The 57,671-nt window shown below is 66.9% G+C and carries 48 protein-coding genes (2 of these 48 cut by a window edge); 19 read left to right on the top strand and 29 right to left on the bottom strand.

Features of this window, described 5'->3' with window-relative positions; translation table 11 throughout:
- Together MAY35_RS12165 and MAY35_RS12160 are read right to left on the bottom strand one after the other, a co-directional pair.
- Window positions 1-1,758 carry the 5' portion of a dynamin family protein gene (locus MAY35_RS12165; RefSeq protein ID WP_238421544.1) on the bottom strand. The gene continues 84 nt to the left of window position 1, outside the view, so 1,758 of the gene's 1,842 nt are visible here — the first part of the coding sequence; it begins with the start codon at window positions 1,756-1,758; the stop codon falls past the left edge of the window.
- The gene (locus MAY35_RS12160) at window positions 1,755-3,152 is read right to left on the bottom strand and encodes a dynamin family protein (protein WP_238421543.1); all 1,398 of its coding nucleotides are present in this window, start codon (window positions 3,150-3,152) and stop codon (window positions 1,755-1,757) included. Before MAY35_RS12160 ends, MAY35_RS12165 begins: the two co-directional genes overlap by 4 nt.
- A gap of 275 nt (window positions 3,153-3,427) precedes the next feature.
- Between MAY35_RS12160 and MAY35_RS12155 the strand changes: the two genes are divergently transcribed.
- The 7 genes from MAY35_RS12155 (at window position 3,428) to glsA (ending at window position 7,951) form a co-directional block, all read left to right on the top strand.
- Window positions 3,428-3,790, top strand: a complete 363-nt coding sequence (locus tag MAY35_RS12155; protein WP_238421542.1) for a hypothetical protein — start codon at window positions 3,428-3,430, stop codon at window positions 3,788-3,790.
- 96 nt (window positions 3,791-3,886) lie between these two features.
- Window positions 3,887-4,426 carry an RNA polymerase sigma factor gene (locus tag MAY35_RS12150; protein WP_238421541.1) on the top strand — a complete coding sequence of 180 codons (540 nt, stop codon included), beginning with the start codon at window positions 3,887-3,889 and terminating at the stop codon, window positions 4,424-4,426.
- A gap of 144 nt (window positions 4,427-4,570) precedes the next feature.
- Complete coding sequence (locus MAY35_RS12145; RefSeq protein WP_238421540.1) at window positions 4,571-4,897, top strand: hypothetical protein; 327 nt, start codon at window positions 4,571-4,573, stop codon at window positions 4,895-4,897.
- A 61-nt stretch (window positions 4,898-4,958) separates the two neighbouring features.
- Window positions 4,959-5,840, top strand: coding sequence for a helix-turn-helix domain-containing protein (locus MAY35_RS12140; RefSeq protein ID WP_238421539.1), 882 nt, complete (start codon window positions 4,959-4,961; stop codon window positions 5,838-5,840).
- A 126-nt stretch (window positions 5,841-5,966) separates the two neighbouring features.
- On the top strand, window positions 5,967-6,179 hold the full coding sequence (locus MAY35_RS12135; protein ID WP_238421538.1) for a hypothetical protein: 213 nt from the start codon (window positions 5,967-5,969) through the stop codon (window positions 6,177-6,179).
- 123 nt (window positions 6,180-6,302) lie between these two features.
- Window positions 6,303-6,674, top strand: coding sequence for a VOC family protein (locus MAY35_RS12130; protein ID WP_004023387.1), 372 nt, complete (start codon window positions 6,303-6,305; stop codon window positions 6,672-6,674).
- Window positions 6,675-6,751: 77 nt separating this feature from the next.
- The gene (gene glsA, locus MAY35_RS12125; RefSeq protein ID WP_238421537.1) at window positions 6,752-7,951 is read left to right on the top strand and encodes a glutaminase A; all 1,200 of its coding nucleotides are present in this window, start codon (window positions 6,752-6,754) and stop codon (window positions 7,949-7,951) included.
- Between the two features lies 1 nt (window position 7,952).
- Here the strand turns inward: glsA and MAY35_RS12120 are convergent, their stop codons facing one another.
- Window positions 7,953-8,969: an AraC family transcriptional regulator gene (locus MAY35_RS12120; protein WP_238421536.1), complete on the bottom strand. Its 1,017-nt coding sequence runs from the start codon at window positions 8,967-8,969 to the stop codon at window positions 7,953-7,955.
- Window positions 8,970-9,083: 114 nt separating this feature from the next.
- On the opposite strand from MAY35_RS12120, the gene MAY35_RS12115 reads away from it, so the two are divergent.
- From MAY35_RS12115 to MAY35_RS12095, 5 genes are all read left to right on the top strand, one after another.
- A complete protein-coding gene (locus MAY35_RS12115; protein ID WP_238421535.1) occupies window positions 9,084-10,538 on the top strand; it encodes an aldehyde dehydrogenase in 1,455 nt (484 codons plus the stop codon).
- Window positions 10,539-10,608: 70 nt separating this feature from the next.
- Entirely contained in the window at window positions 10,609-11,406 is a 798-nt protein-coding gene (locus tag MAY35_RS12110) for a maleylpyruvate isomerase N-terminal domain-containing protein (protein WP_238421534.1), read from the top strand.
- 53 nt (window positions 11,407-11,459) lie between these two features.
- Window positions 11,460-12,296 carry an SDR family oxidoreductase gene (locus tag MAY35_RS12105; RefSeq protein ID WP_238421533.1) on the top strand — a complete coding sequence of 279 codons (837 nt, stop codon included), beginning with the start codon at window positions 11,460-11,462 and terminating at the stop codon, window positions 12,294-12,296.
- A gap of 34 nt (window positions 12,297-12,330) precedes the next feature.
- The gene (locus tag MAY35_RS12100) at window positions 12,331-13,845 is read left to right on the top strand and encodes an acyl-CoA synthetase (protein ID WP_238421532.1); all 1,515 of its coding nucleotides are present in this window, start codon (window positions 12,331-12,333) and stop codon (window positions 13,843-13,845) included.
- Between the two features lie 132 nt (window positions 13,846-13,977).
- The gene (locus MAY35_RS12095) at window positions 13,978-14,970 is read left to right on the top strand and encodes an alpha/beta hydrolase (protein WP_238421531.1); all 993 of its coding nucleotides are present in this window, start codon (window positions 13,978-13,980) and stop codon (window positions 14,968-14,970) included.
- Window positions 14,971-15,141: 171 nt separating this feature from the next.
- Here MAY35_RS12095 and MAY35_RS12090 read toward each other — a convergent pair whose 3' ends face one another.
- From MAY35_RS12090 to rplJ, 16 genes are all read right to left on the bottom strand, one after another.
- Window positions 15,142-19,098 (bottom strand): DNA-directed RNA polymerase subunit beta', encoded by a 3,957-nt coding sequence (locus MAY35_RS12090; RefSeq protein ID WP_238421530.1) that lies wholly within the window; start codon window positions 19,096-19,098, stop codon window positions 15,142-15,144.
- A gap of 80 nt (window positions 19,099-19,178) precedes the next feature.
- Complete coding sequence (locus tag MAY35_RS12085; protein ID WP_238421529.1) at window positions 19,179-22,685, bottom strand: DNA-directed RNA polymerase subunit beta; 3,507 nt, start codon at window positions 22,683-22,685, stop codon at window positions 19,179-19,181.
- Window positions 22,686-23,029: 344 nt separating this feature from the next.
- Entirely contained in the window at window positions 23,030-24,037 is a 1,008-nt protein-coding gene (locus tag MAY35_RS12080) for a hypothetical protein (RefSeq protein ID WP_238421528.1), read from the bottom strand.
- Window positions 24,037-24,675, bottom strand: a complete 639-nt coding sequence (locus MAY35_RS12075; protein WP_238421527.1) for a hypothetical protein — start codon at window positions 24,673-24,675, stop codon at window positions 24,037-24,039. The genes MAY35_RS12080 and MAY35_RS12075 overlap by 1 nt, the downstream gene beginning before the upstream one ends.
- Before the next feature lie 103 nt (window positions 24,676-24,778).
- Entirely contained in the window at window positions 24,779-26,020 is a 1,242-nt protein-coding gene (locus MAY35_RS12070; RefSeq protein WP_238421526.1) for an MCE family protein, read from the bottom strand.
- A complete protein-coding gene (locus tag MAY35_RS12065; protein WP_238421525.1) occupies window positions 26,017-27,348 on the bottom strand; it encodes an MCE family protein in 1,332 nt (443 codons plus the stop codon). The genes MAY35_RS12070 and MAY35_RS12065 overlap by 4 nt, the downstream gene beginning before the upstream one ends.
- On the bottom strand, window positions 27,348-28,679 hold the full coding sequence (locus MAY35_RS12060) for an MCE family protein (protein ID WP_238421524.1): 1,332 nt from the start codon (window positions 28,677-28,679) through the stop codon (window positions 27,348-27,350). Before MAY35_RS12060 ends, MAY35_RS12065 begins: the two co-directional genes overlap by 1 nt.
- Window positions 28,679-29,782 carry an MCE family protein gene (locus tag MAY35_RS12055; protein WP_238421523.1) on the bottom strand — a complete coding sequence of 368 codons (1,104 nt, stop codon included), beginning with the start codon at window positions 29,780-29,782 and terminating at the stop codon, window positions 28,679-28,681. Before MAY35_RS12055 ends, MAY35_RS12060 begins: the two co-directional genes overlap by 1 nt.
- Window positions 29,783-29,787: 5 nt before the next feature.
- A complete protein-coding gene (locus MAY35_RS12050) occupies window positions 29,788-30,870 on the bottom strand; it encodes an MCE family protein (protein ID WP_238421522.1) in 1,083 nt (360 codons plus the stop codon).
- A complete protein-coding gene (locus tag MAY35_RS12045) occupies window positions 30,867-32,228 on the bottom strand; it encodes an MCE family protein (RefSeq protein WP_238421521.1) in 1,362 nt (453 codons plus the stop codon). Before MAY35_RS12045 ends, MAY35_RS12050 begins: the two co-directional genes overlap by 4 nt.
- Window position 32,229: 1 nt before the next feature.
- Complete coding sequence (locus tag MAY35_RS12040; protein WP_044507639.1) at window positions 32,230-33,057, bottom strand: ABC transporter permease; 828 nt, start codon at window positions 33,055-33,057, stop codon at window positions 32,230-32,232.
- Between the two features lie 56 nt (window positions 33,058-33,113).
- A complete protein-coding gene (locus MAY35_RS12035) occupies window positions 33,114-33,920 on the bottom strand; it encodes an ABC transporter permease (protein ID WP_238421520.1) in 807 nt (268 codons plus the stop codon).
- Complete coding sequence (locus tag MAY35_RS12030; protein ID WP_238421519.1) at window positions 33,917-35,146, bottom strand: ABC transporter ATP-binding protein; 1,230 nt, start codon at window positions 35,144-35,146, stop codon at window positions 33,917-33,919. Before MAY35_RS12030 ends, MAY35_RS12035 begins: the two co-directional genes overlap by 4 nt.
- A 371-nt stretch (window positions 35,147-35,517) precedes the next feature.
- Entirely contained in the window at window positions 35,518-36,492 is a 975-nt protein-coding gene (locus MAY35_RS12025) for a hypothetical protein (protein WP_374237946.1), read from the bottom strand.
- Window positions 36,493-36,768: 276 nt separating this feature from the next.
- Window positions 36,769-37,158 carry a 50S ribosomal protein L7/L12 gene (rplL, locus tag MAY35_RS12020; protein WP_010844580.1) on the bottom strand — a complete coding sequence of 130 codons (390 nt, stop codon included), beginning with the start codon at window positions 37,156-37,158 and terminating at the stop codon, window positions 36,769-36,771.
- 86 nt (window positions 37,159-37,244) lie between these two features.
- On the bottom strand, window positions 37,245-37,775 hold the full coding sequence (gene rplJ, locus MAY35_RS12015) for a 50S ribosomal protein L10 (RefSeq protein ID WP_004019499.1): 531 nt from the start codon (window positions 37,773-37,775) through the stop codon (window positions 37,245-37,247).
- 282 nt (window positions 37,776-38,057) lie between these two features.
- Between rplJ and MAY35_RS12010 the strand changes: the two genes are divergently transcribed.
- The 3 genes from MAY35_RS12010 to MAY35_RS12000 all read left to right on the top strand — a co-directional run bounded on the left by MAY35_RS12010 (window position 38,058) and on the right by MAY35_RS12000 (window position 42,674).
- Window positions 38,058-39,215, top strand: a complete 1,158-nt coding sequence (locus tag MAY35_RS12010) for a glycoside hydrolase family 76 protein (RefSeq protein WP_238421518.1) — start codon at window positions 38,058-38,060, stop codon at window positions 39,213-39,215.
- Window positions 39,216-39,441: 226 nt separating this feature from the next.
- Window positions 39,442-41,469 carry a CocE/NonD family hydrolase gene (locus tag MAY35_RS12005; protein WP_238421517.1) on the top strand — a complete coding sequence of 676 codons (2,028 nt, stop codon included), beginning with the start codon at window positions 39,442-39,444 and terminating at the stop codon, window positions 41,467-41,469.
- A gap of 86 nt (window positions 41,470-41,555) precedes the next feature.
- Complete coding sequence (locus MAY35_RS12000) at window positions 41,556-42,674, top strand: transporter substrate-binding protein (RefSeq protein WP_238421516.1); 1,119 nt, start codon at window positions 41,556-41,558, stop codon at window positions 42,672-42,674.
- On the opposite strand, the gene MAY35_RS11995 is transcribed toward MAY35_RS12000, so the two are convergent.
- Window positions 42,615-44,147, bottom strand: coding sequence for a CdaR family transcriptional regulator (locus MAY35_RS11995; protein ID WP_238421515.1), 1,533 nt, complete (start codon window positions 44,145-44,147; stop codon window positions 42,615-42,617). The genes MAY35_RS12000 and MAY35_RS11995 overlap by 60 nt on opposite strands.
- A 136-nt stretch (window positions 44,148-44,283) precedes the next feature.
- On the bottom strand, window positions 44,284-44,457 hold the full coding sequence (locus MAY35_RS11990; RefSeq protein WP_238421514.1) for a hypothetical protein: 174 nt from the start codon (window positions 44,455-44,457) through the stop codon (window positions 44,284-44,286).
- Between MAY35_RS11990 and MAY35_RS11985 the strand changes: the two genes are divergently transcribed.
- The 3 genes from MAY35_RS11985 (at window position 44,456) to MAY35_RS11975 (ending at window position 50,287) form a co-directional block, all read left to right on the top strand.
- Window positions 44,456-46,507 carry a hydantoinase/oxoprolinase family protein gene (locus MAY35_RS11985; protein WP_238421513.1) on the top strand — a complete coding sequence of 684 codons (2,052 nt, stop codon included), beginning with the start codon at window positions 44,456-44,458 and terminating at the stop codon, window positions 46,505-46,507. The two genes, MAY35_RS11990 and MAY35_RS11985, sit on opposite strands and share 2 nt — an antisense overlap.
- Before the next feature lie 37 nt (window positions 46,508-46,544).
- Window positions 46,545-48,557 carry a hydantoinase B/oxoprolinase family protein gene (locus tag MAY35_RS11980; protein WP_238421512.1) on the top strand — a complete coding sequence of 671 codons (2,013 nt, stop codon included), beginning with the start codon at window positions 46,545-46,547 and terminating at the stop codon, window positions 48,555-48,557.
- Window positions 48,558-48,673: 116 nt separating this feature from the next.
- Window positions 48,674-50,287 carry a cytosine permease gene (locus MAY35_RS11975; RefSeq protein ID WP_238421511.1) on the top strand — a complete coding sequence of 538 codons (1,614 nt, stop codon included), beginning with the start codon at window positions 48,674-48,676 and terminating at the stop codon, window positions 50,285-50,287.
- Window positions 50,288-50,917: 630 nt separating this feature from the next.
- Here MAY35_RS11975 and MAY35_RS11970 read toward each other — a convergent pair.
- The 3 genes from MAY35_RS11970 to MAY35_RS11960 form a co-directional block, all read right to left on the bottom strand.
- Entirely contained in the window at window positions 50,918-52,546 is a 1,629-nt protein-coding gene (locus MAY35_RS11970; protein WP_238421510.1) for a WXG100 family type VII secretion target, read from the bottom strand.
- A gap of 228 nt (window positions 52,547-52,774) precedes the next feature.
- Window positions 52,775-52,996, bottom strand: coding sequence for a hypothetical protein (locus MAY35_RS11965; protein WP_238421509.1), 222 nt, complete (start codon window positions 52,994-52,996; stop codon window positions 52,775-52,777).
- A gap of 107 nt (window positions 52,997-53,103) precedes the next feature.
- On the bottom strand, window positions 53,104-53,622 hold the full coding sequence (locus MAY35_RS11960; protein WP_238421508.1) for a TIGR04338 family metallohydrolase: 519 nt from the start codon (window positions 53,620-53,622) through the stop codon (window positions 53,104-53,106).
- 188 nt (window positions 53,623-53,810) lie between these two features.
- On the opposite strand from MAY35_RS11960, the gene MAY35_RS11955 reads away from it, so the two are divergent.
- Window positions 53,811-54,752 carry a YhjD/YihY/BrkB family envelope integrity protein gene (locus MAY35_RS11955; RefSeq protein ID WP_238421507.1) on the top strand — a complete coding sequence of 314 codons (942 nt, stop codon included), beginning with the start codon at window positions 53,811-53,813 and terminating at the stop codon, window positions 54,750-54,752.
- Here the strand turns inward: MAY35_RS11955 and MAY35_RS11950 are convergent.
- The 5 genes from MAY35_RS11950 to MAY35_RS11930 all read right to left on the bottom strand — a co-directional run.
- The gene (locus MAY35_RS11950) at window positions 54,749-55,579 is read right to left on the bottom strand and encodes a DUF2786 domain-containing protein (protein WP_238421506.1); all 831 of its coding nucleotides are present in this window, start codon (window positions 55,577-55,579) and stop codon (window positions 54,749-54,751) included. The two genes, MAY35_RS11955 and MAY35_RS11950, sit on opposite strands and share 4 nt — an antisense overlap.
- Window positions 55,580-55,589: 10 nt before the next feature.
- Window positions 55,590-56,288, bottom strand: a complete 699-nt coding sequence (locus MAY35_RS11945) for a YoaK family protein (RefSeq protein WP_238421505.1) — start codon at window positions 56,286-56,288, stop codon at window positions 55,590-55,592.
- 98 nt (window positions 56,289-56,386) lie between these two features.
- Complete coding sequence (locus tag MAY35_RS11940; protein ID WP_238421504.1) at window positions 56,387-56,659, bottom strand: excalibur calcium-binding domain-containing protein; 273 nt, start codon at window positions 56,657-56,659, stop codon at window positions 56,387-56,389.
- A 146-nt stretch (window positions 56,660-56,805) separates the two neighbouring features.
- The gene (locus MAY35_RS11935; protein WP_238421503.1) at window positions 56,806-57,198 is read right to left on the bottom strand and encodes a hypothetical protein; all 393 of its coding nucleotides are present in this window, start codon (window positions 57,196-57,198) and stop codon (window positions 56,806-56,808) included.
- 67 nt (window positions 57,199-57,265) lie between these two features.
- Window positions 57,266-57,671: the 3' portion of an L-lactate dehydrogenase gene (locus MAY35_RS11930; RefSeq protein ID WP_238421502.1), read on the bottom strand. Its footprint extends 548 nt past the window's final position; only the last 406 of its 954 coding nucleotides appear in the window; the start codon falls outside the window, past its right edge; it ends in the stop codon at window positions 57,266-57,268.

The raw sequence follows: 57,671 nt of genomic DNA, 5'->3' as shown, positions 1-57,671 counted from the left end.
CGTCTTCTCCCGCTCGGCGGCTGACTTCTTCGACTCGGCCACGGCGTCGTTCACGATCTTCGTCGATTCGGCCAGCAGACGCTCGAGCAACTCGTCGTAGGCGATCTGCAGGTCGCCACTGGCCTGGGCCTTGATCGACTGCAGCTGCGACCGTACGTCGGCCTTCATGTCGTTGACCGCCTTGGTGAGCCACTTCCGGTGGTTCTCCTTGCCCACCTTCGACGCGCGGAATCCGACGACGACACCGGCCCAGACGGGCACGGCCACCACGTTGACCACGGGGATGATGGCCAGCGGGCCACCCGCGGCGACGATGGACAGCAGGATGGGGTCGACCATGTTCTTCCACGGCGAGATCTTCTCCTGCTCACGCAGTTTCAGGTCACCGGCGCCGCCTGCGATACGGTCGACGAGTTCCGACGAGATCGCGGCGTCGGCGAACAGCGCGTCGGCGATCCGCTCGATGCCGGCCACGAACGACGCACTCACCTCCCTCGCGGCCGCCTCGAGGTCGACGGTCATCTGCGCGATGAGTTCCTGACCCGCGCGGTGCGGCTCGTAGAAGCGGAGTCTGTCGATCCGCGTCGACCACTGGCCGAGCAAGCTATCGAACCGATCTCGCATGAGGTCGTCGGTTCGCAACGACGCCGCCGTGATGTCCTGGGTGAGGCGCGCCCGCCATTCCCGGCGGCGATCCTTGAGGCGTTGCAACCGATCTCGTTCGGCTTCGATGTCGGCGCGTTCGGCAGGGGTGGCGGTCGAGGCCTTCATCTCCAGAACGAGTCGCGCGCGGACGTCGTCGAGTCCGGCGAAGGTCAACTGCAGCGCGTTGCGTACCGGCGAGGCCGCCCCCTCGCGCACGAGGGGGGTCAGGGCGTCGACGAGTTCGGGGATGCCCGACGCGGCGAGGGCACGCTGCCGGCGGTCGGGGTCGTCGATGGCGCCGGCCTGTTCGGCGATGCGGTTGGAGACGCCGATGATCGGGATGTGCGCGAAGCGAGGTGCGTTGGCGCCGATCAGTTGTCGGTTCTCGGCCACGACCGTCCGCCACTGCCGCATCACCAGATCGGTCTTGGTGACGACGAGGACCACGGAAGCGATCTCCTCGCCGACGCTGCGCAAGAAGTCGAGTTCCGGTGCGCTCAGGGGCGCCGTCGCGTCGCACACCATCACCAGGACCGACGCCCCGCGGGCCGCGCTCACCGCGGCTTCGACGTGTTCGGGGACCAGTGAGCCGACCCCCGGGGTGTCGACGACCGTGACACCCGGCAACAGCGGCGACGCCACTCCCACGCGCGCCGAGACCGGCGGCACCAGAACGGAATCGACCGGCGTGCCCGGTGCGAGCCGCTCCGCGGGAACCCCGGCCGCGAACCGGCCGCCGACGGTGACCCAGTCGGCGAGTTCGGTGGCGGGGATGCGGTGCGTGGCGCCGGGGAATTCGACGAGGGCGGTTCCGGCCGGCAGGTCATCGGTGGCGGGGGTGAACCGCACGTAGACCGACGTCGTGATCTCGGTGTCGACAGGTGCCAGCCCACTCACCCCGACGAGCGTGTTGACGAGTGAACTCTTGCCTCGACTGACCTCTCCGATGACCACGACCGTGCCCTGCGGCGCCGGGCTCTCGCGGACGCGGAGCGCACGGTCGGCGATGGCGTCCTCACCGTGTTTGCGCAACATCTCCACCGCGGTGCGCAACACCGCGTCGGGGGTGGGCGTCGCGGCCTTGGCCGGTTCCTTCGACAGTTTGTCCGTCATGAGGTCCACGCTCCGCGTCGCACCAGCTGGAAGGTCTGTTCGAGCACCAGCAGGGCCTCTCGTTCCGCCGAGGTCGCGGCGAAGGCCCGTCGGGAACGGCAGTCGGCGGCACGAGCGCGTGCGGCGTCGACGATCTGGGCGGGCGCGACGTTCGGCGGCAGCGACAACAGCACGCGCACATCTCGACTCGCCACCACCCGATTCAGTTCGCCGACCAGGTCGCTGTCCGGTTGCCAGCGGGCGAGGGCCTCGAGCGCGCCGACCTCACGGAGCCGGTGCAGCGGCGGAGACGTCTCGGCCTCCTCGATGGCCTCCAGGAAGTGCTCACGTCGCACACTCCGGTAGGCCGCGTCGCGCAGTTCGGCGAGTACGGTGCGCGCCTTGAGGACATCACCCACCGCGAGAAAGCGCCGACCGATGGCGAGCCGTAGCTCGTCGATGCCCGAAACCCGATGCAGCCAATCGCAATACGCCCGCGCCCCCTGCCGGGCGACCTCGGCGCCGGCATCCAGGGCATAGGTGCCGACGAGATCCTCGAGCCGACCGAGCTCGTCGACGTCGACGCCCGGCGGCGCGGGCGCCCCACCGTCGAGGATGGTCAGCAGCTCCCACGGTTCGAGCTGTCCGCGCCGCGAGATCTGTGCGGTCTCGCGTTCGGTGACCCCGCAGACACCCGCCTCGGCCATCAACCCCGACACCGCGACCACCGCCCCCGCGATCGCCGGGAACCGACGCCACACCCGGCGAGCGATCTCCTGCGCCTTGAGCATCGGATTGTCGGCGGCGATGAGGTCGGCCTGCGAGATCACCAGGATGGTGTTCTGCGCCGACGCCCCGGAGCCGGTCAGGAACTCCACCTCGTCGGCCTTGGGTCCGGCGGCGTCGTCGAGCAGGAACAAGATGACGTCGGGGCGGGGCAGTCGGCCGTCCCGCCCCGTGCCGGTCCGGCCGAACACTCGACGGGTGGCCGTCTCCGCGGTGTCGGTGAATCCCGACAGGCCCGGGGTGTCGATGACCTGGAAACGCTCACGAAGCAGGCGCGACGGGGTGTGGACGATCGCGTGGTCGATCTCCTCGGGTGGGCGTCCGAGGTCGCCGCGCATCGGTCCCGGCAGTTCGGTGACGGTCCCGTCGAGTCCGACGACCTCCACCCGTTGCGGGGTGCCCTCGGTGTACAGGGCGGCGACCCGGGTGCACTCGGCGCGATCGGTGGGAGCGACGCGGTCGCCGACGAGGGCGTTGAGCAGCGTCGACTTGCCGGAGCTGACACGCCCGACGAGCGCGACGGTCAGCGGTTGGGCCATCTGACCGCGGAGCGCGTCGATGATCGCGGGGTCGGACGACAGCGGCGCGACGTCGGCGAGCAACTGCTCCACGCGCCGCCGCACCGTCATGCGTTGCTCCACGCGATCGCCCTCCCGCAACTTTCTCGGACCCGGCGGGAACATTCCGGGTTCGCCGCGACTCCTAGGTACGTGACGGGAATTCTCCACCTTCGTCGACGCCACGGCAGTCGACCGGATGACAGTATCCGTGTCGACCACCCGCGCGTCCCTGTTCTGAATGACCCTGTTCTGAATGACCCTGTCCTTGATGAACCTGTCCTTGATGACCCGGTCCGGAATGGCCCGGGTGCGAACCACCCCGACGCCACGAGAGGCGGACGATCATGACCGACGACTTCGACGACTGGTTGCGCGACAACGACCCGCCGGGTGACCTGGCGGTCCCCGACGCCGCATGGGATTCCGCAGTCGAGACGGCCTTCGACCCGTCGTACGATCTCCCGACCGATCTCACCGCAGCAGCCGGGCCGGACCCGCTCGACGAGGAGTTCGGTGGGGATCTCGAGGGGGTCGCCGGGGTCGACGGTGTCGACGGTGTCGACGGTGTCGACGGTGTCGACGACTCCCCCATCGACGACGGCACCATCGAGGACGCTGGCATCTTCGGCGCCGACATCTTCGGGGCCGACGACGATGTCACCGACGAGGTGTCGTTCGAGGAGACGACGCCCGATGACGATTTCTGAGCCGTTTCGCCCCCACCACCAGGACTTTCGACACCCGAGGCGCATCGGATCCGACGACGGGCTGACCCTCCCGAACCCCCGCCCTACGATGAGCGGGTGCATTCGTTGATCGACGAATCCTCCTCCGGCGCAGACCTGCTCGAGCGTGCTCGCGCCGGCGACCAGGCCGCGTTCACCACCCTCGTCGAGCAACATCGGGATCGTCTGTGGGCCATCTGCTTACGCATCACCGGCAACCAGCCCGACGCCGAAGACGCCATGCAGGACGCATTGGTCGCGGCGTGGCGGGCCATCGGCGGTTTCCGTGGTGACGCGCAACTGTCGACATGGCTGTACCGCATCGGTTCGAATGCCGCTCTCGCACGCATCCGCAAGCGATCCGACACCGACGACATCGCCGATCACGACCCGATGAGCAACCTGGACGTCGCCGCGCAGGTCGTCGTGTCCGACCGGGTCGCCGAGGCCCTGGCGCAGGTACCCGACGCCTACCGGGCGACCTTCGTGCTGCGCGTGTACGGCGAACTCAGCTACTCCGAGATCGCCGAGGCGCAGGGCATCGGGCTGCAGACCGTGCGCAGCCGGATCTCGCGCGCGCGGTCCATCTTGTCCGAATTGCTTGCAGACCTTCGATAGTCGCGTCCCGACCGTGGTCGTCGCCCGGGTGAATGACCTCACCGCGACTTCGGAACGGACGGGAACAAACCCCGGCACGCTCGACTCCAAATAACCAGAACCGCACACGCCGCCCCCGGCACCCTCTCCCGAAAGGACCCCACCATGAGCACCGAGATCCCCGCCGACGCCGTTCTCGTCGACACCGATGGCGACGGCATCGTCGACGCCGCACTCACCGACGTCGACGGCGACGGCACCACCGACGCCGTCCTCGACACCGACGGCGACGGCCAGGCCGACTCCATCGCCTACGACACCAACGCCGACGGCGAGATCGACATCATCGAAGCCGACACCGACGCCGACGGGTACACCGACATCGCCGTCGCCGACACCGATGCCGACGGCACCTTCGACACCGCCGTCGACGACGAGGGCAACGTCGAGGTCGGCGACTTCGGCAGCATCGACGGCGGCGACGCCGTCTGACCCCACCCGCACATCCATAGCCCGAAGCCGCGGTCACCGCGGCTTCGGGCTATAAAACGGTGTGGGAACGATCGGCGGAATCGAATTCGCGGTACCGGTGTGGGCCACCGCCACCGCGCTGGTACTGGTCCTGGTGGTCTCGTGGGTGTTCGGCCTCGTCGCCCGGTGGTCGCTGCGCAGACGCGCTCGGCTCGACGCCACGACGGCGATGGTGCTGTCGATCCTCGGCACCGCGCTCGGCCTCTACATCGCCGGGCTCGTCGACAAGCACCTCCGGGTGTGGAGCCTGACGACGGTGCTGCTGGGACTCATCAGCTCGGTCGTCGCGGTCGGCGCCTACGGCCTGCTCGCGGCGCGGTTGCAGCGGCAGTCCAATGCCACTGTCGCCCAACTGCTCTCCGACGGCGAGTCCGACCGGCTCGAGTTCAAGTCGACCGCACGCGTCAACCTGCGCAACGGGGAGAAGGACCCCCGCATGGAGCAGGTGATCGTCAAGACGGTGTCGGCCTTCCTCAACTCCGACGGCGGGACACTGCTCATCGGGGTCGCCGACGACGGCACGCCCCTCGGTCTCGATCCCGACTTCGGGACTCTGAAGGTGCCCGACGCCGACCGCTTCGAACTGTGGCTGCGTGATCTCCTGACCACCACGCTCGGGCAGAACACCGCGGCGGCAGTCGGGATCGTCGTCGAACCGGTCGCCCGGCCCGGGGAGGCAGGGACGGTTCCGGTGTGCCGCGTGACGTGCTCGCCGTCGCCGCGACCGGTGTACCTGCGGGCCGGGAAGAACAACCCACCCGAGTTCTGGGTGCGCGCGGGCAATTCCACCCGCCAGCTCACCGTCGACGCCGCCGCCGACTACGTCATGCACCGCTGGCCCCTCGGTACCGGACGCGCGATCGCAGCCCAGGTCCGCGCCGCCGTCCGCTTCTCGGCCGGCTGAAATCTCGTCCACCTCAGCGGGCCCGAAGGGCAAACTGCCCACCGGTACCCGTCAGATGGACGAGAAATCAGCGGCATCGGCCGGACCGGATGAAACCGGGTGCCGGTTCGCTGCGTCCAAGCAGACATGACCTCGGACTGTGGCGTCTTCACGCTGAACGAACTGACCGCGATGGGCTGGACGGCGGATGACGTCAAGAAAGCTCGGCGCGGTGGAACCCTGACCCCTATCGGTTACGGCGGGTGGGACGAGGTTCTCGACGAGATCCGCGCGCTGACTCGCCCTGATCGGCACCGCATCCGTCGACGCGCAGACACGAGACGCACGGACCCTTCGTGACGGCCCTCCGCAGGCGCCGGGCGGCGTCCTCAGGGGGCGCCGGGCGACCCATCGTCGAATAAGGACCGAAACTGTCCGCATCTCCTGCGACAGTGGAACCACACCACAACCCCAGGAGGAATCGTGAACTGGACACTCGAGCTCGTCATCCTGCCGGTCAGCGACGTCGACCGCGCGAAGGACTTCTACTCGAAGATCGGCTTCAACGTCGACCACGACCACGTCGTCTCCGACGAGATCCGCTTCGTCCAGATCACCCCGCCCGGGTCCGCATGCTCCATCGCCTTCGGCAAGGGGCTCACCGACGCCGAACCCGGGTCGGTGAAGGGTCTGCAGATCGTCGTCACCGACATCAACGAGGCTCGCGAACAACTGCTCGCGGCGGGCGTCGACCCCGGCGAGGTCGACGAGCAGGCCTGGGGCCACTTCGTGTACTTCGCCGATCCGGATGGCAATTCCTGGTCCGTGCAGTACATGCCCTACCGCCAGAACTGACCCGACGGGATCTCGTAGCGACAATGCGGACATAGCGCGCATTGTCGCTACGAAATCCCGGGTGGTTACGGTGGGATATGCGCTCCCCCATCGAGGACTACCTCGAACGTGTCCTGCACGAATGCCGCGACGACGACGGCGGTGAGGTGGCGGCGGGCAATCGCGAACTGGAGCAGGCGGATCCGTCGTCGTTCGGGATTGCCTTGGCCACCATCGACGGCACCGTGTACACCGCGGGCGACGCCGACCACGAGTTCTCTCTGCAGTCCATCTCCAAGGTCCCGGCCTACGCGCTTGCCCTGCGCGACCGCGGACTCGACGCGGTTCTCGACCGCGTCGACACCGAACCGTCGGGTGACGCGTTCAACGAGATCTCACTCGAAGCCGAGACGGGGCGGCCGCGCAACGCGCTCATCAACGCCGGGGCCGTCGCCATCCACGGCATGGTCGACGGCTCCGACGCCACCGATCGCGTCGACCGCATCATCGACCTGGTGAGTACCCTCGCCGGGCGGAAGCTGTCCGTCGACAAGAAGGTGCACCGCGCCGAGCTCGCCTCCGACGACCACAACACCGCCCTGGCCTACCTCCTGCGCTCGGCAGGCAAACTCGACTGCGAACCCGACGAGGTGGTCGACGGGTATGCGGCGCAATGTGCGATCGGGGTGTCGTGCCGCGATCTCGCGGTCATGGGATCGGTTCTGGCGAACGGCGGCCTGTCGACCGACAGCGACGAACGACTGCTCGACAGCTGGATCACCCGTCATGTGCTGTCGGTGATGGCCACCTGCGGTATGTACGACGGCAGCGGCAGCTGGATGGCGACCGTCGGGATACCCGCGAAAAGCGGTGTCAGCGGCGGCATCCTGGGCGTGTTACCCGGTCAGGTCGGCCTCGCGGTGTGGTCCCCGCAGCTCGACGAACAGGGCAACAGCGTTCGAGGTGTCGCCGTGTTCGAACGGCTGTCCCGCGACATGGAACTGCACATGATGCACGTCGCGCCCACCGGCCGTCCCGCGCTGCGGTCGGTGTCCGAGCGGGACGGAACGACGATGGTCGAACTGCAGGGAGACGTCCGGTTCGCCGGAGCGGAAATCGTCGCGAGCCGCGCCTGCGAGGGCTTCGACACCGACTCGGTGGTCCTCGACCTGACTCACGTGCGGGTGATGGACGACGCCGCGCGCCGACTGATCGGCGAGGTGGTCCGCCGTCTCGGCGACGATCACGACGTCAGGATCGAGGACCCCAGCCACCTCATGGACTCCGACAACCGGTAGGTCATCGACTCCCCCGCCCGGCCGGCGTCGTCAGCTCGCGCCGTTTCGCCAGCGGCGGCATCCCGAACCACCGCCGCGAGCTGCGGGTCAGCGTGCTCTGCTCGGAGTACCCGATCTGCCGCGCGACCGCGCCGAGCGGAACGCCCTTGTTGGCCAGCAGGGAGACGGCCAGGTCGCGGCGCGCGTCGTCGACCAGCTGCTCGAAGGTGGTCCCGCTGTCGGCGAGTCCCCGTTGCACGGCGCGGGGATGCATCATCAGCAGTCGAGCCACCGCGTCCAACGTGGCGGCGCCGGCCGGCAGCGCCCGCACGATGAGCTGCGACACCGCGTCGACGAAGGCCGTCTCACGGTCGTGGCCCGTCATGAACCGGATGGCCACGTCATAGGCCAGGGCGTCGACCCGCCGCAACGTCTGTTGCATCACCCCGCGCGGGAACACCACCAGGTTGGCCGGGGCCTCGAAGTCGACCGGACAGCCGAAGTACTCGGCGTACACCCGCGGCTCCGACATGGCGGGGTGCGTCAGCGTGATCCGGTTCGCACGGAAGTCGTGCCCCAGGGTCATCTGGAACGTCGAGCGGGTGACGCCCATCGCGAGTTCGACGACGTGCGGGCGGTAGGGCACCCGCTTGAGCACCGTGTCGAACTCGTAGGCGACCTCGCGTTCGCCGTAGTGCAGCTGCGCGGTGATTGCCGGGCTGTACACGTGCGCGAACTCGGTGACCTGCCTGAAGGAGTCGCCGATGGTCTCGGCGTTGCGGGCCGCGATCGCCACCGGCCCGAGAATGTCGGGGTCCTGCCGGGCGGCCAGTCGAAGACCGAAGTCGGGCACACCGAACTCGGCGGCGCACAGGCCGATGATCGTGGACAGCGCGGTGAACGGCACGAACCGGTCGTAGGCCCCGACCACAGCCGGGTCGATGCCGACGCGCGCCAGCATCGAGCGGGCGTCGCCGTCGAACTCCTCGATGAGTTCGGGCAATTGACTGAGCGACGATGCGCAGATCAGGTCGGCCATGGCACCAACTGTCAAATAGTCGTCATGAGATGTCAAGAAATCCGCCGGTACAAGGAGTGATCATGGACACACACGGCCGGACGCTCGACGGCTGACACAGCAAGGAGTACGCCGATGACCACCATCGAATCCGTTCGCACGAGTTTCTACATCGACGGCGGCTGGCGCGCGCCGACCGGTTCGGCGACGATCCCGGTCATCTCACCACTCACCGAGGAGGAGTTCGGCTCGGTTCCGGAGGCGACCACCGCCGACGTCGACGCCGCCGTGGCAGCCGCCCGGACCGCCTTCCGGTCATCGGGCTGGCGCGACCTGTCCCCCGCCGACCGCGCCGCCCATCTGCGCCGGTTCGCCGACGAGCTCGACAAGCGCGCGGAGGATCGGGCCACCGCGGTCACCGCGGAGAACGGCATGCCGATCGCCCTGTCGCGGTTCGCCGAGGGCGCCGCGCCGGTTCAGTTGCTGCGCTACTACGCCGACCTCGTCGAGTCGACCCCGGTGGAGGAGACGCGCACCAGCCAGCCGTTGCCCGGTTCGACGATCGTGCGTCGCGAGGCCATCGGCGTCGTCGGGGCGATCGCGCCGTGGAACTTCCCCGCGATCCTCTCGATGTTCAAGATCGCTCCCGCGCTGGCCGCCGGCTGCACCGTGGTCCTCAAGCCCTCCCCCGAGACGAGCCTCGACGCCTACGTCCTCGCCGAGGCGGCCATCGCCGCCGAACTGCCCGCCGGCGTCCTCAACATCGTCAACGGCGGCAGCGAGATCGGCCGCCACCTGGTGTCGCACCCGCACGTCGACAAGGTCGCGTTCACCGGCTCGACCCCGGCCGGTCGCGAGATCGGCCGTGTCTGTGGCGAACTCATCCGCCCGGTGACCCTCGAACTCGGCGGCAAGTCCGCCGCCCTGGTGCTCGACGACGCCGACCTGGAGCAGACCGTCGGTGGCCTCGCCACCGCATCGCTGCTGAACACCGGTCAGACCTGCTACATGTCCACCCGAATCCTGGTGCCCGGCAGCCGCTATGACGAGTACCTCGACGCCATCAGTGCGATGTGTGCATCGCTGCCGGTCGGCGACCCGATGGACGAGTCCGTGGCGGTGGGTCCGCTCGCCAGTGGTCGGCACCGCGACCGCGTGCTGGCGATGATCAACAGCGCTCGCGAGGAGGGCGGCACCATCACCACCGGCGGCAGCCGACCGTCCGATCTGGACCGCGGGTTCTTCGTCGAGCCCACCGTCTTCGGCGGTGTGGACAACTCGGCCACCATCGCCCGCGAGGAGGTCTTCGGACCGGTGCTCACCGTCCTGCGCTACGACGACCTCGACGATGCCATCGGCCTGGCCAACGACTCGTCGTACGGGCTCGGTGGAACGGTGTGGACGTCGGACCCCGACCGCGGCGTCGACGTCGCCCGCCGCGTCGAGACCGGCTCGTTCGGCGTCAACTACTTCAACCTCGACTGGGGTTCGCCGTTCGGCGGCGTGAAGGCCAGCGGGATCGGTCGTGAACTCGGCCCCGAGGGACTGGCCGCCTACCAGAACCTCAAGTCGATCTTCCTGCCGGGCTGAGCACGCCTCTCCCCGCATACCTCTTCTCACATCACCTCTTCCACATCACTTTTCAAGGAGGCGATCGGCCATGTCCGATGCCGGAGTCACCGCCGCCAAGGCGCTGGTGAACGACACTCTCGCCCTGCTCGACCGGCTCACGCCCGCCGACTGGGCGGCCGACAGCGCGTGCCACGGATGGCGCGTACACGACGTCGTCACCCACATGGGGTTCTTCTTCAACTTCATCGCCGACCCCAACTTGGTCTTCCCCGACAATCCGAGCGGAAAGTCCGAGCGGCTCAACGACGCCGCGGTGCGCGAGCGCGCCGACTGGACGTCAGCGCAGGCCGTCGACTACTACCGCGCACAATCAGAAGCGGGCCTGGCCACCCTGTCGGCGCTGCAGGGCGAGGACCTGCGGGACCAGCCGTTGGACATGCTCGACCTGGGCACCTACCGGTTGCGTCAGCTCAGCGACGCTGTCGCCTTCGATCACCTGGTGCACCTGACCAGCGACCTGATGCAACCGTTCGGTCCGCTGGATTCCGCCGAGCTGTCGGTGAGCGCGGCCATCGACCCCGCCATCGACTGGATGATCGCCGGCCTGCCGCAGATGAACGGCGCCGCACTGTATCCCACGCTCGAGCGGCCCATCGGTCTGCGCCTGACCGGCGCGACCGACCGCTCGTTCGTCCTCGACCGCGACACCGCCGGCACCATCGTCACCGTCCGCGAGACCACCGACCTCCCGGCCGACGTCGCCACGTCCTCGGCCACCGATTTCCTGCGCTGGGGCACTACCCGCAGCGCCTGGCGGTCGGCGGTCACCATCAGCGGCGACCGTCAGCACGTCGCCGGCGTCCTCGACGCCGTCGACATCGTCTAGTCACCGCGAATTACTCTCCCGCAATCCATTTGCCCACTGAACGGAGTACACCCATGTCCGAATACCTGAAGGACAAGGTCATCGTCATCACCGGAGCCGGTAGCGGCTTCGGCAAGCTCATCGCGGAGAAGACCGCCGCGGCCGGTGCCCATGTCGTCGGGGTCGACGTCAACGCCGACAACGTCAACACCGTCGTCGAGGGCATCCGCGCGGCCGGCGGCTCGGCGCTGGCCCAGGTCGCCGACGTCACCGACATGGAGCAGGTCGCCGCGGCCGCCGCTGCCACCGTCGAGAAGTTCGGCGCCATCGACGTGCTCGTGAACAACGCAGGCGTCATGCCGCTGGCCTACTTCGCCGATCACGCACGCGCATGGCAGAAGTGGCACGCCGCCATCGACATCAACATCAAGGGCGTCGTCAACGGCATCTCGGCGGTCTACGACCAGATGATCGCCCAGGGTCGCGGCCAGGTCGTCAACATCTCGTCGATCTACGGCAACGCGGGCATCGAGGGTTCGGGCGTGTACAGCGCGACGAAGGCCGCGGTCACCACCATCTCGGACTCGCTGCGCATCGAGGCCAAGGGCAAGATCAAGGTCACCACCGTCAAGCCCACCGGCATCACCGGCACCAACCTCGCCAGCTGGATCGTCAACGACACCGCGATCATGGGCCTCGTCGGACAGCGCGCCGCCTCGTACGGCGAGCACGTCACCGCCCTTCTGAACGACGACCTGCCCGCCGAACTCACCGACGTCGACTCCATCAAGTACTGGTTGATCAAGCCCGACGACCTCGCCGACGCCGTCGTTCACGTCATCGACCAGCCCTGGGGCATCAGCCTGTCCGACGTCACCGTGCGCGCCAGCGGCGAGGACTACCTGTACTAGATCGACCGACCCCGCTCATGCACGAGGAGTGTTGATGTACCCCGGAGCCCACCTCTCCACCCGACCCAACGATCCCGCCGTCATCATGGCCGATGGGAGCGAGACGGTCACGTTTACGCAGTTGGAGACCCGGTCCATCCAGGTCGCCCGGGCCCTGGCCGACCGCGGCCTGCGCCCGGGCGACCACCTCGCAGTGCTCGCCACCAACACCGCCCGGATCTTCGACATCTACTGGGCGGCAATGCGTTCAGGTCTCTACCTGACCATGGTGAACTGGCACCTCACCGCGGCCGAGAGCGCCTACATCGTGACCGACTGCGGCGCCAAGGCACTGATCGTCGACGCCGCGCTCGCCGACCTCGGTGCCGAGCTCATCCCGCTCACCCCCGGTGTCGAGACGCGCTTCGCGTACTCCGGACCGATCGACGGTCACGACGACCTCGACGCCGCCGCGTCGACGCAGCCGACCGAGCCGCCGGCAGACCAGCCGCGCGGCGCGGACATGCTCTATTCGTCGGGAACCACGGGCCGCCCCAAGGGCATCAAGCCCGAGCTGCCCAACCGGCAGATCGACGAGCCGGGCGACACCATGACAGCGATGAACGCCTCGGTGTGGGGCGTCGGACCCGACACCGTGTACCTGTCGCCCGCGCCGTTGTATCACGCTGCGCCGCTTCGGACCTGCGCATCGGTGCAGGCGCTCGGCGGCACCGTCGTCGTGATGGAGCGGTTCGACGCCGAACGCGCGCTCGCGCTCATCGAAGAGCATCGCGTCACCTACAGCCAGTGGGTGCCGACGATGTTCGTCCGCATGCTCCGCCTGCCCGAGGAGGTGCGCGCCCGGTATGACACCTCGAGCCTGAAGGTCGCGGTACACGCCGCGGCACCGTGTCCCATCGACGTCAAGCGGGCCATGATCGACTGGTGGGGCCCGATCCTCTCCGAGTACTACTCGTCCACCGAGCTCAACGGCCTCACCATCGTCGACACACCGGAATGGCTCGAACATCCGGGGACGGTGGGCCGGGCGGTGCTGGGCACGATCCGGGTCTGTGATGCCGCCGGCGCCGAGGTGCCCGCCGGCACCATCGGCACGATCTACTTCGAGCGGGACGCGCTTCCGTTCGAGTATCACAACGACCCCGAGAAGACCCGCGCCGCACAGCATCCCGACCACCCCACCTGGACGACGACCGGCGACGTCGGCTACGTCGACGATGAGGGTCACCTCTTCCTCACCGATCGGGACTCGTTCCTGATCATCTCGGGCGGGGTCAACATCTACCCGCGGGAAATCGAGGACGCACTGCTCGCCCACCCGTCGGTACTCGACGCCGCCGTCATCGGCGTGCCCGACCCCGATCTCGGCGAACGGGTGACGGCCGTCGTGCAACCCGTCGAAGGCCGGAGCGGGGACGACGACCTCGCCGATGCGCTCCTGGACCATCTGCGCCCGCGCATCGCGAAGTTCAAGCTGCCCCGCGAGGTGATCTTCCGGGACACGTTGCCGCGCACGCCGACCGGAAAGCTCGTGAAGCGCAAGCTCTGAGCTCTGCCCCTTCGAGGCTCGTCGCTATCGCTCCTCACACCTCAGGGACCAGATGGGGTTGGGAGAATCTCTGCTCCTCAGGGAGCGGTTAAAACACCGTCCCCGACATCCGGCCGGTCCTAGACTGGCCGGATGTCCGGGAGATGGATCCGCTGGTTCCTGATCGCAACGCTTGCGGCGATGGTGCTCGTCGGCGTCACGCCACCAGCGGCACCAGCCGCGCCCGGCACCGGCGCGCCGATCGTCGAGTCGTCGGCCATCGTCACCGAATGCGCGGGCAAGCCTGTCCGGGTCCCGGCCCGCTGGTACTTCCCACCCGGGCAGCCATCGGCGCTCGTCTGGCTGCAACACGGCTTCTCTCGCACGGCAGCCAACCTCGACGCCGTGGCCCGTGCGTACGCCGACGCCGGGTTCCTGGTCGTGAGCCCGACATTGGACTCGGTCAACCTTGGCGGGTGCGCGGTCGCGTACAACATCGCCGACAACGCGGCGTTCGCCCGAACGATCGGTGGGGTGTTCGGGTCGGGTCGCGACCTCGACAGCCCACTGGCGAACAGCCTTGTGCGCGCCCGAGACGCCGCCGGACGAGCCGACGTGACGATGCCCTATCGGATGATCTTCTCGGGGCATTCGGCCGGCGGAGAGTTCGTCGTGGTGGCCGCCGACGCGCTCCGCCGCGCAGACCCGGTCGCCTACCGCCGGCTCGCCGGGCTCATGCTGTTCGACCCCGTGAACTCGTTCTTCGGAGTCAACTTCGCCTCCGCCGCTGAATCTCTGGGCGCCGACCGGCTTCCCATCCGGGTGATCGCGTCGCAACCGTCGGTCTCCAACAACTTCGGGCAGGGCGTATCCGCCCTACAACGGACGACGCGGCAGGCGTTCCTGGGCTCGCGGCTGGTCACCGGAATTCACATCGACGCCGAAGGCGAGTCGACCGATGTGATCGGCGAACTGTCCGGTCTCGCCGCACCGCGTCCGCGCAACGGCCGGGTCCTCCGGACCCTGGCCACCGGCTGGTCGTCGGACATGGTGGCCGACTCCGTCACCGCGACCTACTACCCCGGCGGCCGCTACTACGACCTGCTGCTCGACACCCGCACCGTCACCACACTTCCCGTGCGCTGACGCCTGAAGCCCAACCGACTCGGTGGCCCGGAACGACGCACAGTCAACGAGAACCGATGCACAGTCGACGAAAAATGACGCACAGTCGACGGAAAACGACGCACGGTCGACGAGAACGACGCGGCCCCCGCACTCGCGAGGAGTGCGGGGGCCGCGTCGTTGTACTCGCGCCTACCGGTAGTCGTTGGAGAACCCGTAGTCGTCCAGCGGCACCGCAGCACCGGCGGGAGCACCGAAGGTGCCGTCCGGGCTGTAGTAGGTGTCGTCGTAGGACGGCACCGCGTACGCCGCGGCACGTGCCTCTTCGGTCGGCTGAACCTGGATGTTGCGATAGCGGTTGATACCGGTACCGGCCGGGATCAACTTACCGATGATCACGTTCTCCTTCAGACCGATCAGCTTGTCGCTGCGGCTGTTGATCGCCGCGTCGGTCAGGACACGCGTGGTCTCCTGGAACGACGCCGCCGACAGCCACGACTCGGTCGCCAGCGAGGCCTTGGTGATACCCATCAGCACCGGACGTCCGGCGGCGGGCTCGCCACCCTCGGTCACGACCTGACGGTTGGCCGCCTCGAACTCGGCGCGCTCGACGAGCGAACCGGGCAGGAACTCGGTCGAACCGTGGTCGATGATCGTCACGCGACGCAGCATCTGACGCACGATGGTCTCGATGTGCTTGTCGTGGATCGACACACCCTGGCTGCGGTAGACCTCCTGGACCTCGTTGACCAGGTGGATCTGCACCTGACGGGGACCCATGACGCGGAGCACCTCGTGCGGGTTGGCCGAGCCCTCCATGAGCTGCTGGCCGACCTCGACGTGGTCACCGTCGGCGAGGAGCCGCTCGGAACCGTCGTCGTGCTTGAACACACGCAGACGCTGACGCTTCGAGATCTTGTCGATGACAACCTCTTCCGAACCATCGTCCGGGATGAGGGTGATCTTGTAGAAGCGGTCGTCGTCCTCGAGGCGCACTCGGCCCGAGACCTCCGCGATCGGCGCGACGCCCTTGGGGACGCGAGCCTCGAAGAGCTCCTGGACACGCGGCAGACCACCGGTGATGTCGTCACCGACGCCACCCTGGTGGAACGTACGCATCGTCAGCTGGGTACCGGGCTCACCGATCGACTGGGCCGCGATGATACCGACGGCCTCGCCGATGTCGACGAGCTTGCCGGTGGCCATCGAACGGCCGTAGCACATCGCACACACACCGGTGCCGGTCCCACAGGTCAGGACCGAACGGACCTTGACCTGCGTGATGCCGGCGGCCAGCAGTGCCTCGATGGCCGGGTCGCCCAGGTCGTGACCGCGCTCGACGATGACGTTGCCGTCGGCGTCGACCGCGTCCTGCGCCAGCGTGCGGGCGTAGGTCGAGGTCTCGACATGTGCGTCACGGATGAGCGAGCCGTCGGCCTGCTTCTCCGCGATCGTCGTGGTGATGCCACGCTCCGTGCCACAGTCGGTCTCACGCACGATGACGTCCTGCGAGACGTCCACCAGACGACGGGTCAGGTAACCCGAGTCGGCGGTACGAAGCGCGGTGTCGGCCAGACCCTTACGGGCGCCGTGCGTGTTGATGAAGTACTCGGCGACGGTCAGACCCTCGCGGAACGAGGACTTGATCGGACGCGGGATGAACTCACCCTTCGGGTTGGTCACCAGACCCTTCATGCCCGCGAGCGAGCGGATCTGGGTCATGTTGCCCGCCGCGCCCGACTTCACGATCATCGGGATCGGGTTGTCATCCGGGTAGTGCGCCTCCATGGCCGCACCGACCTCTTCGGTCGCCTGCTTCCAGATCTCGACCAGCGAGTCACGACGCTCGTCCGGGGTGAGGGCACCGCGCTGGAACTTGCGCTCCAGACCGTCGGCCCGCTCCTCGTACTTGTCGAGGATCTCGGCCTTCTGCGGCGGCACGAGCACGTCGGCCATCGAGATGGTGACGCCCGAACGGGTGGCCCAGTAGAAGCCGACGTCCTTCAGCTTGTCGACGGTCTGGGCGACCACGATCATCGGGTAGCGCTCGGCGAGATCGTTGATGATCACGGCCTGACGCTTCTTCGGCATCTGCTCGTTGACGAACGGGTACTGCACCGGCAGCAGCTCGTTGAACAGCACACGACCCAGCGTGGTCTCGATGTCCCACGCCTGACCGTACTTCCAGCCATCCGGGAACTGCTCGGCCTCGATCTCGGCGGGCGGACGCTGATCGGTCAGCCGCACCTTGATCTTCGAACGCACGGTGAGCGCACCACGATCGACGGCCATGATGGCCTCCGACGGGTTCGAGTAGACGCCACGCTCGACGTCGTCGCCCGAAGCCGGGGTGTACTCGCCGATCGCACCCTCCTGGAGGGTGGTCAGGTAGTACAGACCGGTCACCATGTCCAGACGCGGCATGGCGAGCGGACGGCCCGACGCCGGCGACAGGATGTTGTTCGACGACAGCATCAGGATGCGTGCCTCGGCCTGCGCCTCCGCCGACAGCGGGAGGTGCACGGCCATCTGGTCACCGTCGAAGTCGGCGTTGAAGGCCTCACACACCAGCGGGTGCAGCTGAATGGCCTTGCCCTCCACCAGCTGCGGCTCGAAGGCCTGGATGCCCAGGCGGTGCAGCGTCGGAGCACGGTTCAGCAGCACCGGGTGCTCGGAGATGACCTCTTCGAGGACATCCCACACCGCGGGACGCTGACGCTCGACCATGCGCTTGGCGGACTTGATGTTCTGTGCCTGGTTCAGGTCGACCAGACGCTTCATCACGAACGGCTTGAACAGCTCGAGAGCCATCAGCTTCGGCAGACCGCACTGGTGCAGCTTGAGCTGCGGACCGACGACGATGACCGAACGGCCCGAGTAGTCGACGCGCTTGCCGAGCAGGTTCTGACGGAAACGACCCTGCTTGCCCTTGAGCAGATCGCTGAGCGACTTCAGCGGACGGTTGCCCGGTCCGGTGACCGGGCGGCCGCGACGACCGTTGTCGAACAGTGCGTCGACCGACTCCTGCAGCATCCGCTTCTCGTTGTTCACGATGATCTCGGGAGCACCGAGATCGATCAGACGCTTGAGGCGGTTGTTGCGGTTGATGACGCGGCGGTACAGGTCGTTCAGGTCGGAGGTCGCGAAGCGGCCACCGTCGAGCTGCACCATCGGACGCAGCTCCGGCGGGATCACCGGCACGGCGTCGAGGACCATGCCCAGCGGCGAGTTGCCCGACTGCTGGAACGCCGCGACGACCTTGAGTCGCTTGAGCGCACGCAGCTTCTTCTGACCCTTGCCGCTGCGGATGGTCTCGCGCAGCGACTCGGCCTCGGCGTCGATGTCGAAGGTCTCGAGGAGCTTCTTGATCGCCTCGGCACCCATCGAACCCTGGAAGTACTCGCCGTAGCGCTCTTCGAGCTGACGGTAGAGCTTCTCGTCGATGATGAGGTCGCCCAGGCTGAGCTTGACGAACTTGTCCCAGATCTCCTCGAGACCGTCCAGCTCACGCTGGGCGGCGTCGCGCATACGACGCATCTCGCGCTCGGCACCGTCACGCACCTTGCGGCGCACGTCGGCCTTGGCGCCTTCGGCCTCGAGCTCGGCGAGATCCTGCTCGAGCTTCTGCTGACGCTCGTTCAGGTCGGCGTCGCGCTGATCGGCGACAGCCTTCTTCTCGACCTCCATCTCCGCCTCGAGCGTCGAGAGCTCGTTGTGACGGAGCTCGTCGTCGACCGCGGTGATGACGTAGGCGGCGAAGTAGATGATCTTCTCGAGATCCTTCGGCGCCAGGTCGAGCAGGTAGCCCAGCCGGCTCGGCACACCCTTGAAGTACCAGATGTGCGTGACCGGGGCGGCCAGCTCGATGTGGCCCATGCGCTCACGGCGCACCTTGGCCTTGGTCACCTCGACGCCGCAGCGCTCACAGATGATGCCCTTGAAGCGGACGCGCTTGTACTTGCCGCAGTAGCACTCCCAGTCACGGGTCGGGCCGAAGATCTTCTCGCAGAACAGGCCGTCCTTCTCCGGCTTGAGCGTGCGGTAGTTGATCGTCTCCGGCTTCTTGACCTCACCGTATGACCAGTTGTGGATGTCGTCGGCCGTCGCCAGGCCGATCTTCAGTTCGTCGAAAAAGTTGACGTCGAGCACTTGTTACCTTTCCAGAGCTCTGTTGTCAGTGGGCACGGGCGCCGGGTGTGAAGCCGGCGCCCGGCCCGAGGTGGTGAGGGTCAGTTGGCGAGATCGTCGACCGTGGCCGACTCGTTGCGCGACAGGTTGATACCGAGGTTGGCAGCTGCGCGCTCCAGGTCCTCGTCGTCGGTGTCGTGCATCTCGATGGCGGCACCGTCGGAGGAGAGCACCTCGACGTTCAGGCACAGCGACTGAAGTTCCTTCAGCAGCACCTTGAACGACTCGGGGATACCCGGCTCCGGGATGTTCTCGCCCTTGACGATCGCCTCGTAGACCTTCACGCGGCCGACCACGTCGTCCGACTTGATCGTGAGCAGTTCCTGCAGCGTGTAGGCCGCGCCGTAGGCCTGCATGGCCCAGCACTCCATCTCACCGAAACGCTGACCACCGAACTGCGCCTTACCACCGAGCGGCTGCTGGGTGATCATCGAGTACGGACCGGTCGAACGCGCGTGGATCTTGTCGTCGACCAGGTGGTGCAGCTTGATGATGTACATGTAGCCGACCGACACGGGGTACGGGAACGGCTCGCCGGAACGACCGTCGAACAGCGTCGCCTTGCCGTCGCCGTTCACCATGACCTCGCCGTCGCGGTTGGGCAGCGTCGAGGACAGCAGTCCCGTCAGCTCCTCCTCGCGAGCGCCGTCGAACACCGGGGTGGCGGTGTTGGTGTCGGGCTCCGCCGAGTACATGTCCTCGGGCAGACGCGACGCCCACTCCGGCACACCCTCGGCCACGTTGATGTTCCAACCGGCCTTGGCGACCCACCCGAGGTGGGTCTCCAGGATCTGGCCGATGTTCATACGACGCGGGACACCGTGGGTGTTCAGGATGATGTCGACGGGAGTGCCGTCGGGCAGGAACGGCATGTCCTCCTGCGGGAGGATCTTGCCGATGACGCCCTTGTTGCCGTGACGGCCGGCGAGCTTGTCGCCGTCCTGGATCTTCCGCTTCTGGGCCACGTACACGCGGACCAGCTCGTTGACGCCGGGAGCCAGATCGTCGTCGTCCTCGCGGCTGAACACGCGCACGCCGATGACCTTGCCGGTCTCGCCGTGGGGCACCTTCAGCGAGGTGTCGCGGACCTCACGGGCCTTCTCACCGAAGATCGCACGCAGCAGACGCTCTTCCGGGGTCAGCTCGGTCTCGCCCTTCGGCGTGACCTTGCCGACCAGGATGTCGCCGTCGCGGACCTCGGCACCGATACGCACGATGCCGCGCTCGTCGAGATCGGCGAGCACCTCGTCGGAGACGTTCGGGATGTCCCGGGTGATCTCCTCGGCACCGAGCTTGGTGTCGCGGGCGTCGATCTCGTGCTCCTCGATGTGGATCGAGGTGAGCACGTCCTCTTCGACGAGACGCTGGCTCAGGATGATCGCGTCCTCGTAGTTGTGACCCTCCCACGGCATGATCGCCACGAGCAGGTTCTTGCCGAGCGCCATCTCACCGTTCTCGGTGCAGGGGCCGTCGGCGAGGACCTGGCCGGACTCCACGCGCTGACCCTCGTCCACGATCGGACGCTGGTTGGCACAGGTGCCGTGGTTGGACCGCGCGAACTTGCGCATCCGGTAGGTGTCACGAGTGCCCTCGTCGGACATGACCGTGATGTAGTCGGCCGAGACCTCTTCCACCACACCGGTCTTCGTCGAGACGATGACGTCTCCGGCGTCGACGGCGGCACGCAGCTCCATGCCGGTACCGACCAGCGGCGACTCGTTGCGCACCAGTGGCACGGCCTGACGCTGCATGTTCGCACCCATCAGGGCGCGGTTCGCGTCGTCGTGCTCGAGGAACGGGATCATCGCGGTCGCGACGGACACCATCTGACGCGGCGAGACGTCGAGGTACTCGACGTCGGTCGAACCGACGAACTCGACCTCGGAGCCCTTCTTGCGCACCAGGACACGTTCGTCGGTGATGCGGCCGCTGCCGTCGAAGTTGGTGTTCGCCTGTCCGATGAGGAAGCGATCCTCCTCGTCGGCGGTCATGTACTGGATCTCGTCGGTGACGACACCGTCGACGACCTTGCGGTACGGGGTCTCGATGAAGCCGAACGGGTTGACCCGTGCGTACACCGAGAGCGAACCGATCAGACCGATGTTCGGACCTTCAGGGGTCTCGATCGGGCACATGCGGCCGTAGTGCGACGGGTGCACGTCGCGCACCTCGAGGCCGGCGCGTTCACGGCTCAGACCACCCGGGCCCAGCGCCGACAGGCGACGCTTGTGGGTCAGACCCGACAGCGGGTTGTTCTGGTCCATGAACTGCGACAGCTGGCTGGTTCCGAAGAACTCCTTGATCGCCGCCACGACGGGACGGATGTTGATCAGGGTCTGCGGGGTGATCGCCTCGACGTCCTGGGTGGTCATGCGCTCACGCACGACACGCTCCATACGCGAGAGGCCCACGCGGATCTGGTTCTGGATCAGCTCGCCGACGGTACGCAGGCGACGGTTGCCGAAGTGGTCGATGTCGTCGACCTCGACGGGCACCTCGACGCCACCGGGGACGGTCATGTAGGTGGTGGTGTGCGGGTCGGCCTCGTGCAGACGCACCAGGTACTCGACCGTGGCGATGATGTCCTCGCGGGTCAGGGTCGACTCGCCGACCATCGGGTTGCCCGTCAGGCCCAGCTTCTTGTTGACCTTGTAACGGCCCACGCGGGCGAGGTCGTAACGCTTGTCCTTGAAGAACAGGTTCTCCAGGAGGTTCTCCGCGGACTCCTTGGTCGGCGGCTCACCCGGACGCAGCTTGCGGTAGACCTCGAGCAGCGCCTCGTCCTGGTTTCCGGTGTTGTCCTTCTCCAGGGTCGACATCATGATCTCGGAGAACCCGAAGCGCTCGGTGATCTCCTCGGCGGTGAAGCCGAGGGCCTTGAGCAGCACGGTGACGGGCTGGCGGCGCTTGCGGTCGATACGCACACCCACGGTGTCGCGCTTGTCGACGTCGAACTCGAGCCACGCACCGCGACCCGGGATCACCTTGACGGTGTGCAGGGTCTTCTCGGTGGTCTTGTCGATCGACGCGTCGAAGTACACGCCGGGGCTGCGGACCAGCTGGCTCACCACGACACGCTCGGTGCCGTTGATGATGAAGCTGCCCTTTTCGGTCATGATCGGGAAGTCGCCCATGAAGACGGTCTGCGACTTGATCTCGCCGGTGTTGTTGTTGATGAACTCCGCGGTGACGAACAGCGGCGCCGCGTAGGTCATGTCCTTGTCCTTGCACTCCTCTTCGGAGGCCTTGACCTCGTCGAAGTGGGGCTCGGAGAAGGACAGCGACATCGAACCGGAGAAGTCCTCGATCGGGGACAGCTCGTGGAGGATGTCCTCGAGGCCACCCGTGGGGTTCTCGTCGCCGCGGGCGATCGCCTTGGCGCGCCACTCCGGCGAACCGACGAGCCATTCGAACGAATCGAGTTGGAGGTCGAGGAGGCCCGGAACCTCCAGCGGCTCACTGATCTTTGCAAACGACGCGCGATGCGGCGCGCCGGGGATTGTTGAGGTGGACTGGCGGTTGACTGCCAAGATGCGTCCTTCCAACACGACGTTATTCACAACCTAGATGTGCAGTACGTGGCTTGATGGGCCGTTCGCTGGTGACACCCTGGGATCGGCGATCACCGCAGCACACACGTCTAGGAGTGGCCGAAGAAGGATCGATAGATGGACAGGAGGCAGCCAGCGCAACGTCCAACTGTAGCAGAAAATAGACGCACTTTGTCAAGCCCGTCTAGAAGCGATTTCGCGCGGGTGGCTGCCTGCACGTCGATCGCTGGTCACAGACTGGCCCGACATCGCCTCCACGTCAAGCGCTACGCGCGAATTTCGCGAAGTTGCGTCGCAACGTTCCCGACGTACCCGCCGGGACGACCCGTCACGACGTCCGATCAGAAGGGTTCCACCGACCGGATGCGCCACTGGTCGCCCTCGCGGACCATCGCGAACTGTGCGCGCGGGGCACCGCTGTTGGTCGCCATGCTGTTCTGCGTCTCGCTCACGATGAGGTTGGCGATGACAGTCGCCGTCGCACCGTCGCCGCCACCGCTGAGATCGCGCACGCCGATGGCGTCGACGCGGCATTCGGCGCCGGTCTTGGTCTGCGTGATGAGGTCGCGCTGAGCCTTGAGGGTCTCGTCGAACTCGGTGCGGGCCTGCCCGGTCAGGGCGTCCTGCGCACGCTGCTGCCACTTGTCGAGCTCGGTGTGGTCGTAGCCGAACACCGCACAGATCCGCTCCTGGGCCTGCGAGGTGAGCTGCGACGTCGCTTCCTGCTCCACGAACGCCTTGTTCTCACCGATCCGCGCCCCGGGATGGAAGGCCAGCACCACGGCGATGATGCCGAGCACGGCCGCGACCCCGAACAGAACCGCCACCGGGATGCCGAGCACACGACGGCCGTTCCGCTGCCGCGTGTCGCGACGCGGTCCCTTGTCCCGCCGGCCGGGTCGACGACCCATGGAGCGGTTCTTCGTACCCTCGGTCGAGGCCGCCGACGACGCGTCACCACGACGCAGGGTCGAGACCCGGGCCACCGGTTTGGTCTTGGGTTTGGTGATCGAGACCGTCGAGGTGTCCGCCGGATCTGTGCTCTCGGGGGCGTCCGTCGTGGTCTCGGCGGTTTCCGCCGTGCTCGCCTCGAGGGGTTCGTCGGCGGGCCCTTCGTGGCTCGTCGCTTTCGCTCCTCGCACCTCAGGGGTCGAGGGCAGCGTGGTCTCCGGCTCAGGGGTCGAGGGCTGCGCGGTCTCCGACTCAGGGATGGACGGGGTCGTCTGCGCATCGGCGCCCGGCGACGGGGCGTCGGGCTCGGAGTTCTTCGCCGGGACAGTACGGCCCGCGACTTTCGGGGTCGGGCGACGCTTCGGGGTGGGCTTCTTCTTGCCGCGATCGGATGCCATCAGTTACCCCCTCCCGGAGCCGGTGTCGCCGGTGCCGGCGCGCCGCCACCGCCGTCGGCGTAGGCGATGCCCTCGAGGCCGAGGATGTTCTCGGCCTTCCACAGGTCGTCCACCTTGGTCATGCTGACGTCGAAGCCGCGTGTCTCGTCCACGCCGGCCTGGCCGGGCCGCTCGAGGGTCGTCACGACGTAGACGAGCACCTTCGCCTTGTTCTCGTCGGCGTCGACCTCGCTCGGCGCGCTGCGCAGCAGACGGGCACTGAGCTTCGCGGCGTCGGGCCCCGCGTTCCCCAGCATGTCGAGCACGCTGCCGTCCTTGCCACCGAGGACCTCGGTGGCCGCCTTGCCCGTCAGCGACGCCTCGGCGCGCTTCTTGAACCCGTCGATGTCCTTCGGATCGATCGTCGTGATGTTCAGGACGGCCTGCTCGGCCGCCTGGGTCGCGGCATCGCGGGTCTCCTGCGCCGGGTACTCGTCGAAGTACACGTTCCACGCACGAACACCGAAGACGGCCACGAGCACCACGGCTGCGATCACGGCGACGGCGGCCAGGGCACCCGGCGCGAGGGCCGCGGCGCGGCGGAACGCCGGGCGGGCGCCGGAGGGCTTCTTCTCGGTTGGTTCTGCGGTGCCAGTCATCGGGAACACACTGTATATATCGCTCCTGAGCGCAAGCCAAGGCCCGCAGGCCGGACCGCTGAGGCGGTCCGATCGCGGCGGCGGCGCTCGTTCGGGGTCGGGTCTAGCGGGGCCGGACGCCGAGCAGCGCTGCGAGCTGCTGGGCGAGCGGGTTCAGGTTGAGCTTGTCGGGGTCCTTCTTGGGCGTGTTGTCCCACGGCTGCGGGTACGCCGGGTTGGCGTAGCGCGCACGCTCGGCACTGCGCACACCGGTCGGATTGCCGAACGGCACAGTACATTTCGCCTCGGTGTTGAATGCGAAATCGTCGTAGCGCGGGTCGAAGTTCGGATTCTTGCGCCGCGCCTCGGCCAGCACCAGATCCGTGCTCTCGTAGCCGCGCGTACATGCGGCCGGGTTGTTGGTCTCGAGCACGACGCCGAAGTGGATCTGCCCGTCACCCGGTGCCGGTGCATGGCTGCCGGCGGACAACGCCGACAGCATCGCGAACGTCGTCGACGTGGTGTAGGTGGCCGGTTCGATCGTGCGTGCCACCTCGGCGAGATCCTTGACGACCTTGGAAAGGTCGTTGCCGTTCTTCTGGATCAGCTCCGAGATCTGCGTCGCCGACAGCGTGCCGGTGGTGAGCAGACGACGGAGGTCGGGGTCGGCCGACGCCAGCGTCGCGGTGACCAGGTTGAGATTGCGCGACCACGTCAGGATCGCGTCGGACTGGTCGGCCTGGGTGTCCAGCACGACGTTGGAGTCCTGGATGAGCGCCACCGTCTGACTGAGGTTGTCCACGCCGGCACGGGACAGCTTGCCCAGCGAGTCCACCAGGCGGGTGAGGTTCTCCCCCTGCCCGTTGAACGCATTGCCGAGTTCGGTGATGACGGTGTTCAGGTCGTCGACCGGGATCGAGTCGGTGAAGTCGATCGCCGATGCGACGACATCCTCGAGCGGCTCGGGCAGCGCGTACTTGGTGATCGTGTCGCCGTCTTTGAGATACGGCCCCTCCGACGTCGTCGGCTGCAGGTCGACGAACTGCTCTCCGATCGCCGACCGGTTGGCGACGACGGCGGTGGCCGATGCCGGGATCTGCGGCCCGCCCTTGTCGATGTCGAGTGCGACGTCGACGCCATCCGGGGTGAGCGTCAGTTTGCCGACGCGCCCCACCGGCACGCCCTGATAGGTGACCTCGGCGTTGCTGAAGATGCCACCGGAATCGGGCAGCTCGGCGGTGACGGTGTACATACCGACGCCCGCGAGCTTGTCTAGGCGGGCGTACTTGGCTCCCACGTAGACCAGCGCCACGAGTCCGACGATGACGAACACGATCAGCTGGATCTTGACGAGCTTGCTGATCATCGGCCTGCTCCTGAGGGGGTGGGTGCGGGGGCCTTCGGCGCGATCCCCATCGCGGCCAGCGGACCGTCGAGGATGCCCTGTCCCGGCGTGGCAGGCGTCGGCATCGGACCGGCGTCGTCGGCCGATCGTGAGAACGACGCGGGGTAGCGTCCACCCGACGGCGGCGTGTTCGGTCCCGGGCGCCAGTTCGGGCCCGGCGGCAGCAGCGTGATGGTCGGCCAGCCGTAGCGGGGTCCGTTGCCCCGGTAGTACGGGTTACGGCGATCGACCGGCACGTCGACCCGCGCGGGCGGCGAGTACTTCGGGGTTCCCTGGCCGACGCCCAGCGCCTCGAGCTGGTTGAGCACGCGGAGATCGAGCGTCATGAACAGGTTGGTCGAGTCACCGCGGACGCCCGGCAGCAGCCAGTCCGGGAACGGATGCGTGAGCATCAGCGGCGCGGCCGTGATCAGATCCGGGGCGGCGGCGGCGAGCTGGGTGAGCACGGGCCGCAGCGCCTTCAGATCGTTGATCAGGGCCTTGCGTGACTTGCCGAGCACGTCGGTGCCCACCTGGCCGAGCTGGTCGAGCTTGGTCAGCAGCTCGACGAACTGCGGCCGCTGCTCCTCGAGGACCTCGACACCCGCAGGCAACTGCTTGAGGATGCGGTCGATCTGAGCGGTCTGGGCGGCGGTCCGTGTCGACAGGTCGGCGAGACCGTCGATCGCGGTGATGATGTCGTCGCGCTGACGGTTCAGACCCGCGATGAGGTCTTCGGTCTCCCCGATCAGGTTCCGGACCTTGTCGGTCCGACCGTCGAGTGCCTTGTTGAGCTCGGTGACGATCGGCTGCAACTGGTTGAGACCACCGCCGTTGAGCAGCAGGGCCAGCGCACCGAGAACCTGCTCGATGTCGGTGGCGGTGCGCGTCCGCGAGACCGGGATCGGCTGGGCCGGGTTCTGGCGAGGCGCATCCGCGCTGCCGTCGGGTTCGGACAGCGACACGAACTTCTCACCGAGCAGTGAGGTCTGCTGAACGCTGGCCTCGGCCTCGTCGGACAGGTCGACGTTGTTCTGCACCTCGACGGTGACCTGTGCGAACCACTGGTCGTTCGGTACCTCGACCTTGGTCACGCGCCCGACCGGGATGCCGTCGCGCTTGACCATGGACTGCGGGACCAGGTCGAGCACGTCGTCGAACTGGATCTTGTAGGTCCGCGCGTTGTCGCCGGTGTTGACCCCGCCGGGCAGCGGGATCGACTGGATGCCGTTGGACATACAGCCCGACACCAGGAGGGTGAGCGACAGTGCTGCGCCGGCCATCGCCGTGCGCATCGTCCTGCGGTTCATCAGTTACCTCCCCTGGGTCGCGGGGTGGACGACGGCGCCGAAGGCGACCTCGAGGACGACGGGTTGCCGATCTCGGGATCCGGGTTGCCCGGGACGGTGCCCGGCACCGGCGCACGCTGCAGCTTGTTGTTGCTCATGATGCCGAACGGCAGCACCGGCAACAGCGGCTCCAAGACGCCACGCTGAATCTGGTCGCCGATCTCCTCGCACTGGCTGATCAGCGGACGCAGCGTGTTGCTGAACTGATCGGCGGCCGGGTTGCCCGGCAACAGCTGACCGAGGTCGAGCAGGCGGCACTGCGCACCGATCAGGTCCTGCAGATCGGGGATCGTCAGGCGCATCGACAGCGTGCCCGACTCCGCGTCGTAGGCGTTGATCAGGTTGTTCACCGTGATCGGCAGCACGGTCAGGACCTCTTTGAGGTTGTTCTTCTGATCGAGCAGCGCCTGCGTCGTCGGCTGCAGGTCCTTGACCGTCTCACCGATCTGCTCGCGGTTGTCGGCGAGGAAGGTCGCGACGTCACCGAGCGCGATCGACAGCTTGTTCAACGCCGCGCCGAGCTGTTCGCGCTCGCCGGCGAGGAACTGGTTGAACGAGGCCATCTGCGTGTTGAACTGGCGCACCTGGGAGTCGTTCTCCCGGAGGGCTCCGACGAAGGTGTTCAGGTTCTTGATCGTGTCGAACAGGTTCCCGCGCGAATCGCTGAGCGTCGTCGAGGCCTTGGACAGGCCCTCGATGGCCGCACCGAGCTTCTCGCCGTTGCCCTCGAGGTTCTCGGCACCGGTCGTGACGAGCTCACTCACCGCGCCCTGGCGGCCGGTGCCGTCGGTCTTGTTGGCACCGTCGGGGCCGAGGGCGTCCGACAGTTCCTTGACGCTGGCGTAGATCTGGTCGATCTCCACCGGGACCATCGTCTGGTCGACGGAGAGCGTGAGGTCGCGCGGAGCCTTCGGTCCACCCGTGTAGGCCGGGGTCAGCTGAACGTAGCGGTCGGCCACGACCGACGGGATGATCTGCACCGCACGGACGTCGGCGGGGAGATCGACACCGCGGTCAACGGTCATGGTCACCTTGACGGTCTCGCCCTGCGGCGTCACCGAGTCGACCTTGCCGACGTCGACGCCGAGGATGGTGACGTCCGAGCCCTCGTAGATACCGACCGACCGCTTGAACGTCGCGGTGATCTTCGTGGTCCCGACCGAGGTGAACACCCACCACAGCGCGCCCGCGACGATGAGCGCGATGATCAGCCCGAGAACGAGCATCACGATGTGCCGCGGCGTGAACCAGCGGCCGGGCCCCGAGTGTTGGGTCAGGTCCGGTGCGGTCATCAGCCGACCCCCGTTCCGGCGTTGTTCTCCAGGGCCTGCTTGTTCGGCGGCCGCGTCGTGTTCTGCTGCGGCAGTGCCGGCGGCAGCAGGTTCACCACCGAGGACTCGAACCAGCGACCGTTGCCGAGCACGTTGGCGTAGAGCCGATAGAACGGCGCCATGTACTTGATGGAGTCGCGGATGTTCTGATTCTGTCGTTGCAGCAGCTCATTGACGCCCTTCAGCGCGTCGAGCGCCGGTCCGATCTGTTCTTCGTTGTCACGCACGATGCCGGTGAGCGAGTCGCCGAGGCTCGTGGTGCTCGCCAGCAGCGCGGAGATGTTGCGCTGCCGGTTGTTCAGTTCGTCGAGCAGCTGGCCCGCACCGCCGATGAGGCGGACGAACTCCTCGTTGCGATCGGCGAGGATCTTCGAGGTGTCCTTGGTCGCGGCGAGCAGTCGCTGGACCTCCTGGTCGCGGCTGGCGATCGTCTGCGACAGTCGCGCGATGCCGTCGAGGGCCGGACCAGTGGTGCCCGCGGTACCCGAGAACGTGTCCGACAGGACCCGCATCGACTTGGCGAGCTGGTCGTTGTCGAGTTCGCCGATCTGCTCGGCGGCACCCGAGAACGCCTCGATGACGTCGTAGGGCGCGACCGTGTCGGTCAGCGGTACGTCGGGATCGGCCGGCTTGCTCCCGCGCGGGTTCAGCGACAGGAACTTCTGTCCGAGGATCGTCTTGATCTGGATGGTGGCCTGGGTCTGGTCGCCGATCCAGGTGTTCTCCACCCGGAAGGTGACGTCGACGCGGTCACCGTCGAGGGCGACGTCGTCGACTTCGCCGACCTTCACGCCCGCGACGCGGACCTCGTTGCCCGGCTTGAGTCCGGCTGCCTCGCTGAACTTCGCCGTGTACCGCGCGCCGGCACCCAGCAGGGGCAGCTCGGCGAGATAGAACGAGCTGAGTCCGAGCATCAGCAGGATCAGGATGCCGATGGCACCGATGCTGACCGGGCTGCGTCGGCCCCCGAAGCGCCGGTGCGGATGCTGCACCGGGGCGTCGGCCTCATCGCGGTCGGTCTCGTCGCGGTCGTCGCGCGGGTTCTGATCGTTGTTGTCTGCCATCGTGGTCACCCCCCTGGCCGGTCGTCGGCCCAGCAGCGCGTCGCCGCGCTGGTGTAGAGCACATGGTTGATGTCGGGTAGCGGGACGAGCGGCTGGGTGAGCACCGGCGACTTGCCGTTGCCCGCCACCACGTCGATGCCGCACAGGTAGAACTGGAACCAGGAGCCGAATGTCGCTGCGCGGCCGATCTTCTGGAGCTTGATCGGCAGGTTGGTCAGCGTCTCCTCGATGTCGTCGTCGCGTTTGTTGATCTGGTCGGCGAGCGACTTCAGTCCCGCGATGTCGCCCTGGATGGACGGACGCGTGGCACCGAGGATGTTCGCGGTGACCGAGGTCAGGTTGGACACCGACGTGATCGCCGAGCCCACCGAACCGCGTTGCGCCGCAAGGCCGGTCACGAGCTTCTCGGTGTTGTCGAGGAGGCTGGTGAACTGCTCGTCGTTGCGGTTGACGGTGTCGAGGACCTTGGTGAGGTTGGTGATGAGCTCACCGATGACCTCGTCCTTGTCGGCGATCGCGTTCGTGAGGTCGGCGGTGTCGCTGACCAGACGCGTGATCGAGCCGCCCTGACCGTCGAAGATCGCGATGATCTGCTCGGTCAGCTTGTTCACATCTGAGGCCGACAGCTGCTGGAACAGCGGCCGGAAGCCGTTGAACAGCTCGGTCAGGTTCACCGGCGGATGGGTGTCGGTGCGGCCGGGCGTGAGCCCGAAGGTGTGCCCCTGCGGGACCGTCTGCGACGGGTCGCCCGCGCCGCGCTCGAGCGCCAGGTACCGCAGACCGGTCAGGTTGCGGTAACGGATGTAGAGCTGGGTGCCGTCCGGTAGACGGTCGCGGTCGACGTTGAACGAGACGATCGCCTTGTTGCGGTCGTAGACCTCGACACTCTCGACCTGCCCGACGCGCACACCGGCGATACGCACGTCGTCACCGGAGTTGAGCAGCGTCGCATCCGTGAAGACGGCCTTGAACTTCGCATCCCCGTCACCACCGGCATTGGCGATGGTGACAGCGAGCAGACTGGTGGTGACCACGGTGACCACGCCGAAGACGATCAGCTTGATCAGCGGCCCGACGATCGACTTCATTTGATGTCGACCTTCGCTCCCTGCAGCGCGCCGCCGCCGATCATGGTCACCCAGGTCGGCACATCCTCGGGCGCCTTACCACTGGTGGCGCCGTAGATGACCTGCAGCTGCTTGCGGTAATCCGGGTCGTCGAAGGGGTTGGCCTTCGCCACGACCGGCTTCGCCGCGGGCGAGACCGAGCCGGCGGGTACGCCGCTGAACTGCGGCTGCGGCAGCTCACGCATGGTGCGGGGACCGGGATTGCGCGACGGCGGCTGGTAGCTGCCGTCGGCGAGGCCGCCACCCGGGTACTGCGGGAACGGGCGGTTGCCACCCATCTTCGGGTCGTAACACACTGCAGGCGGATCGAGGTCCATGAAGCGGGGTTCGTCCTGGTTCGGTAGGTAACGGCCGCGGGGATTGGTGAACTGCAGGTTCACGCGCACACCCGGGTTCTTGGTGCCCTGGCCGACGATCTTGCGCGACTCCGGGATCAGGCCCGCGAAGTTGCGGAAGGTACACACGAACGTCGGCGACTGCTTGGCGAGTCCGACGAGCAGCTCCTCGGAGTCGACGGCCAGATCGATCAGGTCCGTGCGGTTCGCCCGGAGCCAACCGGTGAGATCGTCCGACGCCACGCCCAGGGTGGCGATCAGGGTGCGCAGGTCGTCCTGACGCTCGACGATGGTGTTCGTCGTCGTCCGCAGCGAGTCCAGCGCGTCGACCACATCGGGCAGCGCCTGCTTGTAGGTCTGGGAGAACGTGGCCAGGCCCTCGAGGGTGCCCTCGAGCTCCGGCAGGTTCTCGTTGATCTCGCCGAAGATCTGATCGAGCTCTTCCAGCGTGGTGCCGAGCTGCTCACCGCGGCCCGACAGAGCCGACGAGAGAGAAGTCAGCGTTGCGTTCAGATCCTGCGGCGGGATCGCCTCGAGGACCGGGAGCAGCTTGTCGAACAACTGCTGGATCTCCAGGGCGTTGCCGCTGCGGTCGGTCTGGATCGTCGCACCGTTGCTCAGCGTCGGCCCCGAGTTGTTCTCGGGCACCTGAAGTGCGACGTAGCGCTCGCCGAACAGGGTCTTCGGGAGGATGCGCGCGGTGGTCTTGTCCGACAGCGTCGAGGCCTGGTCGGGATTGAGTCCCAACACGACTTCGACGCGACCGTCGGGTCCGGGCTTGACCTCGCGCACCTCGCCGACCGTCATGCCGCGGGCCTTGACGTCGGCGTTCGCCGGCAGTGCGTTGCCGGTCGAATCGGTCACCAGCGTGACATCGGTGAACTCGGTGAACGTCTTGTTGAACTTGGTGATCGTCGCGGTGAGGAACAGGGCGACCACGATGAAGAAGACCAGACCGAGGAGTCGCTTACGTAGGACCGGCACGCTAACCCCCCACTCGCACCGTTGTGGTGGTGCCCCAGATCGCCAGGCCGAGGAAGAAGTCCAGGACCGCGATGAGCACCAGTGCCGCACGTACCGCGTGACCCACGGCCACACCGACCCCGGCCGGACCGCCCGAGGCGTAATAGCCGTAGTAGCAGTGCACCAGGATGATCACGAAGGCGAAGACCAGCACCTTGCCGAACGACCACAAGACGTCGGCCGGTGGCAGGAACAGATTGAAGTAGTGGTCGTAGGAACCACCGGACTGACCGTTGAACACGGTCGTCACCACTCGGGAGGCGAGATAGGCCGAAAGCAGACCGAGGACGTAGAGCGGGATCACGGCGATGAAGCCGGCGATCACGCGCGTCGAGACAAGGAACGGGATCGACGGTACGGCCATCGTCTCCAGCGCGTCGATCTCCTCGGAGATCCGCATGGCGCCCAGCTGCGCGGTGAAACCACAGCCGACTGTCGCCGAGAGGGCGAGTCCCGCGACCAGCGGCGCCACCTCACGGGTGTTGACGTAGGCGGAGAGGAAGCCGGTCAGGGCCTGCGAACCGATCTGGTCGAGCGCCGCGTAACCCTGCAGGCCGACGACGACGCCGGTGAATCCCGACATCAGCACCATCACGCCGATGGTGCCGCCGATGACCGCGAGTCCGCCCGAACCGAACGCCACCTCGGCCAGCAGACGCATGACCTCACGCGTGTAATGCACCAGGGTCTTCGGGATCCAGGCGAGCGTGCGGCCGTAGAACGACATCTGCTCGCCGGCACCGTCGAGCACCTTGAGCGGCTTGCCCAGTTGCTTGCGGGCCTCGTACATGTAGTACTCGGGCCGGCTCTTGGCGATCGTCACACCGCCCCCACCTTCGGTCACGTCTAGCTCCCCTTCGGTGGGACGACCTGCAGGTAGACCGCAGTGATGATCAGGTTGGCCAGGAAGAGCAGGAGGAACGTGATGACGACGCTCTGGTTGACCGCGTCACCCACGCCCTTCGGCCCGCCCTTGGGGTTGAGGCCCTTGTACGACGCGACGACACCGGCGAGCACACCGAAGATCGCGGCCTTCAGGGTCGAGACCCAGAGGTCGGGCAACTGGGCGAGTGCACCGAACGACGCCAGATAGGCGCCGGGCGTTCCGCCCTGGACCACGACGTTGAAGAAGTAACCACCACCGATGCCGATGACCGCGACCAGACCGTTGAGCAGCATCGCCACCAGCACCATGGCCAGCACACGCGGTACGACGAGGCGCTGGATCGGGTTGATGCCGAGCACCTCCATCGCGTCGATCTCCTCGCGGATGGTGCGCGATCCGAGGTCCGCGGCAACCGCGGACCCGGCCGCGCCCGCGATGAGCAGCGATGTCACCAGGGGCGAGCCCTGTTGGATGACCACCAACACGCTCGCCGCACCGGTGTACGACTCCGCACCGAGCTGCTTGATCAGCGAACCCGTCTGCAGCGAGACGATGGCACCGAACGGAATCGCGATCAGTGCCGTCGGCAGGATCGTCACGCTGGCGATGAACCACGCCTGCTGGATGAACTCCCGCCACTGAAACGGGCGCACAAAGGTCTGGCGTGCAACATCGACGAAGAGCTGAACAATATTGCCGGTCTGCGACAGAGCACCTGTCCCGGCTTGCGCGATTCGATCGACGCCACGCGTGGTGGCACTGGTCATCCCTGAGGTGTCCGCCCTTCATTCCCGTCAGCACGGTGAGCGGGCTTGGTCAGCGCGTCACCGGGTGTGTGCCACTGCTCGGTCGGTGCATCGCTGCCGCCGTAGTCGATCACGTCTGTCTTCGAATCTGCGACCGCGACGTTGCCGCCGGGTGCCGCAGTCCACTCGTTGTTGCGGTTGTCGCCAGGCTCCCGGCCGTTCGCCATGTTGTCGGCGTGGACCCGGCTCTCCTCGCGGATCTGGTCTTCTTGTTCCTGGCTGCGCCGGATCGCCTCCTGGGCGTTCTCGGGCAGCTCGGGCAGCATCTGATGGACGCGCTCGCGGTGACGGGCGATCGCCTTGCGTTCGGGCATACCGGGATTGGGCTGCACCTGCGGGATGATCTCGGTGAAGTCCTCCTTGGTACCACCACCGGAGATACCCGCGGCCTGCATCGCCTCTTCCTGCTTCTGCACCGCCTCGTCCTTCTCCTCCGACATACCGATCGGACCGAACCGGTCACCGGAGAGGAACTGCTTGACCACCGGCTGCTCCGAAGTGAGCAGCTGCTCACGCGGACCGAACATCACCAGTTCCTTACGGAACAGCATGCCGATGTTGTCCGGGATCGTCCGGGCGATGTTGATGTTGTGCGTCACGATCAGGATCGTCGCGTCGATCTGGGCGTTGATGTCGATCAGCAACTGGCTGATGTAGGCCGTACGCACCGGGTCCAGACCCGAGTCCGGCTCGTCACAGAGGATGATCTGCGGGTCCAGCACGAGTGCGCGGGCCAGGCCGGCACGCTTGCGCATACCGCCGGAGATCTCGCCCGGGAGTTTGTCCTCGGCACCGGTCAGACCGACGAGGTCGATCTTCTCCATCACGATGTCGCGGACCTCGTTCTCCTTCTTCTTCGTGTGCTCACGAAGCGGGAACGCGATGTTGTCGAACAGGCTCATCGACCCGAACAGCGCACCGTCCTGGAACAGGACGCCGAACAGCTTGCGGATCTCGTAGAGCTCCTTGGCCGAACACTGCGTGATGTCGGTGCCGTCGATGATCACCGAGCCCTGCTCGGGATGCAGCAGACCGATCAAGGTCTTCAGGAACACCGACTTACCGGTACCCGACGGACCCAGCAGCGCAGAGACCTCGCCCTCCGGCAGGGTCAGAGAGACATCACGCCAAATGTTCTGCGAACCGAACGACTTGGTGAGTCCTTCGACGCTGACCTCAACACCCACAATTCCTCCAGACGATCGCTGCCCCCGAGGCGGCCACGGTGTGACCGCGCACCAACCGGCGGCATTTGTGGTTGGGGTCACTCTAACCGACCGAACCCGGCCCACAACGCCACCGCATGGTTCTCAGCATTGGCTGCGGGAAACCTACCGCCCGGTAACTCCCTCCGCGACGATGACAATATCCGATGGTTCGCGGTGAGGGAAGTCGGGTCGCGGTCCCCGATGTGACGGCCACCGCAGACCTGGGCTTCATCTGCGAGACGCGATTTCGACGACTCAACACCGCGCGTCGGGTCGAAGCGCGGGGGGTCGTCGAAGTGTGTCGAAGGCGTTATCGCATTCGATGCGGACAGTGTTAGCGCGGCTCACGGTCACGCCGCCGGCGAACCTGTCATCGTCAGCCACGGTCGTAGCAGATCGACGAGCTCCTGGCGTTCGAGAGTCGACCAGGTCCAGCGGATCACCAGGATCCCTCGTGAACGCAGCGCGTCCTCCCTGCGCTTCTCGCGGATCAACGCATCGCGCGGCTCTTCGCCCGGGCGGAGTAGCCGACCGTACTTCTGGAGGCCGTCGAACTCACCGATCACCCGGCCCTCCCAGTCGAAGTCCACTCGTGCTTCTCCGTCCGGAGTCGAGAACGAGCTCTGCAGGCGAGGCGCCGGGAGTCCGGCGACGATCATCTGAGCACGGCTCCACGACTCACCGACGCTCTCCGACCGACGGTCCGAACACGCCAGCGCCCTACGCGCCGCGCCGACGTTCTTCCATCCTGCGCGTGCGTCGAGCATGGCCGTCATCGTGTCGCAATCCGCATCCTTGGCCAGCGCCCGGTCGAAGACGACGAGCCCCTGGGCGAAGTCACCGGCCATCGCGATGTCGACGGCGGTGCGTTCGACACTCGTGACCGACAATCCGTCGACCGTGACCGTCTCATCACGGCCCAGCGGACCGTTGTGGACGTGACGGTGTCCGCGCACATAGCCGCCACTGGATCTCGCAGCCTTCGTCAGATGCACCGTGGTGCGATCAGGATGCAGAGTGTCGAGCCCGAGCACCGCGGCGGCCGATTCGTGACTCAGTGTCGAGATGCCGCGGTCGCGTGCCGATGTCGCCACGGCCACGGATCGGTGCCGGAAGAGAAGATCGGCGCCCGCCGGCCCCTCGTACCGCGCTCCCCCTTCGACCCACACCCCCGGCGCCAGCCGCAGGAGTCGGCCGCGTCGGACCGCATCGGCGACGACGTCGTCCCCGATACCGGCCCGCAGGGTCGCGTCTCGACGAACGAGACCGTATCGGTCGACGGGCAGTTCATGAGTGAAGGGCGTGGGCATGGGACTTGGACGCACGGACCGCCTCCTCGGTTTCATCCTGTCCACGCCGGGACCTGGACCGCGCCGAACAATGTTTGGTCGCATGCGACTTCGATTCGTCGATGCGACTTCGATCGAGATCGCAGCGACGGAATGAGATCGCATGCGACCTCAATCTGGAGGCGGCGGTGCGGGAAGCGAGATCCTGCGACCCTCCCCTCCCCCAGCGACCCACCCTCCCCCGAAACAGCAACGAGCCCGGGACAGCGATGCTGTCCCGGGCTCGTGAACGCTAGCGCGTGAGAAGCGGTCTTACTTGACCGAAACCTTGGCGCCGGCCTCTTCGAGCTTGGCCTTGGCAGCCTCGGCGGCGTCCTTGTCGACCTTCTCCAGCAGAGCCTTGGGAGCGCTCTCGACGAGGTCCTTGGCCTCCTTCAGGCCCAGGCCCGAGACGACCTCGCGGACGACCTTGATGACCTGGATCTTCTTGTCGCCGGCACCCTCGAGGATGACGTCGAACTCGTCCTGCTCGGCAGCAGCCTCGGCGCCACCGGCAGCCGGGGCACCGGCAGCGGCAACGGCGACCGGAGCCGCGGCGGTGACCTCGAAGACCTCTTCGAACTTCTTCACGAAATCGCTGAGCTCCAGCAGGGTCAGTTCCTTGAACTGATCGATGAGCTCGTCAGCGGTGAGCTTCGCCATGATCGGCGTCCTTCCTGTATGTCCCCGTACGGGGCTTGGTGTTCATCCCCGTACGGTTCGGGGATTGCGGTGGTGCGGCGGGCGACCTATTCGGTCTCGCCGGCTTCGTTCTTCTTCTCCTGCAGGGCCGCGGCCAGGCGCGCCACCTGCGAAGCCGGCTGGTTGAACAGACCGGCGGCCTTTGCCAAGTTGCCCTTCATGGCACCGGCGAGCTTGGCCAGCAAGACCTCACGGGTCTCAAGGTCGGCGATCTGCTCGATCTCGGCAATGGACAGCGCGCGGCCGTCCATGTACCCGCCCTTGATGACCAGCGCCTTGTTGTCCTTGGCGAAAGTCTTGATCGCCTTCGCGGCCACAACCGGTTCACCCTCGATGAAGGCGATCGCGGTCGGACCGGTGAACAGCTCGTCGAGCCCTTCCACGCCCGCCTCAGCAGCGGCGCGCTTCACCAGGGTGTTCTTGGCGACGGAGTAGGTTGCACCCTCACCGAGGGAACGTCGCAGCGTGCTGATCTGGGTGACGGACAGGCCACGGTATTCCGTGACAACCGTCGCCGTGGAGCTCTTGAACTGCTCCGCGATCTCCGCAACTGCGGCGACCTTTTCGGACTTGGCCATACTTCGCCTCCTCTCCTCGTCACTTGAGTTGGTCGAGTCCAACACCGAGAGCGACGGGCTTCGGAACGGCGAGCGAGGGCATCGAAACGACAAACGCCCCGGCACACAGGCACGGGGCGTGAACGCACACACTGTTCGTGTGGAGCGACATTCCTCGTTCATCCTGCGTGGGCCGGCGACCTCGTCGCGCCTTCGTCCGGGAAATCCCGACGACCAACGGTCTCTGGTTGAACCGATACGACACACGGTTGTGCATCACATCGGGGATTAGGCTACGCGGACGTGGACGAACAATCCAAATCGTCGGACCGGCACGACCCCAACAACCGCGCGCAGGCCGCCGCGGACGCCGTGTACGACCGGCATCTCCAGCGAGCGTTCTGGCTGCCGGGGACGCGCGCCGCCGCGGTCGCATGGCCGATCGGGCGGTTGCAGGCCCAGTTCGGATCCTGGCACTACTGGTGGCACGCGCATCTGGTCGACCTCCTCGTCGACGCCGCGATCCATCGCCCCGCGTTCGGTACCACCGCCGACGTCAACCGGTTGCTGCGCGGCATCCGGATCCGCAACGGCGGCCGCTGGACCAACGACTATTACGACGACATGGCCTGGCTCGGACTCGCCATCGAACGCGCTGACCGTCATCTACACCTCGACCATGCGGGCGGACTTCGTACCCTTGCCGACCAGATGCTCGACGCCTGGGTACCCGAGGATGGCGGCGGAATCCCCTGGCGCAAGGCCGATCAGTTCTTCAACGCGCCGGCCAACGGTCCCGCCGCGATCCTTCTGGCGCGCACCGGTCACGTCGACCGCGCGGTGGCGATGTGTGACTGGATGGGCGCCAACCTCATCGACCCCGACACCGATCTGGTCATCGACGGTCTCAAGAAGCAGCCCGACGGGACTCTGACGGCCGAGACCGGGACATACACCTACTGCCAAGGGGTGGTGCTGGGCGCCGAACTCGAGGCGCTGCGGTCCACGGGCGGCGCCAGACACCTCGACCGACTCACCCGACTACTCGGCGCCGTCGAGCACCACTGCTGCACCGACGGGGTCATCAACGGCGGCGGCGGCGGGGACGGCGGCCTGTTCCATGGCATCCTCGCCCGCTACCTCGCGCTCATCGCCACCGATTTGCCCCCGGTCGAGGGTTCGGATGACCTCCGCGCCCGTGCAGCACGAATCGTGACCAGAAGTGCCGACGCCGCATGGAAGAACCGGACCGAGGTCGGGGATCGTCCGATCTTCGGCAGCGACTGGCGTAAGCGGGCGGTCGTACCCACCGACTCGGGCACGAAAGCCCAGTTCGTAGCTGGTGCGGTCAATCCGTCGGACATCCCCGAACGCGATCTGTCGGTCCAGCTCTCGGCGTGGATGGTGTTCGAGGCGGCGGCGGCGATCGAGGTGGCGAAGCCGGAACGTGACCTGCCGTGAGTGGAGCATGTCCAAAAAGTGGCCACCTGGTTAGCCATCCGATACCAGAACTGAGTTATCCTTCAGAAAATGCGTGAAGTGACCTGGAACACATCGACATCCGCCTCGGCGGGCGTCGACCGGGCCCTCGCGACCGACACGAAGGGGTGTCGGTGTCCACCCCGGCCATCTCGATCCGTGCAGCAACACGCGGTGTGACACCTGACCCCAGGCAGGGTGATGCACCATGACGTATCAGTTGGACCCCGCGCAGGCACGTGCTCACCGCATTCCCACGGCACGCCCACGCCCCACCGGTACGCCGCATTTCGGCACCCTCCCCCTCGGCGACCCGACCGGCGGCGCCGACGGTATGCGCTGGCGCGAGCAGGTCGACGGCAAGCAGCTCTATCCCCGCGTCGCCATCGACCGCAGCGTGTCGATGACGATGAGCGACGGTGTCGTCCTCCGGGCGACCGTGATCCGACCGGCCAACCGCTTCGGTCAGACAGTCCTCACGCCGTATCCGGCAATCATCAACATCAACCCCTACAACCGCGCCGCGATCGACTTCATCGACCAGACCCTCCACGCGCCGGTGCTCGGCAAGGCCTTGCACACCGCCTCACGGTCCATCGACGGGACCGGAACGGCCCTCGAAGGCCTCACGACGCTGACCCAGACCCTCTCCGGTGGCGTCTTCGACGTCTTCGGCATCAACCGCAACCTGGTGCGCAGCGGTTACGTTCAGGTCATCGTCGACGTCCGTGGAACAGGCGCCAGTCTCGGCAAATGGCAGATCCTCGGTCCTCGCGAGCAGCAGGACTCGGTGGAGGTCATCGACTGGGTGACCGAGCAGGAATGGTGCGACGGCACCGTGGGGATGGCCGGCTGGTCGTATTCGGCCATCAACTCGCTACAGGCCGCGGACAAGCGCCCGGACGCCCTGAAGGCCGTCTTCGCCGTCGAGGGCTGCGACGACCTGGTGCGCGACATCTACATCACCGGCGGCATGCCGTCGGCGTTCATCCCGGTGTGGTTGTCGGCGGTCAACATGCTCAAGTGGGTTCCGAACCCCGCGAACGTGATTCGCGACATCGTGCACGGCGACGCGTTGCGCTGGGCCAAGGACCGGGTCAAGTCACCGGCCACCGAGATCCCGTCGTTGCTGTGGGGATTCCTCACCGCGCGCGATCCGCGAATCTTCGACGACCCGTACTTCGACGACCGCGATCCGGTGATCGACCGCATCACAGCACCCACCTTCACCGTCGGGGCCTGGCATGATCTGTTCGGCCGCAGCGCAACCGGGGTGTACGAGCGGTTGCAGATGGAACCGGGACGCAAGCAGATGATCGTCGGCGACGGTTATCACCTCGACGTCGGCTCGGGCTACGGCGGCAAGTTCGCACCGCCGCGTCTCGACGTCCTCGAGCGCGCATGGTTCGACCGTTGGCTCAAGGGACACCGCAACGGTGTCGAGTACTACGGTCCCGTCACCATGCTGCAGCAGGGCGGCGCCTGGACCGCGGGCAGCAGCTTCCCGCGCGCCGGGGTGGCTCCCACCCGGCTCTACCTGAGCGCCGAATCGTCGTCGACAGCCGAGCACACGGTGCACGATGGATCACTCGGTCCGGTACCGTCGCAGGACTATTCGTCGTTGCATGTCCGCCCCGATGCGCGCGGCCTGCGATCGCGCGACATGACCCAGGTGACCGCGGGCGCGACCATGGTGCTCGGTGCCGACTTCGCCAAGGACGCCCGCCATCAGGAACACGGCGCGTTGTCGTTCACGACCGAACCGGTCGTGGAGGCCACCCCGATCAGCGGCGCCATGAACCTACGCCTCAACGTCGCAACCGCAGCCCACGAGGCGATCTGGGCCGTGACCGTCAATGATGTTGCGCCCGACGGAACTTCGACGGTGCTGACCAACGGCGCCCTCTCCGCCTCCAATCGGGCACTCGACCGCAGCAAGTCGACCTACGCCGACGATGGCAGCCTGCTCTCGGCACACCACTACTTGTCGCGCAAGCGCAAACTGCCGGTGCCGGCCGACGAACCGATCCGCATCGACGTCGACCTCGTCCCCACCGACGCTGTCCTGCAGCCCGGCCACCGGTTGCGCGTCGACGTCTACGCCGCCAGCCTGCCGCGCTACCTGACCCTGGTGCCCGATCTCATCAAGGCACGCGGACGCCGTCATCAGTGTCTCGTCCTCGACCCCGACCACCCCAGTCATCTCACCCTCCTGGCGGGTGACGGGCTGCGCTGAGGTCGTTCGCGGGACGAGCCGAGGGGCAGCCCAACTGGCATAGTGGCTGCCATGCACACGGATCGGGGACCGACGTGAGACTCGGCATGCTGTATTCACTGTCGGGCAATCAGGCTGAGATGGAGCAGTCGATCCTGGACGGGGCGATGCTCGCCGTCCACCAGATCAACTCGCGCGGTGGCGTTCTCGGCTCGGACGTCCAGGTCGCGATCTACGACGACCAGTCCGAGGTGTCGTCGACCGCCCGCGGGGTGGACCACCTGTGCGCCGCCGAGAACGTCGACGCCATCGTCGGTGGGTACACCTCGGCGGCCCGCCTGGCGCTGACCCCGGCCATCCACGCGAACGCGTCGTTGTTGATGTATCCCACCTACTTCGAGGGCGAAGAGACCGACTCGCGCATTTTCTACTGCGGTGCCGCGCCCAACCAGTACGTCGCCGACTATCTCGAGTGGATCGCCGGCACCCTCGGCAGGCGCGTGTACATCGTCGGCTCGGACTACATCTATCCGCGGGTCCTGGCCGAAGCCATCCGCCGACTCGCCGGGAGCCTCGGGATCGAGATCGTCGGCGACCGTTATGCACCCCTCGGCGAGACCAGGTTTGAATCGATCATCCACGACATCGAACGCGTGCGACCCGACGTGGTGGTCTGCAATCTCGTCGGCGCCGACTCGACGACAGCGTTCTACACCCAGTACCACCTCGGCGGATTGACCCCGGACACGATGCCGATTGCGGCGACCGTCACCACCGAACTGGACCTGGCCCACATGCCGTCCGCGGTCAGCGACGGTCACTACATGATCGCTACCTACTTCTCCGAGCTGTCGTCGCCGGTGAACGACACGTTCCGGCGTGAGCTGGCCGACATTCGAGGCCAGCGCTGGAGTCACGCCGCCCAGGTCGGGGCCTTCAATGCGGTGCACGCGCTCGCGCTGGCCGCCGAGCAGGCCCAGTCGCTTGACGTCGACGCCCTGTCTCGCGCCCTGATCGGCATCCGCTTCGAGGACAATCCCGAAGGTGCGCCGTTCTACTTCCGCGCCAACCACTACAGTTCGCATCCGTCCTATGTCGGTCGTGCCGCGGGTGGCAGGTACGAGGTCATCGCCGACTTCGCCGCCCGCCAGCCCGATCCGTGGTGGTCAGGAAATCGGCAGCCGGCCCCGGTCCCCCCGTCCGCGGGACGTCTCGCCGACGCATAGGGCGAGGTAGTAGTCGGTGCGATCGACCATCGACTGCAGCCCGCGTCCGGTCAGCTTCTCGATGCGCGACAGGCGATATCGCAGCGTGTTGATGTGGATGCCCAGCTCGTTGGCCGTCGCGCCGGAGTGGCAATCGAGCGCGAAGAACGTGCTGAGGGTCGACACGTAGCTCGTGCCCTTCTCCCTGTCATAGGTGAGGACGGGATCGAGCAACGAACGGCGCAGCTCCGCCGACCGTTCCGGGTCACCGGCCAGCAATGTCGCGGCGAGCGGCACCGGAAGCGCGACCGCGGCCGGCGACTCCTCGTCGGCGCGCGAGTTCCGCTCGGCCATCTGCCGCGCGTTGATGAGCCCCCTGGTCAGGTCGTCGCTGCTCCGGATGACGTAGGAGCTGCCGCCGACGGCGAGCTCGGCGTATCGGGCGACGAAGACATCGGTGAACACCTGCAGATGTGTGTCGAAGTCGCGTCCCGTCGGTGGCACCGAGTCCTTCTCCGTGCCCGTCTTGATCAGCGCGTAGACCACCGAGTCATGTGCTGCCGCAACGGTTGCCAACCCGGCGCAGGCACCCAGGTCGTGCAGGGCGTCGACAACCCGCGCCGACGAGGTGTCGCTGTGCGGACCGATCATCACCGCCACCGAGTGGACGCGATCACCTGGCCGGTAACCGAAGGACCCCACCCACGAATCCATCGCCGATGACGGGATCCGTGCCTCGATCAGCTCGCGGACGAGGGCCCCCTCCAACGGCCTGCGCATCGTCCGGTTCACCCGCAGCAGGTACGCGTCGGCGTCGGTGTCGTTCGCGAGTTTGCGGACCCGGGTCGATTCGAGCGGGCGGCGACGCGGGTTCGAGAGCACAAGCGCCGCACCAGACCTCGGCAGCGTGATGTGCAGAGCCGCCGCGGTCCCGGGAATCGCATGCAGGACTGCCGGAGTCAACGCGGTGGTCTTCCTCAGGAGATCGGCGTCGAGGGTCGCCGACGATGCGGTGAGGACCGCGCCGTCGAGCACCACTGCCCCACTGACGCCAGACGCGCGGTGGAATGCGACGAGGGACGTGAGAATCGATGCCACCGGACCGGATTCGTCGACGCTGTCGTCGACGACGGAATGCGGCGCGACGACCATCTCGACGTCGCGGAACGTCTTCGTCCTGGGCAGCATGTAGATCGGCACACCGTGACTCACGCAGGCCGACACGAACTCGGCGGACAGGTTGTCGTCGTCGGTGTCCACCACCACGGCGGCCGCTGCGCACTGCCGCAGGGTCGCCGCGAACACCTCCGGCGCTCCCGCCGCTGGCCATCCCGTCGACCCCATGTGCACGATGTCGCCCGCACCGACGTCCGCGGGTTCGATCCGGCCGACCTCGCAGGTACCGGACACCTCCACGTGTCGCGTCCGCCCGGCGGCCCCCGGCGTGACCGACAGCAGACCCACGCCGATGACGACGTCTCCCACGGTCGCCATCCGATCGCCTCCTCGCCGCCGCCGGTGTTCGTCGATTATCGACGCTCGCAGTCGTTCTCACCACCCGACCGCGCGTCACCGTCGGTGTTTCCGTTGTGTGACATCACGTTTCCGGTCCGTGTCCGACATGTGCGCGTTACGCGCCGAGAACGACGGTTTGTGCAGGTCGCGTGGTCGTGGCCGGTCCGTCGCGTGCGAACGTCCAGTCCTGCGCGCCGCACCACTGGCTGGTGAGCCAATTGTTCGACGGCGCCGCGCCGGGTTTCGTGATGAGCGTCCCGAGACCGCTGAGCCACGAGGAAGTACCCATGACGAAAGCCATCAGCCGGACCGACAAGGTCCGCACCGCCGTCGACATCGGTGGGACGTTCACCGACGTCTTCATCCAGCAGTCCGACGGCACGATCGTCACGGCCAAGTATCCCACCCAGAGCAATCCCATCGAGGGCGTGCTGGCCGGTATGGAGCAGGCCGGCGTCGCGTGGGAGGATGTCGAATTCTTCTCGCACGGAACGACGATCGCGACGAACGCGCTCATCACGAGGAAGTTCCCTAAGGTCGCGCTGGTGACGACCGAGGGGTTCCGGGACGTGATCGAGATCCGGCGCGGCGACCGTGAGTCCTGGGACCCGTACCAGGAGGTCGCCCTGCCGGTGGTCCCACGTCGCCACCGCCTGACCGTTCCCGAACGGATCGGTTACGACGGCACCGTCCTCGAGCCGCTCGACGAGGACTCCGCGCGCGAAGTCGCCAGGGTCCTACGCCGACGCGAGATCGAGACGGTGGCAGTGTGTTTCGTGAACTCCTTCACCAACCCCGCACACGAGAACCGGATGGCCGAGATCCTCGCCGAGGAACTACCGGGGGTGTCGATCACGACGTCCAGCGATGTCCTGCCGGAGATCTTCGAATACGAGCGGTTCTCGACGACAGTCGCCAATGCGGCCCTGGTCCCGATCATCGGCCCCTACGCCCGGACACTCGAGGGCCGGCTCGCCGATGCCGGATACGACAACGACGTCCTGCTGCTCCATTCGGGCGGCGGGGTCATGACACCGACCATGGCCGAGAAGTACGGCGCCCGCCTGGCCGCCTCCGGCATCGCGGCGGGAGCCATCGCGAGTCGCCACATCGCCCGCACGTGCGGGTTCGAGAATTCGATCGGGTTCGACATGGGCGGGACCTCCACCGACGTCTCACTCACCGACAACGGCGTGCTGGCGACGACGAACATGTGGAGTGTCGCGTTCGGCCACCCGATCTGTTTCCCCAGCATCGAGGTGCTGACCATCGGCGCGGGTGGCGGTTCGATCGCGTGGCTCGACGACGCCGGTTCACTACGCAACGGTCCGCAGTCCGCGGGGTCCGACCCCGGACCGGCCTGTTACGGCGCGTCGGGGGATCTGGCGACCAACACCGACGCCAACCTCATCCTGGGCACCGTCGGCAAGAAGCTGGCCGGCGGCGTGAAGGAACTCGACGAGTCGATGGCGCGGGCTGCCCTGGAGAAGATCTCGGCACCACTGGGTCTCGACGTCGAGACGGCGGCACAGTCGATCATCAAGGTCGCCAACGCCAACATGGCCGACGCGATCCGTCTCATCTCCATCCGCAAGGGTCACGATCCGCGGGACTTCGCGCTGGTCGGTTTCGGCGGAGCCGGGCCCCTGCACGCCGCCTATCTCGCCAAGGACCTGGGCATCCCCACCGTCATCATCCCGCCGCACCCGGGGGTCACCTCGGCGATGGGATGCATGTTGGTCGACATCCAGCACGACATCACCCGGATGTACCTCGCCGACGCCGCCGGCGCCGACCTCGATCATCTGAACGCCACCTTCGCCGAGTTGCAGGAGGAAGGGCGCGCACGTCTGTCGGCCGAGCACGTCGACCTCGACGACATGCTCTTCGAGTACCACCTCGACATGCGCTATGAGGGACAGTGGCGAGCGATCGCGGTGCCGGTGTCGATGCCGCTGACGAGTCTGGAGGAAGTCGTCGCGACCTTCCACGCGACGCATCTCAAGGAACACAACTTCGCGGCGGAAGACACCGGCGTCGAGATCTACCGGATCTCGTTGCGCGCCATCGGACTCACGCCACGGATGGATGTGACGCCCGCCGACCTGATCGATCCGGCGACCTTCGCACCGGAGCCCCTCGAGGTGCGGGAAGTGCTGTTCCCCGACGAGGTCGCCCGACTGACCACGCCGGTGTACGACCGCGCCGGCCTGCCGCCCGGAGCCGTACTCACCGGACCGTGCATCGTCGACCAGCTCGATTCGACGACCGTCGTCCCGCCGCGGACCTCCGCGCGGGTCGACGAGTGGGGCAACCTCCTGATCACCGCCGCCGAGTGATCTCCCATCGACTCTGACAGAACAGGAAAACCACACCATGGCAACAACACTCGACCCGGTCACCTTCGAGGTGCTGAAGAACGCCTTCATCAACACCGTCGACCAGATGGCCGAACAGATCCTGCGCACCTGCTACTCGTTCGTCATCTACTCACGGGACTTCTCCTCGGCACTCTGCGACACCGAGGGCAACACCGTCATGCAGGGCACCGGCGACATCGCCGCCCACGTCGGAACCCTGCACTACACCGCCAAGGCGGTCATCCGGCAGTTCGAGGGCGACATCCATCCCGGCGACGTCTTCGTGATCAACGACGTCTACGAGGGCGGGAGCCATTTCAACGACACCCGCATCATCCGGCCCATCTACTACCAGGGCGAGCTCCTCGGCTACGCCCAGGCCAACGGTCACTGGGCCGACGTCGGCGGCGCCACTCCCGGATCGTTCAACGTCAAAGCACTCGATCACATGGGTGAGGGACTGCGGATCCCGCCGACCCGGCTGTGGAGCAAGGACCAGTTCCTCGAGGACGTCGCCTACCTCATCGCGAAAAACACCCGCAACCCGCGCGACATCATCGGCGACATGCAGGCCCAGGCCGAGGCGACCCGCGTCGCCGAGCGTGAGATCCAGCGTCTGTGCGACAAGTACGGCGTCGAGACCATCAAGACCGCGATGGCCGAGGTGCAGGACTACGTCGAGGATCTCACCCGCGCCAAGATCGCCGAGCTTCCCGACGGGGTCTGGTACACCGAGGACTACATCGACCAGGACCCGGCGCGCGGCGAGGGCCTCATCCCGATCAAGACGCGGATGACCATCTCCGGAGACACCGTGCACTACGACCTCAGCGAGTCGCACGCGTCGATCTCGTCGATGCTCAACGCGGGATTCGGCGGGTCGTTTGCCGGCATCGTCGCCGGCACCAAGATGCAATTCCCGGACATCCCACTGAATTCCGGGTTCTACCGCGTCGTCACAGCGGACCTCGGGCCCCTCGGGTCGGTGGTCAATGCCGACTGGCCCTCACCGTGTGCCGGCTTCTGCTCGGGCCCGTTCGAGAAGATCATGAGTTCGGTATTCGAGATCTGGTCGGACATCCAACCCGAGCGCGCAATGGCCTGCACGTTCAACCTGGAGTACCTCCTGGTGGGCGGTCGCGATCAACGCGGGGAAGGCAATCCGAATTTCATGTGGTACGACTGGATGATGGGCGGCTGGGGCGCCCGCAACGGCGCCGACGGCTACAACGCATCCGCGGCCGTCTTCGGAGTCCAGTACGGCACACAGCCTTTCGAAGGACAAGAACGTCTCGCCCCGGTTCTGACGTCCTGCCACGACCTGGTGCCCGACTCCGGCGGTCCCGGCAAGTTCCGCGGCGGCCTCGGCGCCGAGAAGGGCGGAAAGCTTTGGGCCAGCGACAACACCGTCATGTCCTACTGCTGCGATCGCGAACGGTCGGTCACCTGGGGACTGTGGGGCGGTCTGCCGTCGATCCCCCACGGCGTCTGGCTCAACAAGGGCACCGACGACGAGCAATACCTCGGTTCGATCTTCGCCGCGGTCCCCATCAAATCCGGAGACGAATTCACCCGCCCGTCGGCCGGCGGCGGCGGCCTAGGCGACCCGCTCCAGCGTGACGTCGACGCGGTGATGGAGGACGTCATCGACGGTTACGTCTCGATCACCCGCGCGGAGAAGGACTACGGCGTGGTCATCAAGGAGATCGATCCCGAGATCTTCGCCTACGAAGTCGATCTCGAAGCCACCATCGGTGCGCGCGAGTACATCCGCAGCAATCGGCATGCATGGATCGAACGTGACCCGCAAGCGGTCTCCGACGAATACCGCTCCGGTCTGATCAACGAGATGGACTGCGTCCGCCAGTACGGCGTGATCCTCGACTGGGGCAGCGGTGCGGTGCTCACCAACACGACGTCCCAGTTCCGGCAGATGTTGCAGCGACGCACCGTCATCCACTGGACCGACGACCCCACCGTCGACTTCGTCCCGGGCACGTTGACGGTGTCGGAGCCGGCGACCGTCTGACGCCCCCGGCTCCGGGAACCCATTCGCACGACACCCAGCGGCGGGTGGTGGCATCGACGCCATCCACCCGCCGCTGGCTTCGCATCTGACCACCACTCGAAACACCAAGGAAAGCAATGACTCTCGACATCTCATCCTCCAGGGCGGGCGGGATTCCGCCCCTGGACGTCACCTACACCGACGATCCCCAGGTCCTGGCACGCGCCGCCGCCGAGGACTACTCCATGCACATCGTGCCCAACTCGTGGCGGACGTCGCGTTCGTCGGTGTCGATGGCCTGGTTCGGCCTGATGAGCGCGATGTTCTTCGTCGTCGTCGGCGCCACCGTCTCCCTCTCCGTGGGCGCCACCGACGCCCTCATCGGCATCGGACTCTCGGTGGTGGCCTACGGTGCCATCAACTCCGTCGCCGCCAAGTTCGCCAACCAGACCGGAACCAGCGTTTCGCTGTTCTCCCGCGTCGTGTTCGGCCGCGCCGGATCCGCCTTCGCCGCAGCCCTGTTCGGGATCACCATCGCGTACTACGTGGTCGCCGAAGGTGCGATCGTCGCGTCCGCCCTGCACGCCTACTTCGGTGGTCTCCCGATCGCGTTCTGGGCGTTCGTGGTCGTCGCCTACCAGGCGCCGCTGGCGTGGCGCGGTGTCGCCACCTGGCTCGACCGGCTCAACGGGGTCCTGCTGCCGCTCTACGTCGTCGGACTGGTCGGCTCGGTGGTGTGGGCGATCGCCGAATACGGTTACAGCAATGAGTGGCTCACCTATGAGCCGGAAACCGCGGCCGATCTCGGGGTGCCCGGCTGGTGGTATGCCTTCGTCATCTACATGGGCGTGTGGGTCGTCACCATGATGGCCTGGGACTACGCCCGATTCGGCCGCCCGCAGGATGCCGGCTTCAATGCCCGCGTGTCCTTCGGCACCCCGTTCTATGTCGTCACGCTCCTCGTCAACGCGGCAGTCGGGATGTTCCTCGCCCAGACCATCACCATTGCCGGACCGCTCTCGGAGGAGTCGGCCATCCTCGGGATCGTCGGCATGATGGGGATCTGGGGTCTGCTGTGGGTCGTCGTCAGCCAGACACGGGTCAACAGCGGCAACTTCTACCTGGCGTCCACCAATTTCCAGAACTTCTTCGCCCGGACCGTCAAATTCTCGATGCCCCGGACGTTCTGGGTCGGAGTCGTCGCCGTGATCGTCTACCTGATGATGCTGACCAACGTGCTGTCCTGGATCACCACTTCTCTGCAGTACCAGGGTGTCCTCATCGTGGGGTGGGTCGCCATCGCACTGACGCACATCGGCTGGATGCGTCTGCGCCGGATTCCGGCCGATTCGCTGGAGTTCCGTCCAGGTCGCGTCCCGACGGTGAACCCGGCAGGAGTGGGCGCGTGGGCGGTCGCCTCGGTGATCGGCATCGCACTCGTCCTGTTCGGCGGCACCTTCGGGGCCGTGTGGGCGTCACCTATCGCCTTCGTCGTGGCCGGTCTCATCTACGCGGTGGCACTGGCGTTCCGCCGCGAGGGCTGGTTCACGATGGTGCGTCCGCACGATCCACGCGACGAGGTCGACGACATGTGGGAGGCACGCATCCGGTGCCATCGCTGCGAGGACAGTTACATCGCCTACGAGATGGATCGCGACCCATCCGCCGGTCATGCGCCCATCTGTTTGGCCTGCGCCTCCGACGATCTCGAGTTCCAGCGCGCCGCTGATCGGGAGGCTGCGGGGCAGTAGTTACGCGCCGCGGCGCGGTTGGACGGATTCACCACCACATCGGTGGTGGATCCGTTCGTGCGTGGTGGATCGCGGAGCCACCGCGTCACCGGTCGTCGCCGGGGTGACGTACGCACGGAGAAGTAGATGACACCGTCACGTTCTCGCTCCCGCTGGAAAACTCGGTGTGATGGATCCCGACGGCGAAACCTCGGGCGTCCTCGACCGCCAGATCTCGAGGATCGCTCGTCGGCGACTGCTGCCGCGGGGAAAAGCCCCGGGTCGTCAGATGTTCGATGCCGCGACGGAGGGCGTCAACCCGAGCGGCGGAAGGATCTCGAAGCAACTGGTCTTCGCGATACCGCCAAGGCGGTCCCGCCGGCATCAGCGTGTCGGGACTCGTGGCACACCCACTCTGCTGGAAGCGCATCGAGGAAGCCGGGGGCATCGGCGTCAACTCGTACTCTGGATCGACGGCAGCCATGTTGCCGCTCACCGTCTGCCACACCTGCATCTTCGACATTGACAGTGCACCGATGTCATCGGGGTCTTCGACGCAAGCAACCACCGCGAATATGACGACAGCTGCCGAGGATGCGACCGCGAATCGACGCAGCAGCCCCCGCCTCGTGAACATCGCACGCATCGTCATCACCGCGGAAAGTCGGGTCCGGGTGCGAGGATCACGGGTGGCTCGGGTGCCGGACCGACCGGGACGTGATCCGGGGCCCGGTAAACGTAGTCACTGGGGTCTTCGCCTCTGATGACCTTCACCATGTTCTCGAACGCTCCTGACAACGGGTCGTTCCAATAGTTGCCGTGTCCCTGAGGCCCCCACACGACCTCACCGTCGCCGTAGAAACCGGTGTCGAGACGTCGCACCCCCGACGTGGTGTCGGGATCGCCACCGTGCTGGGTGCCGCCCAGACTCTGGGAGAAATGGACCGGGTCCCCGGGAGCGGTAAGCGAGTAGCGTTGCACTTCTGGGTTCGGATTGTTCCACGGACCGTCCAGCACGCCGGTGCCTGCCGACGACGCGTAGATCACCCGATCGGCGTCGAGGCCGAGTTGCTCCGCCGTGCCGACCACCGAACCGCCGTAGGAATGCCCGATGTAGGTCGTCGCCGCATCGGGTGCGACCGAAGCCAGCGCGCGGTCGAGTTCACGCCCGAATTCGACCAGCCCAGGTGCCATCTGAGTTGCGGGCGTGGTGTCGAATGCATCGTCGTCGCCGCTGAGATCGGGATAGAGCTCCTGCGGGAGATCGCCGTTCATGTACAAGATCACCGGTCCACCCGTCGCGCGTGCCAGGTTGAAGGCGGCCCGCTGATTGGTCGAGCTACCGTCCAGGTTGGTACCGGTACCGGGAACGTACACGGCCACATTGGGAATGCCAGGACCGATAGCGCCGATGACTTCGATCATCCGACCGTGTGGAGTGTTGTCGAACGCGAGGTACGTCCGCTCGACCTCTCGACCCGTCACTGGGTCCGTCGTGGGCGCAAGCATCTCGACCAGTCGGTCGATCCGTGCCTGATTCGACGGCTGCTTCTGCCGTTCGTCGATCAGCGCGTTGCGGACGTTCGTCTCGTTCGCGTCGATTCGCACAGCGAACGGCACTCCGTTCATGTTCCCGATCGCCTGCGGGTCGGCCTGGGCCAGCCGGCGCAACTGCTCCGGCGTCAGACCCGACAGCAACATCACGCGCTGGTCTGGGGTGAGGCCGCTCAGGTGGGTCACCAGATCGTCGAGGTCGCGCGGACCGAGACCGGGTACATGGATGTCAGACTGCCCGTTCACCATCGACGCAAGGTCGGTGGCAAGGTTCTCGAGTCGCGTTCCGTAGGTCTCGTCGAGTTCGTCGACCGTCGACAGGCCTGTGTCGATCGCATTCTGGATGGTCCGGACTTCTTCGGCCTTGTCCTCGTCCGGATGCGAGACTGTACCGTCGCCACCGACCGCGAACCCCCGAGCCACCGCCGAATCCACCTCGCGCAGTACATGCTCCCGCGCAAAACCGAGATCTCTTGCCGCGTCCCCCGCCTCGTCCGCGATCTGGTTCAGCACATTACGGACTTCGCCGCCGTGGTCACGTTCTTGATCGATTCTGGTGTTCGCGGCGTCTCGCGTCAGACCGAACCAGGAGCCCGCACCGTCGAGGGAGCGCACCACGGAATCGAGCGCACCGTCGAGGACCGAGGCATTTGCCGCGGCGACACCGCCCGCAGAACCCAACGCGCCGGTGTCCCAGGTACGCAACTGCGAGATGGTGGGGCGCATCAGCGTTCGACGAGACCGCGGATCCGGTCGGCCGCGACTCCGTCGGTCTCCTGCGCGCGCGAGTTGAAAGACGTCAGCGCGTCAGCCAATGCGGTCAATCGAATGCCCACGGAATCGGTGCACTGCTGCCCCGGCCCGTCGACACTCCTCGCCGCAGCGAGTGTCCGGCTACCCGCCCCCGTCACCGATGTGAATGCGGAGAAGTCCAGATCGCTTACCGCGGTGCCCTCAGTACGCCAGGTGGTGGCGATGTCCGACACCTCTGACGGCAGGATGCCGAAGCGAGCGGACGGAGTCGGCGATTCGCCGGGAGGCGCCGGTGCCGGCCCCGGCTCGGCCGGCATGGGATGCCGCGGAGGTGTCGTCGTCGGCGCCGATGGTGTCGGTGCGGCCGGCGTCGTAGGCACCGCAGGTGTCGTCGGTGTCGTCATGTGTCTGTGCCCCGTTCACAGTGCGCGTCGAATCCGCGCTCGGACGTCGACGTCACCATACCGGTTCGCGCCCGCGGCCCGGGGAGCGTGACGGGGCATATGTCGTCTGTCCGGAGGAGGGCACTCTCAGCTCACCCCCGAGTCGGCGAGCACGACGCGATACACGAACGCCGCCTCGGGCCCCAGTACGAGCCCGACGAGTTCGATGAGCGTCAGCACGAATCCGCGCCCGTGCGCCGGACCGGTCGTGCCGTCGAGGTGGTGGGCGAGCTCGTGCAGGACCACGAGCTCGCGCAACGCCCAACGCCCCTCTCGCGCCGACGGTATGGCGATCTCTGCCGCCACCTGACCGCCATCGTGGACGCGAACTCTCGCGGCGTAGTGCGCGGAACGCTGACCGCGGCGTTCGCGGACCGCCACCGGCTGCGCGGCCCGGGGAAAACCCGACCGCACCGCGGGCAGATCGAGCACTCGGTGCACATAGTCGTCCACCGCCTCGATGGACGCGAACCTCGCCTCCGCCGGCAGCGTGATCTCGGTGCCGGCTAGCTGGACCGTCCGCGACGACGAGACGTTGTCGAAGAGCCGGTGCACGAGGTGCTCGGCCTCATAGAATCGGGCCCGCCCCGTGTCCCGGTCACTCACCGCATCGCCGATGATGAGAACGGGCCGGCGCCGAGCGGGCCGAAGCTCTTCCCCGGCGCCGGGAGCGAAGCGAGCGGGCCGAAGCTCTTCCCCGGCGCCGGGAGCGAAGCGAGCGGGCCGAAGCTCTTCCCGGCGCCGGGAGCGAAGCGAGCGGGCCGAAGCTCATCCCGGAGCCGATGGGAGTGTTCATGCGTCGTCCTGACGTCGATGCGATCCGCGAGCGCGCGCTGCAACTGCCCGGCGCCTCCCTGATCCTGCGCATCGTCGTCGACATCGCCCGGGGAAACATCACCGACCGGTCGATGACGCTGGCCGCGCAGGCCTTCACGTCGATCCTCCCGATCGTGATCCTGGTGCTCAACCTCCCGGGCACCGACGTCGTCGACGACGCCCTGACCGATCTGGGTATCCCGATCAGCAGGCTCGACTCGACCTGGGTCGCCAACCCGACCTCGGCCACGACCTTCGGGATCATCGGTGCGCTGATGACCATCGCCGGCGCCACCTCTCTGTCACGTGCCCTCGGCCGAATGTATGTGTCGATCTGGGACGTCGCCAAACTGCCGTTGCGGACGTTCTGGCGCTGGGTGGTCGTGGTCTTCCTCATCCCCGTCGCGGTCACCGCGCAAGGACTGTCCACCGGGTTGCAGGCCACCTCCCTGTTCGGTGTGCGCATCGGGGACCGCGGCATCCTCGGGATCGCGCTCCTTCTGATCGTGACCCTGCTGATCTGGTCGGCCACGTTCACCGCCATCCCCCGCCTGCTGGTGTCGTCGCAGGTGCCGATCAAACTGCTCGTCCTGAACGGAGTCGGCACCGGTCTCCTCATCACCGTGTTGCTCGCCGGCAGCCGCGTGGGCCTGCCCGCACTCGCCGCGGGCACCATCCGCAGTTACGGCACCCTCGGCATCGTCTTCGTCGCCATCAGCTGGTTGTTCGTCTTCGCGCTGATCCTCGTCGTCACCGCCATCGTCGTGCACGCCGCGGCGACCGACGAGGGCCGCGTCGGCCGGTGGGTGCGGCGATGGGCCGGCACTCCGACACCGTTCGTCCCGACGCCATCGGTGGCCTGGTACGACCGGCCGGCTTCGGACCCCGTCGAGCAGAGAATCCAGAAAGGCAAGGACTAACCCTCGAGAGCGCCTCGCGCACCGCCGAATTCGCGATCGGCTCCGATCTTCGCCCGACGACCCGCATGGTCCCCCGCCCGACGCGCCGCCTCGGAGTAGCCCGCCGAGGCGCTCGACGGCCGCCAGGTACCGCGAGCACTCGACTCCGTCCGATAGAAGTCGGTGACCTCGAGTTCCTTGTTGCGCAACGCTATCGCGGTGCCGCTCGACCGCTGTCCGGCGTCCGGGTCGGCGGCGAGCGCCTCGTTCCGGGCGGCATCACGTGCCTCCGTGAGCCGCTTCCCGATGCGCTCGGCGAATGCCGACTGGAAGTTGAGCCGGGCGGTGATCGGTGACAGCGGCTTCTCCTCGATCACCCGTCGGGCACGCCACCCGCTCCCCCGGGTGACGACCCGCGCGAACGTCTCGCCTTTGTACGCACCCGACCGAAGGTAGGCGTCACTGGCACCGACCATCTGCACGATCAGCGACGTGTACAGGGCTTCGCAGGCGTCGATGTCGGCCTCGTACCCGTAGGCGAGCACGAAGGTCGAGTTGCTCGCGACGTCCACGGTCACGTCGTTGGCCATCGAGATCGCGACGAAGAGCTGCACGTAGGTGCGCAGTCCGCGCTTGCCGGGTTCGCCGATGGCGATCTGCCGGCTGATGGGCGTGACCTTCTTGCGCGCCGCCGGATCATGGGCGCGGGCCACGGCCAGGTCGATCGCCGATGCCGTCGCGAGCCGCTGGGCGGCTTGCATGAACGTCTCGGCCTCGTGCTCGTTGTCGGTGTTCTCCGCCTGGCGGAGGAGGGCCGAGATCCGGGTGAGCAGCTTGTCGTCGCGCATAGAACTCAGACTATCCAGCGGCCCGATCGGTTCCATCGAGCCGCGAATCGGGCCCAGAATCACTCCGGGACGACGTCTCCGCGAGGCGCAACAGCAGGGAGAAGACCGCGAGCACGACCCCGGCCCACAGTGCGGCGGCACCCCAGTGACGTTCGGCGAACCCGCCGCACACCGCTCCGAGCACGAACACCGGCCACATCCAGAACACCGCGAGCCACGCCCACGGCCGGTCGGTGCCCAGCGATGCGACGAGCTGGTGCGCCGCCTTCACAAGCGTCCCGGTGACGTAGGTGAGCCCGCCCGGCACCGTCGACGTATGCGAGAGCGCCGAGTTGATCGCGCCCGCGGCGGCCGCCACGACGATCATCCCGGCGGTCGTCGACGCGGTGAGCGCCACCACGGTGCCCGCAGCCAGCGTTGCGTTCACCGCGACGAGAACCTCCACCGGTGCACGGCGGCCGCCCCACCGGCTGATCGCGCCTCCGCCGACCGCGCCTCCGAAGAACGCGCAGACCAGGCCCGCGACGACGCCGAAGGTCTCCCATCGGCCCGAGGCCACCGATGCCCCGATGATGGTCGAGTTGCCGGACATGAACGCCACGAAGCTGCCCTTGAGCACGAAGAACGCGATCGCGTCGATCAGCCCGGAGAGGAACAGCAGGACCACCGCGATCAGGATGTCGAAATGTCTCCCTCGTGAGCCCGCCATGGGCACGAATCTAGCGTTGCCCGGGCCGCGGGTCAGCGCGGCCGGCCACCGATGGTGGCCGGCTCATGCGCGGGAACGCCTCGATGACGGTCGGCGCCTCAGTGGCTCTCGCAGGCGATGCCGTCCTTGTCTCGGTCGCTCTCCGAGTTGGCCTCGTACAGCTCGTCGTCGACGGTGAAGGTGGTCACGGGAGTGCTCGACGTCGAGTCGACGGCCCCGGTCTTGCCGACGCCGTGCGGGTAGTCCGCGCGCAGAGCCGTGCAGTTGGCGTAGTCGGTGGCCGCCGAGGCGGGTGCCGCCACCATCAGCGGGGCGAGCGTCATCGATGCCGCAGCAAGGAATCCGAGAACCATCTTTCGTGAGCACCGCATCGTGCGTGACCTTCTTCTACGTGTCCCCCGACACCGGAATGTGACGGACTCACGCTACTCGGGCCGGACGTCGACGACGGTGCTGAAACGCAAGATTGGTCCGACCGAGGGACACTCGTCCCTCGGTCGGACCGGATACGGGACGGTCAGCGACGCGGTTGTTCCTTCAGCAGGACGTTACCCAGCGGAATGCCGCCGAGGATGTACGTCGTACCGAAGTAGCCGTTCTTGGTGCGTCGGTACTCGACCCGCTGATACCACTGCACTGGCGGATCTGCGGTCAGCGAGACAACGCCCCCGCTCTTGGTGTGCTCGATCTGCTGGCGCGACAGGTTCCACGGCCCGACCCCGTAGGCGTCGATGTACATCCCGTTGCCGATGACCCGCACGTTCGACTCTGGGGTCGGAACAAACCCGTAGATGAGTTGCTGATGTTTGTAGTTGCCCGGCTTGATCTTCGCGTCGGAATCACCCGCTCCGACAGACAATCCGAACACTGCTGTTCCGGCGATCAACGCCCCCGCTATCAATCTTTTCACGACGGCAGACGCTAGCACCGGCGGCGTCGGGCCACCGAGATCTGTCCACAGGGTCCGGCGAACCCGCCTACAACCCGAACTGCGCCTGCATCCCGCGCAGGGTCTCCGCTGACGCCAAAAGGCCCGCGCGCTCGGACTCCGACAGCGGGACGTCGAGACGGGACCGGGCTCCGCCTCGGTCGACGACCGTCGGCATCGACAGGCACACATCCTCGAACCCATCGAATCCGGAGGCCATCGTCGACACGGGCAGCACCCGATGTTCGTTGTCGAGCACGGCCTCGACGATGCGGGTCGCCGCGAGCCCGATGGCGTAGTTGGTGGCGCCCTTGCCCTCGATGATCGTGTACGCGGCGTGCACCACCTCGTGCTGGATGCGTTCGCGCGCAACTGCATCCAATGCCGGTCGGCCGGGAAGCGGCGTCCAGGACGTGAGCGGCACCCCGCCGATCGTCGCCGAACTCCACAGCGGG

Source organism: Gordonia sp. 'Campus' (assembly GCF_022206305.1).
In the GTDB taxonomy this organism is placed as follows: domain Bacteria; phylum Actinomycetota; class Actinomycetes; order Mycobacteriales; family Mycobacteriaceae; genus Gordonia.
This window is presented reverse-complemented; position numbering and strand designations above follow the sequence as displayed.

Coding starts and splice junctions, on each gene's coding strand:
- MAY35_RS12160 (WP_238421543.1), bottom strand. CDS start 3,152: ATGACGGTGCGGCGGCGCGTGGAGCAGTTGCTCGCCGACGTCGCGCCG.
- MAY35_RS12155 (WP_238421542.1), top strand. CDS start 3,428: ATGACCGACGACTTCGACGACTGGTTGCGCGACAACGACCCGCCGGGT.
- MAY35_RS12145 (WP_238421540.1), top strand. CDS start 4,571: ATGAGCACCGAGATCCCCGCCGACGCCGTTCTCGTCGACACCGATGGC.
- MAY35_RS12135 (WP_238421538.1), top strand. CDS start 5,967: ATGACCTCGGACTGTGGCGTCTTCACGCTGAACGAACTGACCGCGATG.
- glsA (WP_238421537.1), top strand. CDS start 6,752: ATGCGCTCCCCCATCGAGGACTACCTCGAACGTGTCCTGCACGAATGC.
- MAY35_RS12120 (WP_238421536.1), bottom strand. CDS start 8,969: ATGGCCGACCTGATCTGCGCATCGTCGCTCAGTCAATTGCCCGAACTC.
- MAY35_RS12115 (WP_238421535.1), top strand. CDS start 9,084: ATGACCACCATCGAATCCGTTCGCACGAGTTTCTACATCGACGGCGGC.
- MAY35_RS12110 (WP_238421534.1), top strand. CDS start 10,609: ATGTCCGATGCCGGAGTCACCGCCGCCAAGGCGCTGGTGAACGACACT.
- MAY35_RS12105 (WP_238421533.1), top strand. CDS start 11,460: ATGTCCGAATACCTGAAGGACAAGGTCATCGTCATCACCGGAGCCGGT.
- MAY35_RS12100 (WP_238421532.1), top strand. CDS start 12,331: ATGTACCCCGGAGCCCACCTCTCCACCCGACCCAACGATCCCGCCGTC.
- MAY35_RS12095 (WP_238421531.1), top strand. CDS start 13,978: ATGTCCGGGAGATGGATCCGCTGGTTCCTGATCGCAACGCTTGCGGCG.
- MAY35_RS12080 (WP_238421528.1), bottom strand. CDS start 24,037: ATGGCATCCGATCGCGGCAAGAAGAAGCCCACCCCGAAGCGTCGCCCG.
- MAY35_RS12075 (WP_238421527.1), bottom strand. CDS start 24,675: ATGACTGGCACCGCAGAACCAACCGAGAAGAAGCCCTCCGGCGCCCGC.
- MAY35_RS12070 (WP_238421526.1), bottom strand. CDS start 26,020: ATGATCAGCAAGCTCGTCAAGATCCAGCTGATCGTGTTCGTCATCGTC.
- MAY35_RS12065 (WP_238421525.1), bottom strand. CDS start 27,348: ATGAACCGCAGGACGATGCGCACGGCGATGGCCGGCGCAGCACTGTCG.
- MAY35_RS12060 (WP_238421524.1), bottom strand. CDS start 28,679: ATGACCGCACCGGACCTGACCCAACACTCGGGGCCCGGCCGCTGGTTC.
- MAY35_RS12055 (WP_238421523.1), bottom strand. CDS start 29,782: ATGGCAGACAACAACGATCAGAACCCGCGCGACGACCGCGACGAGACC.
- MAY35_RS12050 (WP_238421522.1), bottom strand. CDS start 30,870: ATGAAGTCGATCGTCGGGCCGCTGATCAAGCTGATCGTCTTCGGCGTG.
- MAY35_RS12040 (WP_044507639.1), bottom strand. CDS start 33,057: ATGTACGAGGCCCGCAAGCAACTGGGCAAGCCGCTCAAGGTGCTCGAC.
- MAY35_RS12035 (WP_238421520.1), bottom strand. CDS start 33,920: ATGACCAGTGCCACCACGCGTGGCGTCGATCGAATCGCGCAAGCCGGG.
- rplL (WP_010844580.1), bottom strand. CDS start 37,158: ATGGCGAAGCTCACCGCTGACGAGCTCATCGATCAGTTCAAGGAACTG.
- rplJ (WP_004019499.1), bottom strand. CDS start 37,775: ATGGCCAAGTCCGAAAAGGTCGCCGCAGTTGCGGAGATCGCGGAGCAG.
- MAY35_RS12005 (WP_238421517.1), top strand. CDS start 39,442: ATGACGTATCAGTTGGACCCCGCGCAGGCACGTGCTCACCGCATTCCC.
- MAY35_RS12000 (WP_238421516.1), top strand. CDS start 41,556: ATGCTGTATTCACTGTCGGGCAATCAGGCTGAGATGGAGCAGTCGATC.
- MAY35_RS11995 (WP_238421515.1), bottom strand. CDS start 44,147: ATGGCGACCGTGGGAGACGTCGTCATCGGCGTGGGTCTGCTGTCGGTC.
- MAY35_RS11985 (WP_238421513.1), top strand. CDS start 44,456: ATGACGAAAGCCATCAGCCGGACCGACAAGGTCCGCACCGCCGTCGAC.
- MAY35_RS11990 (WP_238421514.1), bottom strand. CDS start 44,457: ATGGGTACTTCCTCGTGGCTCAGCGGTCTCGGGACGCTCATCACGAAA.
- MAY35_RS11980 (WP_238421512.1), top strand. CDS start 46,545: ATGGCAACAACACTCGACCCGGTCACCTTCGAGGTGCTGAAGAACGCC.
- MAY35_RS11975 (WP_238421511.1), top strand. CDS start 48,674: ATGACTCTCGACATCTCATCCTCCAGGGCGGGCGGGATTCCGCCCCTG.
- MAY35_RS11970 (WP_238421510.1), bottom strand. CDS start 52,546: ATGCGCCCCACCATCTCGCAGTTGCGTACCTGGGACACCGGCGCGTTG.
- MAY35_RS11955 (WP_238421507.1), top strand. CDS start 53,811: ATGCGTCGTCCTGACGTCGATGCGATCCGCGAGCGCGCGCTGCAACTG.
- MAY35_RS11950 (WP_238421506.1), bottom strand. CDS start 55,579: ATGCGCGACGACAAGCTGCTCACCCGGATCTCGGCCCTCCTCCGCCAG.
- MAY35_RS11945 (WP_238421505.1), bottom strand. CDS start 56,288: ATGGCGGGCTCACGAGGGAGACATTTCGACATCCTGATCGCGGTGGTC.
- MAY35_RS11940 (WP_238421504.1), bottom strand. CDS start 56,659: ATGCGGTGCTCACGAAAGATGGTTCTCGGATTCCTTGCTGCGGCATCG.